Here is a 54,824-nt window from a genome sequence, read left to right on the forward strand (position 1 = left end):
CCCCGGGTCACTCCGCCGCGCTGTTGGCGGCGATCAGCTGCTCGAACGCCTCGGGCGTCTGCGGGGTGTCCACGACCTCGCCGTTGTACTTGAGCGTCGGGGTGCCGGTGACGTCGTCGGCGTCGTCGAACGCGTCGGACATCCGCAGGGCCCAGACGGCGAACGTGCTGTCGTGCACCGCCGCCTCGAAGTCCGCGTTGTCCTTCAGCTCGGGCACGGTCTGCGCGATGTCGATCAGGTTCTGGTCGTCGCCGAAGTCGTCCGAGCGCTCGTCCGGGTGGTGCTCCGCCGAGTAGAGCGCCTGATGGTAGGCGACGAACGCCTCGGGGCTCACGTCGAGCGCGGCGCCCAGGGCCTCCAGCGCGTTCCTGGAGCCGCTGCCGCCGAAGCTGTCGTCGAGGAAGGTCCCGAAGACGTAGTCGATGTTGTACGTGCCGTCCTCGACGCCCTGCCCGATGGTGTCGCCGAGGTTCTGCTCCAGGGAGGCGCAGACCGGGCAGCGCGGGTCCTCGTAGAGCGTCAGGGTGTTGGGGGCGTCGGGGTCGCCGATGCGGAGGGTCAGACCGTCGTCGCCCGTGGTGTGGGCGGGGGCGGCGTCGGCGTAGACCGGGGTCTTGCTGTCGCCGCTGTCGCCGCTGTCGCCGTCGAGCTGCGAGCGGACGGCGGACCAGTCGGTCGCGTCGTTCGAGCCGCCGTTCTGCCCGGCGATGGCGACGCCTATGCCGGCGGCTATGCCGAGGACCACGACGGCGCTGCCGGTGACGGTGAGGCGACGGCGGAGCCGCTCCTTGCGCGCCTGGCGTTCGCGTTCGGCCTGGAGGCGGAGGCGCGCGGCGCGCTTGGCGTCGGCGGAGTTGCGCTTGCTCATGTCGGGACTCTCCCTGCGTGTCTGTGCCGCGCCCGGCAGGGGGCGCGTGCTGCTGCGGTCGGTACGGGCGGTGCGCTCGCTCAGGCGGCGGGCGCGGCGCCCGCGGGCGGACCGCGGCGCAGGACGGAGTGGGACAGCAGGAGCGGGACCGGCGAGCGCCTGTCGCGGCTGACCGGGCGGGGCGCGGGCCGTAGGGCGTCGGCGGCGTGCGCGCCGGTGGCGGCGACCGCCAGCAGCAGCGGGCGGAAGCCCGCGGCCACGGCCGCGCGCAGGGTGCGCGCGACGGCGGCCTCGCCGCCGCGCAGCCACAGGGCGGCGACGAGCCCCGCCGCGACATGCGCGGCGAGCAGCGCCCAGGGGCCGCCGGGGAGGTCCACGGGCGCGGCGAGCTGCGTCAACGGGGCGCCGAGATCGCTCCCCCCGCAGAACAGATCGACGCCCAGCAGCCGCAGGGGGCCGGTGACCGGGCCGCCGCCGGGGCCGTAGCAGGTGTCCTGCCCGGCGGTGAAGACGGTGTCGGCGGCCAGCTGGAGGGGGAGCAGCAGCCCGGCGATGGGCCGGAAGCCGCGCTCGCGGTCCCCGGCGAGTACCAGGGCGAGGACGAAGACCACCGCCGCGACGGCGGCGACCGCCGGGGCGGGCAGGGGCGCGTCGGACAGCAGCACGTGGGCACCGGCGGACAGCGTGACGAGCAGCGCCGCGAACACCGCGGCACGCGCCACGCGCAGACCGGAGCCGTGGACGGAACCACGGAGTGCTGTCGTCCCCATCGCTGGCGAGTGTGCCACGTCCGGTCGTAGGGACGTCGTAAAGGCCGCCGCGGGACGCCGTGACGGGCACCTCTCTGACCTTGGGAATTACCGCGCGCACCGCCTCCGACCTGCGAAGACGCGGTCGCTGGTGGGGAGAGAGGCAGGCGCGGGGGCGGGAGGTGATGGGGGTAGGGTCGGGGAGCCAAGACACCCCTGCTGCGGAAGGCTCGTGGAGTGACCAAGCCGTTCACACACCTGCATGTTCACACCCAGTACTCGCTGCTGGACGGTGCGGCGCGGCTCAAGGACATGTTCAAGGCGTGCCAGGACATGGGCATGTCCCACATCGCGATCACCGACCACGGGAACCTGCACGGCGCGTACGACTTCTTCCAGCAGGCCACGGGCGCGGGCATCACGCCGATCATCGGCATCGAGGCGTACGTCGCGCCCGAGTCGCGGCGGCACAAGCGCCGTGTGCAGTGGGGGCAGCCGCACCAGAAGCGGGACGACATCTCCGGCTCCGGCGGCTACACCCACAAGACCATCTGGGCCTACAACCGCACGGGCCTGCACAACCTCTTCCGCCTCTCCTCCGACGCGTACACCGAGGGCTACTTCGTGAAGTGGCCCCGCATGGACAAGGAGACCATCGCCCAGCACGCCGAGGGCCTGATCGCGTCCACCGGCTGCCCCTCGGGCGAGGTGCAGACGCGGCTGCGGCTCGGCCAGCCCGAGGAGGCGCTGAAGGCCGCCGCCGAGTACCAGGAGATCTTCGGCCGCGAGCGGTACTTCATGGAGCTGATGGACCACGGTCTTGAGATCGAGAAGCGGGTGCGGGACGGCCTGCTGGAGATCGGCCGGAAGCTGGGCATCCCGCCGATCGTCACCAACGACAGCCACTACACGTACGCCGAGGAGGCCGCCGCCCACGACGCGCTGCTGTGCGTCCAGACCGGCAAGAACCTCTCCGACCCGGACCGCTTCCGCTTCGACGGCACCGGCTACTACCTCAAGTCGCCCGAGGAGATGTACGCCGTCGACCTGTCCGACGCCTGGCAGGAGGGCTGCGCCAACACGCGTCTCGTCGCCGAGCAGGTGGACACCGAGGGCTGGTTCAAGCCGCGCGACCTGATGCCGCGCTTCGACGTGCCGGACGGCTACACGGAGGTTACCTGGTTCCGCGAGGAGGTGGCGCGCGGCATGGGGCGCCGCTACCCCGGCGGCGTGCCGGAGGACCGGCAGCGGCAGGTCGAGTACGAGATGGGCGTCATCATCCAGATGGGGTTCCCCGGCTACTTCCTCGTGGTCGCGGACTTCATCATGTGGGCCAAGTCGCAGGGCATCGCGGTGGGCCCGGGGCGCGGTTCGGCGGCCGGGTCGCTCGTCTCGTACGCGCTGGGCATCACCGACCTCGACCCGCTCGACCACGGGCTGATCTTCGAGCGGTTCCTGAACCCCGAGCGCATCTCGATGCCGGACGTCGACATCGACTTCGACGAGCGCAGGCGCGGCGAGGTCATCCGCTACGTCACGGAGAAGTACGGCGCGGACAAGGTGTCGATGATCGGCACCTACGGCACGATCAAGGCCAAGGCCGCCATCAAGGACGCCTCCCGTGTCCTCGGCTACCCGTACGCGATGGGCGACCGTATCACCAAGGCGATGCCGGCCGACGTCCTCGGCAAGGGCATCCCGCTGTCCGGCATCACCGACAAGGACCACCCGCGCTACAGCGAGGCGGCCGAGGTCCGGGGGATGTACGAGAACGAGGCGGACGTCCGCAAGGTCATCGACACCGCGCGCGGCCTCGAAGGGCTCGTGCGGCAGATGGGCATGCACGCGGCCGGCGTCATCATGTCCAGCGAGCGGCTGGTGGACCACGTCCCGCTGTTCGCGCCGAAGAACGACGGCGTGGTCGTCACGCAGTGGGACTACCCCACGTGCGAGTCGCTCGGCCTGCTGAAGATGGACTTCCTCGGGCTGCGCAACCTGACGATCATGGACGACGCGGTCAAGCTCATCAAGCAGAACAAGGGCATCGACATCGAGCTGCTGAAACTGCCGCTCGACGACCCGAAGACCTTCGAACTGCTCGGCAGGGGCGACACGCTGGGCGTCTTCCAGTTCGACGGCGGCCCGATGCGCTCGCTGCTGCGCATGATGAAGCCGACCCACTTCGAGGACATCTCCGCCGTCGGCGCCCTGTACCGGCCCGGCCCGATGGGCATGAACAGCCACATCAACTACGCGCTCCGCAAGAACGGCCAGCAGGAGATCACCCCGATCCACCCCGAGCTGGAGGAGCCGCTGCGCGACGTCCTGGACGTCACATACGGCCTGATCGTCTACCAGGAGCAGGTGCAGAAGGCCGCGCAGGTGCTCGCCGGCTACTCGCTCGGACAGGCCGACCTGCTCCGCCGCGCGATGGGCAAGAAGAAGAAGGAGATCCTGGAGAAGGAGTTCGTCCCCTTCCAGGGCGGCATGCGCGAGCGCGGCTACTCGGACGAGGCCATCCAGGCGGTGTGGGACGTCCTGGTCCCGTTCTCCGGCTACGCGTTCAACAAGGCGCACTCCTCTGCATATGGTCTGATCACCTACTGGACCGCGTATCTCAAGGCGAATTACCCGGCCGAGTACATGGCGGGCGTGCTCACCTCGGTCCGGGACGACAAGGACAAGTCGGCGATCTACCTCAACGAGTGCCGCCGTATGGGCATCAAGGTGCTGCCGCCGGATGTCAACGAATCCGAGGCGTTCTTCACCCCGCGCGGTGACGACACCATCGTTTTCGGCCTCACCGCCGTCCGCAACGTCGGGCAGAACGTGGTGGATTCCGTCGTCGCCACCCGGAAGGCCAAGGGGAAGTACACCTCCTTCCCCGATTTCCTCGACAAGGTCGAGGCCGTGGTCTGCAACAAGCGGACCATCGAATCCCTCATCAAGGCCGGCGGATTCGACACCCTGGGCCACACCAGGAAAGGGCTCACCGCCCACTTCGAGTCGATGATCGACAATGTCGTCCAGGTCAAGCGCAAGGAAGCCGAGGGGCAGTTCGACCTCTTCGGCGGGATGGGCGACGACGGAAAGGACGACGGCCCGGGATTCGGCCTCGACGTCGTCTTCTCCGAGGAGGAGTGGGAGAAGACCTATCTCCTGGCCCAGGAAAGGGAAATGCTGGGCCTCTATGTGTCGGACCACCCGCTGTTCGGCATCGAGCACGTGTTGAACGACAAGGCCGACGCCGCCATCTCCGCGCTGAACGGCGGCGAGTACCCGGACGGCGCCACTGTCACCATCGGCGGCATCATCTCCGGCCTCCAGCGGAAGATGACCAAGCAGGGCAACCCCTGGGCCATCGCCACGGTCTAGGACCTCGCCGGGTCGATCGACTGCATGTTCTTCCCCGCCACCTACCAGCTGGTCTCCACCCAGCTCGTCGAGGACACCGTGGTCTTCGTCAAGGGCAGGCTGGACAAGCGCGAGGACGTGCCGCGCCTGGTCGCCATGGAGCTGATGGTGCCCGACCTGAGCGACGCGTCCCCGGACGCGCCCGTCACCATCACCATCCCCAGCGTCAAGGTCACCCCGCCGCTCGTGGAGCGCCTCGGCGAACTCCTCGGCCAGCACAGGGGACCCACCGAGGTGCGCGTCAGGCTCCAGGGCAGGCGCACGACGACGGTGCTGCGCCTCGACCGGCACCGCGTCCAGGCCGACCCCGCGCTTTTCGGTGACCTGAAAGCACTTCTGGGGCCCGCCTGCCTGGCGGGCTGAATTCCCTTGGTCCGATAATGGTCTGCTTGGCAGGATGATGGATCGGGCTTTACCTGACCGGGGCATCCACGGGTCTACCTTCGGTATCGAGCACATCACCGTTGAAGGGGTGGGTCGCCGTGGATGCCCGAATGATAGCCAAGTCCGTTTTCCTGTTGCGTGAGGTGCACACCTCACGCGACGAAACGGTCCACGCGCTGCTGGAGTACTTCCCGGGAAGCGCATTCGAGGACCGTCTCCGGTGCGTGCACGAGGCATATGACATCGTGCACCACGGCGCGCTTCCCGTGTATGCGCTGCCGTCGCAGGTTTCCGACGCGCGCTATTTCGCGGCGGCGCACGAGAGGCACGCGTTCACGGACTGACGCGCGCCGGGCGCAAGGGCGCCCGCACGAGGCGACGAGCCGGTACCGCCGCGACGCCACCGCGCGACCGGCCTCCCGCGCCGCGCCCGGATCACGGCCGGGCCGACGGCGCACAGAGGGCGCACTCCCCGAGGGAGTGCGCCCTTTGTGTATCACTTCGTTCAGGCGGTTGACGTGCGCCCGCACGCGGTCCCGGCGCCGCGCGGGGCGGGGCCGCGGACGCCCTCTCAGTTGTGCCCGAAGCGCCGTTCGCGCTTGCGGCTCCTCTGCTCCTCGGCCGCGGCCTCCGGCCTGGTCTCGCCGGTGGGCGGCCCGGCCGGCTTGCGGCGGTCCTGGTTCCGGGAGTTCTGGGCGTTCTTGGCCATGATCCCTCCTGGCGCTGCGGCGGCCCGCCGGGGTCCTGCCCCGCGTGCCGCGGAACGGCGGCTCGAAACCAGCGTCGCACGGTCCACCATAGTTCGCACTCCGGGCATTACGGGCATCCGATTCGCCACGCCGAAGATCGAGTTGGCGCAGATAACGGCGCTCGTGTCGGGCAGACTCAAGGGCGGGCAGACTCAAGGTCGGACTCGAAAACTCTTCGGGGAAAGAAGGTGCTACGTGGACCGCTGCGTCGTCCTGGTGGACGCCGGGTATTTGCTGGGCGCCGCGGCCAGTCTTCTCGCCGGAGAACCCGCGCGGCCCCGCATTTCCGTCGATCACGCCGCGCTGATCCACGGCCTGCGCGAGCGCGCCGAGGCCGACACCGGCTGCGACCTCCTCCGCATCTACTGGTTCGACGGCGCGCCCGACCGCGTGCCGCAGCCCGAGCACCGCAGGCTGCGCGTCATGCCGCGCGTCACCGTACGCCTCGGCGCCCTCACCCGCAGTGACGGGCGCTGGGCGCAGAAGGGCGTGGATGCCGCGATGCACGCCGAACTGACCGAGCTGGCCCGCAACCGCGCCTGCGCCGACATCGTCCTCGTCACCGGCGACGGCGACCTGCTGCCCGGTCTGATGTCCGCGAAGGAGCACGGCGTCGCCGTCCACCTGTGGGCCGTCCAGGCCGCCGACGGCGACTACAACCAGTCCGAGGACCTCGTCGCCGAGGCCGACGAACGCCGCGTCCTCGACCGCGCGTGGATCACCCGCGCCGTCCGCGTCAACGAGACGCTCATCGCCGGGCCGCAGCACTCCGCGCCCCGCCCCGAGATCGCGGCCATCCTCGCCGCGCCCCTCCCCGAGACCGCCGGAACGCCCGCCGAACCCGCCGCCGCCCGCCGCCCCGCACACGCCAAGAACGGCACGGCCCCCGCCGCCGACGCCCCGCCCTGTCCGCCCGAGCAGCGCGACAACGGCACCCCGGCGGCCAAGGGCGTCCCCACCCCCAAGGACCTCGCGTCCCTCGGCCGCCCCGTCCCCGCCGCGCCGCAGACGGGCGCCGTCCCCGCCACCGCCACCCTCCGCTGGTCCTCCGACCGCGGCTGGGTGGACCGGGGCGCCCCCGAGGAGGCCCCGGAGATCGCGGCCATCCCGATGCTGTCGCAGGTGACCACGGCCGAGCAGCGCTGGGCCGACCGCGAGGAGGACATCACCGCCGTCAGCGGCGACCCGTTCGAGGTCGGCCAGGTCTTCGCGCGCCGCTGGGCGGAACGGCTCGGCAGCCCGGCGCACCTCCAGCGGCTCTCCACCGAGTACCCCCGCATCCCGCACCGCATCGACGGCGAACTGCTGCGCTACGCCGCCAGGTTCGGCCTGCTGGCCCACAAGGACGACCAGATCGACGAGCAGGACAGGTACGCGATCCGCGCCGGATTCTGGCGCGAGGTGGACAGCAGGACAGGCGCGGAACGCACCGCCTGAGCGCCCGCCGGGGGCACGACCCGCGCACACCGGCGCATGTCCGGAACGCGCCCCGGCGTCCGCCCCGGCCGCCGCGCCGCGTAGGCTGCCTCCTCGTGGCCTCTTCGACCGCACGGCCCGGCCTCCCGACAGCGACAGCGCGCCGCGTCAGCACCGACGCGGCGCTCGCCGTGCGCGACCTGGTCAAGACGTACCCGGCGGGTCGCGCCAGGCGCGGCGCGGCCACCGCGCCGGTCCGGGCCAGCGACGGCGTCAGCCTCGACGTCACGGGCGGCGAGATCTTCGGCCTCCTCGGCCCCAACGGCGCGGGCAAGACCACCCTGGTCAAGCAGATCACCGGCCTCCTGCGCCCCGACTCGGGCGCCATCACCCTCCTCGGCCACGACCTCGTGCGGCACCCGCGCCGCGCCGCCAGGCTCCTCGCCTACCTCGGCCAGGAGTCCACCGCCCTGGACGAGCTGACGGTCGCCCTCGCCGCCGAGACCACCGCCAGGCTGCGCGGCCTCGACGCCCCCGCCGCGCGCCGCGAGCGGGACGACGTCCTGGAGGAACTGGGCCTCACCGCCCTCGCCGGACGGCCCCTGAAGCGCCTGTCCGGCGGCCAGCGGCGCCTCGCCTGCGTCGCCGCCGCGCTCACCGCCCGGCGCCCCGTCCTCGTCCTGGACGAGCCGACGACCGGCATGGACCCCGTCGCCCGCCGCGCCGTCTGGGCCGCCGTGGACCGCCGCCGCGGCACGGACGGCACGACGGTCCTGCTGGTCACCCACAACGTGCTGGAGGCCGAGACGGTCCTCGACCGGGTGGCCGTCATGGACGCGGGCCGGGTCATCGCCTGCGACACCCCCGGCGGCCTCAAGGCGCTCGTCGGCTCCGACGTGCGCCTCGACCTCGTGTGGCGCGGCGACCCGCCGCTGCACGTCCCGGCCATCGCCGAAGCGCGCCGCGCCGCCACGGTCACCGGCCGCCGCTGGACCCTGCGGCTGGACCCCGACCACGCCCGCGCGCTGGTCACCACCGTGACCCAGGGCCCCGCGTTCGCCGCCCTGGACGACTTCACCCTGGCGACGCCGAGCCTGGAAGACGTCTACCTCGCCCTCGGCGGCAGGGGAGAAGGGCTGGTCCGCTCGTGACCGACACCTACCCGCACACCCTGCGCGCCGCGCGCTCCGCCGACGCCGCCCGCGCCCGTACGGCCGCCGCGCGCGCCGTCGCGGGCGACGACCCGCCGCGCGCCGGGGGCCCCGCGCCCCTGGCGCCCGCCGCCAGGCTGTGGCCGGCGCTCGGCGCGGTGTACCGGGCGCAGCTGTCGCGGGCCCGCGTCGCGCGCATCCCGCTGCTGTTCGTGGCCACCTTCCAGTCGATCGGGATCATGGTCCTGATGCGCGGGGTGGTGGACGGCGGCGGCGGGGAGGCCCGCGCCGTGGTGGCGGGGTCGGCGGTGCTGGTGGTCGCGTTCGTCGCGCTCAACCTCCTCGCCCAGTACTTCGGGCAGTTGCGGGCCTCCGGCGGGCTCGACCACTACGCCACGCTGCCGGTGCCCGCGGCGGCCGTCGCGCTGGGAACGGCGGCGGCGTACGCGTCGTTCACCGTGCCGGGCGTCCTCGTCACGGCCGTCAGCGGCTGCCTGCTCTACCAGCTGCCGATGGGCGGCCTGTGGGTCGCGCTCGCCGTCGTGCCGCTCGCCGGTGCCGCGCTCGCCGGTCTCGGCGCCGCGCTCGGGCTGCTCGCGCCCCGCGCCGAGCTGGCGACCCTGTGCGGGCAGCTCGGCATGTCGGCGGCGCTGCTGCTCGGCGTCCTCCCCACCGACCGGCTGCCGGAGCCCGTGCTGTGGCTGCGCGACCTGCTGCCGTCGAGCTACGGCGTGGACGCCCTGGCCGACGCGCTGGGCCCCGCCCCGGACTGGGCGTCCGTCGCGGGCGACCTGACCGTCTGCGCGGTCGTCGGCGTCGCCGCGCTCGCCCTGGCCACCTGGGCGTACCGGCGCGCCGCCGTGCGGTAGGGCGTGCCGTCCGGCACGCCTGCCCGCCGGAGGGAGGCGCGTGCATCCGCCTCCCGCTGCACGCCCGCTGGGCGAGCGGCGCAGCTTCCGCACGGCGTTCCCGGCCTGTCCCGGGGGATGCCGCCCCGCTCGCGGGTCCCTGACCCGTCCCGGCGGCCAGGAGAGCTGCCGGGCACGCACGCCCGGCGGAGGTGCGGTCCGGTGCCTTGTGCCTACCGCACCACCGGGACACCGCCCCGGTGAAGCCGCACCTCCACGGGGCAGGCCCGGCGGGTGGTGGCACCGTGCGCCGCGCCTCCCGCGCCCCGTGCGCCCGAACGGCCGTCCCGGGGCCCGAACACACGGGCGTACCTGGCAGGATGATCGGGTGACCGATCCCCAGCCCGCACCGGACCAGGGCCCCGCCTCCCCGCCCGGCCACGACCCCTGGGCCGCCACGACCGCCGCCGGGCGCCCCGGCGGCGGGGAGGACCGCGCGCGGTGGCCGGGGGAGATACGCGACGGGCTGCTCGTCACCGTCCCGACCGCGATCCTGACGGGGCTGCTCCTCGGCCTCGTCTGGTTCTGGTGGTCGCCGCGCGTGCCGCTCGTCCACAACGGCGAGGCGGTGCTGCTCGCCGACTCCGAGGGGCAGCAGGCCATCGGCTCGGACGGGCTCTTCCTGCTCGCGGGCCTCGGGGTGGGCGCCGTCGCGGGCGTCGCCGTCCACCTGCTGCGGCGGCGCGCGGGCGCGGGGACCGTCGTGGGCCTCGCCGCCGGCTCCCTGCTGGGCGCGCTGCTCGCCTGGCGGCTCGGGATCTGGCTCGGGCCCACGCAGGACGTGCTCGCGCACGCCCGGGACGTCGGCGAGGGCGTGCGCTTCGACGCGCCGCTCGAACTGGGCGCCAAGGGCGTGCTCCTCGGCCTGCCGTTCGCCGCCGTGGGCGTGCACATGTTCTGCACCGCCGCCTGGATGCCCCGCGAGGCCGTGCCGCCCCCGGTGGAGCTGCCGCACTGGCAGAGCCCGCAGTGGGAGCGTGCGCGCGACAGCCGGCGGGACGGGCAGGACGGGCAGGACGGGCAGGACGGCGGCGCGGGCTGACCGGCCCGGAGCTGCCCGAACGCCCTCCCGTACCGTGGACGGGTCCCGACCAGGCCGCCCCGCGCCCGTCCACCCAGGAAGCCCATGACCTCCCCGCACAGCGCCCCGCGCCCGTCCGCCCCCGCACCCGCCGGGGTCCCCGACATCCGGCTGATCGTCACCGACATGGACGGCACCCTGCTGGACGGCGAAGGCCGCGTCCCCGACGCGTTCTGGCCGCTGCTGGCCGAGCTGGAGCGGCGCGGCATCGTCCTCAGCCCCGCCAGCGGACGGCAGTACGCCACCCTCGCCGCGCTCTTCGCGGGCGCCGACGACGGCATGGTCTACATCGCGGAGAACGGCGCGTACGTCGTCCGTGACGGCGCCGAGGTCAGCTCCGAGCCGCTCGACCCCGCCGTCCCCGTCCGGGTCGTCAGGTCGGTCCGGCAGCTCGCGGCCGACGGCGTGGACGTGGGCACCGTGGTCTGCGGCAAGCGCGCGGCGTACGTCGAGCGGTCCGACGACGCGTTCCTCGCCGAGGTCGCGAAGTACTATGCCGAGCGCCGCGTCGTCCCCGACCTCACCGCCGTGGACGACGAGGTCCTGAAGGTCGCTCTCTTCGACTTCGGCAGCGCCGAGCGCACCACCGCCCCCGCCCTCAAGCCGCTCGCCGCCACCCACCAGGTCGTCGTCTCCAGCGAGAAGTGGATCGACGTCATGAACCAGGGCGTCGACAAGGGCGGCGCCGTCCGCGGCCTCCAGCGCGCGCTGGGCGTCACCCCGGCGCAGACCATGGCCTTCGGCGACTACCTCAACGACCTGGAGATGCTCGACGCGGCCGAGTGGTCGTACGCCATGGCCGACGCCCACCCCGAGGTCCTGCGCCGCGCCCGGCAGGTCGCCCCGTCCCACCGCGACAACGGCGTCCTGCGCACGATCGCCCGCGTCCTCGACCTGCCCCTGGACTGACGCGCCCGCCCGTTCAGCGCGCGATGGGGGCGGTCAGCGCGCCGGTCAGCGCGATCAGGTCGGCCGGCGCCAGCTCGATCTCCAGGCCGCGCCGCCCCGCCGAGACGAAGACCGTCGGGTGCCCGGCCGCCGACGCGTCCACCACGGTCGGCAGCCGCCTGCGCTGCCCCAGCGGCGAGATGCCGCCGCGCACGTACCCGGTCGTCCGCTCGGCCGCCGCCGGGTCGGCCATCGCCGCCCGCTTCCCGCCGACGGCGGACGCCAGCGCCTTCAGCGACAGCTGCCCCGACACCGGCACCAGCGCGACCGTCAGCGCGCCGTCCACGTCCGCGACCAGCGTCTTGAACACGCGCAGCGGGTCCGCACCCAGCGCCTCGGCCGCCTCGCCGCCGTACGAGGCCGCCGCCGGGTCGTGCGCGTACGCGTGCAGCGTGAACGCGACGCCGGCCCGCGCCGCCGCCACCGTCGCCGGGGTGCCGCCGGACGCGGCCTGCCGCTTGCGCGCCATGGGGGACCCTCCCGTCCCGTCAGTTGAGACTGGTCGGCCGGACGGTGAACTCCGCGCCCGGCACGGACGGCAGCTTGCCGATCACCGCCGTCTCCTGCCGCAGGATGCGCAGCTCCTCCGCCAGCCGCGTCGCCGTGTCCTTGGCCTGGAGCAGCCGCTGCTTGTCCGGCGTGTACAGCATCGTCGCCGCCGCCACCAGGTACGACACCACCGACGGGTCGTCCGGCAGGTCCTGCCCCGGCGCGAGCGAGCGCTCGTTCGCCCCCGCGAGGACCTTCTGGTACGAGCGGAACGCCCGCAGCACCCCCGAGGCCAGCGCCCCCGCGCCCTCCCCGGCCACCTCCTCAAGCGGCTCCACCTCGGCCGTCAGATACGGCCCGTCCGCCGTCACCGAGACGAGGCGGAAGCGCGTCGTCCCGGTCGCGAGCACCTCGTACCCCTCCTCGTCGGGACGCTCCCGGATCGTCGAGGCGTCCGCGACGCAGCCCACCTCGTGGAACGAACGGCGCGGGTCGTCCCGCGCGAACCCGGAACCGGCCGCCGGCTCCGGCGGCTTCCCCGTCTCCGGCAGCCCCACGGCGCTCGGCGCCACCTCGTGCCCGTCGCGGATCGCCACCACGCCGAACGGCCGGGGACCGTCCTCCGGCAGCTCCAGCAGATCGGCCATGAGCGCCCGGTACCGCGGCTCGAACACGTTCAGCGGAAGTACCAGACCCGGGAACAGCACGGTGTTCAGCGGGAAGAGCGGCAGGCGCGTGGTCGTCACGACCGGCCAGCCTATCGGCTGCGGGGTGGGCTGTCCGGGGGGACGTGGCGATGCGTCGCGACGGGCCCGCGCGGCGCCGTCCCGGGGCGGCCGCCCGGATGCCGAAACGCGTTGCCGGCCGTTCCCGGCCGTCTGCGAAACTGGACGCGTGCTGACTCGAATCGATCTGCGGGACACCGGCCCCTCGGGGGCCGGGATCGACCGCGACCTGCTGCCGCGCGCCGAACTCGACGTCGAGGCCGCCCTGGAGAAGGTGCGGCCCATCTGCGAGAACGTGCGCCATCGCGGCACGGCGGCGCTGATCGAGTACGCGCGGCGCTTCGAGGGCGTCACCCTGGACCGCGTCCGGGTCCCCGCCGAGGCGCTCGGCCGCGCCCTGGCCGAACTCGACCCCGCCGTCCGCGCGGGCCTTGAGGAGTCCATCCGCCGCGCCCGCCTCGTCCACCGCGAGCAGCGCCGCACCGACACCGCCGTCCGCGTCGTGCCGGGCGGGACCGTCACCGAGCGCTGGGTGCCCGTCGAGCGCGTCGGCCTGTACGTGCCGGGCGGCCGGGCGGTCTACCCGTCGTCGGTCGTGATGAACGTCGTCCCCGCGCAGGAGGCGGGCGTCGGCTCCCTCGCCGTCGCGTCCCCGCCGCAGGCGGCGCCCGGCAACGACTGGGGCGCCGGGCTGCCCCACCCCACGATCCTGGCCGCCTGCGCGCTGCTCGGCGTGGACGAGGTGTACGCGGCGGGCGGCGCCCAGGCGATCGCGATGTTCGCCTACGGCACGGACGAGTGCGCGCCCGTACGCCTCGTGACCGGCCCTGGCAACGTGTACGTCGCCGCCGCCAAGCGCCTGCTGAAGGGCGTCATCGGCATCGACGCCGAGGCAGGGCCGACCGAGATCGCCGTCCTCGCCGACGACAGCGCCGACCCCGCCCTCGTCGCCGCCGACCTGATCAGCCAGGCGGAGCACGACGTGCTGGCCGCAGCCGTCCTCGTCACCCCGTCCGCCGCGCTGGCCGACGCCGTGGACGCCGAGCTGGCCGTCCGCGTGCCCGCCGCCAAGCACCACGGGCGGATCGCCGAGGCGCTCGCCGGACGCCAGTCGGGCACCGTCCTGGTCACGGACATCGACCAGGGACTCGCCGTCGTGGACGCCTACGCCGCCGAGCACCTGGAGATCCTCACCGAGGACGCCCACGCGGTCGCCGCCCGGGTACGCAACGCGGGCGCCGTCTTCATCGGCCCCTACTCGCCCGTGTCCCTCGGCGACTACGCCGCGGGCTCCAACCACGTGCTCCCCACCGGCGGCTGCGCCTGCCACTCGTCGGGCCTGTCCGTCCAGTCGTTCCTGCGCGGCATCCACGTCGTGGACTACGACCGGGACGCCCTCGCCGGGGTGGCCCACCACGTCGTCACGCTCGCCGAGGCCGAGGACCTGCCCGCCCACGGCGCGGCCGTCACGGCGCGGTTCGAACGCGACGGCGGCGGCAGCAGCGGTGGCGGCGACGGAGACGGACGACAGGACCCCAGCGCATGACCGGCATCGACGACCTGCCCATCAGGGACGAACTGCGCGGCAGGTCCCCGTACGGGGCGCCGCAGCTCGACGTCCCCGTGCGGCTCAACACCAACGAGAACCCGTACCCCCTCCCCGACGCCCTGGTCCGGCGCATCGCCGAGCGCGTCTCCGACGCCGCCCGCACCCTCAACCGCTACCCGGACCGCGACGCCGTCGTCCTGCGCACGCAGCTCGCCGCCTACCTCACGCGCACCGGCGGCCACCAGGTCGGCCCGCGCCAGGTCTGGGCCGCCAACGGGTCGAACGAGGTCATCCAGCAGCTCCTCCAGGCGTTCGGCGGCCCGGGGCGCACCGCGATCGGCTTCGACCCGTCGTACTCCATGTACGCGCTGATCGCCCGCGGCACCGGCACCGGCTGGATCTCCGGGCCGCGCCGCCCCGACTACGGGATCGACGAGCCGGCCGCCGTCGCCGCCGTGCGGGAGCACGCGCCCGACGTCGTCTTCATCTGCTCGCCCAACAACCCGACCGGCACCGCCGTCGCCCCCGGGACCGTCACGGCCCTGTACGACGCGGCGCAGGAGGCGGCGGGCCACCCGAACGGGGCGCTCGTCATCGTGGACGAGGCGTACGCCGAGTTCAGCCACCGGCCGTCGCTGCTGCGCCTGCTGCCCGGCCGGCCGAACCTGGTGATCACCCGCACGATGTCCAAGGCATTCGGCGCCGCCGGGCTGCGCGTCGGCTACCTGGCGGCCGACCCGGCCGTGGTGGACGCCGTCCAGCTCGTGCGCCTGCCCTACCACCTGTCGGCCGTCACCCAGGCCACCGCGCACGCGGCGCTCGAATTCGCCGATACGCTGCTCGGGTACGTCGAGGAGCTGAAGGCCGAACGGGACCGGCTGGTCGGCGAGCTGCGCGCCCTCGGCTGCGAGGTCACCGAGTCGGACGCCAACTTCGTGCAGTTCGGCCGCTTCGAGGACACGCACGCCGTGTGGCAGCGCCTGCTCGACCACGGCGTGCTCGTCCGGGACAACGGCGTGCCGGGCCGGCTGCGGGTCACCACCGGCACGCGGCAGGAGAACGACGCCTTCCTGGACGCGGTCCGGGCGGTGCGGAAGGAGATCAGCGAATGACGCGCGTGGGCCGCGTGGAGCGCACCACCAAGGAGACCTCGGTCACCGTCTCGATCGACCTCGACGGCACCGGGACCGTTGATGTCGCGACGGGGGTCGGTTTCTTCGACCACATGCTCGACCAGCTCGGTCGGCACGGGCTGTTCGACCTGACGGTGAAGACCGAGGGCGACCTGCACATCGACAGCCACCACACCATCGAGGACACCGCGCTCGCGCTGGGCGCCGCGTTCCGGCAGGCGCTGGGCGACAAGCGGGGCATCGTGCGCTTCGCGGACGCGTCGGTGCCGCTGGACGAGTCCCTCGCGCAGGTGACCGTGGACCTGTCGGGCCGCCCGTACCTCGTGCACCGCGAGCCGGAGAACATGGCGCCGATGATCGGCTCGTACGACACGACGATGACCCGGCACGTCCTGGAGTCCTTCGTCGCGCAGGCGCAGATCGCGCTGCACGTCCACGTGCCGTACGGCCGCAACGCGCACCACATCGTCGAGTGCCAGTTCAAGGCCCTCGCCCGCGCGCTGCGCTACGCCAGCGAGATAGACCCCCGGCAGACCGGCATCCCCTCCACCAAGGGCGCGCTGTGAACGGGACATCGACGCTGCTGCTGGTCGTCGGGCTCTTCCTGCTCGGCGGCGTCATCTCGTTCGTGAAGCAGGGCCTGCCCCGCGGCGTCATCGCCCTGCTCGGCGCGGGCAGCGCGCTGTGCCTGCTGGCCGGCGCGCTGCGGCTGGGGGCGTGACGCGCATGCCGGACGGCACCCGCAAGAAGGTCGTCGTCTTCGACTACGGCTTCGGCAACATCCGCTCGGCCCAGCGCGCCGTGGCCAGGACCGGCGCCGACGTCGAGGTGACGCGTGACCCGGACGCGGCGATGAACGCGGACGGGCTCCTCGTCCCCGGCGTCGGCGCGTTCGCCGCCTGCATGAACGGGCTGCGCCAGGCGCGCGGCGACTGGATCGTCGGCCGCAGGCTGGCGGGCGGCCGCCCCGTGCTCGGCATCTGCGTCGGCATGCAGATCCTCTTCGCGCGCGGCATCGAGCACGGCGTGGAGAGCGAGGGCCTGGACGAGTGGCCAGGCACGGTCGGCCCGCTGCGCGCCGGCGTCGTGCCCCACATGGGCTGGAACACGGTGCGGCCCCCGGCGGACTCGAAGCTGTTCGCCGGGACCGGGCCCGAGGACCGGTTCTACTTCGTCCACTCCTACGCGGTCCACGACTGGGAGCTGCCGCAGGAGCACCAGGCCCAGGCCCCGGCGCGGGTCACCTGGGCCACGCACGGCGAGCCGTTCGTCGCGGCCGTCGAGAACGGCCCGCTGTGGGCCACCCAATTCCACCCGGAGAAGTCGGGCGACGCCGGTGCCCGCCTCATCACCAACTGGATCGAGACCCTGTGAAGCTGGAACTCCTCCCCGCCGTCGATGTCCGTGACGGGCAGGCGGTCCGCCTCGTGCACGGCGAGTCCGGCACCGAGACGTCCTACGGCGACCCGTACGCCGCCGCCGTCGCGTGGCAGCGTGCGGGGGCCGAGTGGCTGCACCTGGTGGACCTCGACGCCGCGTTCGGCACGGGCGACAACCGGGAGCAGATCGCCGACGTCGTGCGCGCCATGGACATCCGCGTCGAGCTGTCCGGCGGCATCCGCGACGACGACACCCTCGCCGCCGCCCTCGCCACCGGCTGCACCCGCGTCAACCTCGGGACGGCCGCGCTGGAGTCGCCCGCCTGGGTCGCCAAGGTGATCGCCGAGCACGGCGACCGCATCGCCGTCGGCCTCGACGTGCGCGGCACGACCCTGCGCGGCCGCGGCTGGACGCGGGACGGCGGCGACCTCTTCGAGACGCTGGCCCGCCTCGACGCCGAGGGCTGCGCCCGCTACGTCGTCACCGACATCAACAAGGACGGCACCCTCCAGGGCCCCAACCTCGACCTGCTGCGCTCCGTCTGCGCCGCCACCGACCGCCCGGTCGTGGCCTCGGGCGGCGTCTCGTCGCTCGACGACCTGCGCGCCATCGCGGCCCTCACGCCGGTGGGCGTCGAGGGCGCGATCGTCGGGAAGGCGCTGTACGCGGGCGCCTTCACCCTCGAAGAGGCGCTGCGGACAGTGGAGGCGGTGGCCTGATGGCACTCGAACGGGTACGGACCGGCAGCGTGTGGGAGGAGACGCTCGGCGCGGCGCGCGCCGTCGCCGCGGGGAACGTCGTCCTCGTCGGCGGGACGATGCCGCCGACCGCGGGCGCGGCGGCGGTCGGCGACCCGTACGAGCAGGCGCGCGTCGCGCTGGCGGACGCGGTGGCGGCGCTGACGCCGTTCGGCCTCGGCATCGAGTCGGTCGTGCGCACGCGGCTGTACCTCAGCCACTCGCGGGACGTCGAGGAGGTGACGCGGGCGCACCAGGAGCTGTTCGACGCGGTGCGGCCGGTGACGACGCTGGTCGTCGTCTCCGGCTTCGCGGACTCGCGCATCCTCGTCCAGGTCGAGCTGGAGGCGTACCGGGGCGACCGGGAGGCGGCGTCGTGACGCTCGCGGTGCGCGTCATCCCGTGCCTGGACGTGGACGCGGGCCGGGTGGTCAAGGGCGTCAACTTCCAGAACCTGCGGGACGCGGGCGACCCCGTCGAGATGGCCAAGGTCTACGACGCGGAGGGCGCGGACGAGCTGACGTTCCTCGACATCACCGCCTCGTCGGGCAACCGGGAGACGACGTACGACGTGGTGCGCCGCACCGCCGAGCAGGTGTTCATCCCGCTGACGGTGGGCGGCGGCGTCCGGACCACCGAGGACGTGGACCGGCTGCTGCGCGCCGGGGCGGACAAGGTGGGCGTCAACACGGCGGCCATCGCGCGCCCCGAGCTGATCCGCGAGATCGCGGAACGTTTCGGCAGCCAGGTGCTCGTACTGTCGGTGGACGCGCGGCGCTGCCCCGAGGGTACGGCCACGGACTCCGGCTTCGAGGTGACGACCCACGGCGGGCGGCGCGGCACGGGCATCGACGCCGTCGGGTGGGCGCACCGCGCGGCGGAGCTCGGCGCGGGCGAGATCCTGCTCAACTCCATGGACGCGGACGGCACCAGGGACGGCTACGACACGTCGATGATCGCGGCCGTGCGGGAGCACGTGACGGTGCCGGTCGTCGCGTCCGGCGGCGCCGGGCGGCTCGGCGACTTCGCCCCCGCCATCGGGGCGGGCGCGGACGCGGTGCTCGCGGCGTCCGTCTTCCATTTCGGCGATCTGCGGATCGGGCAGGTCAAGGGCGTGCTGCGCGAGGCGGGGCTGCCCGTTCGCTGAGCCCGCGGCGGCGCCGCGGGGAGAGGGGGGACCGGGTGGCACCCGTACCGGAGGACGACGCGGCGCGGCTCGTCGGTGACGGCGACCGCGAGGCCGCGGTGCGGCGCCTCCAGGAGGCGTACGCCGAGGGGGCCGTCCCGCACGAGGAGATGGACGACCGCCTCCAGAAGGCGCTCACGGCGAGGACGCGCGGCGACCTGGCCGGTGCCCTGGCGGCGCTGCCGGAGCCTGGCCCGGAGACCGCGGCCACGCTCGGCGGCGCGGCCGGGCGCATCCGGCGGCGGGGGGCGTGGCGCGTGCCCCGTACGCTCACGGTCGAGTCGGCGTTCGCGCGGGTCGATCTGGACCTGTCCCGGGCGGTCATCGAGCACCGGCAGGTCGACATCGTGCTGAAGCTCGGGACGGGCACGGCGAGGATCACCGTGCCGCGCGGCGCGGTGGTGGACATGGAGGGCCTGAGCGCCGGGTGGAAGGCGCCGCGCGTGCGCGCCCCGCGCGGCGGCTCGGAAGGCGACGGGCCGGTGATACGGATCTCCGGCGCGATGGGCTTCGGCCGGCTGACCGTACGGCACGCCCGCCGCTGACGCCCCGCGCGGGGAGGGGCGTCAGCGCGAGCCGCCGCCCTTGCGGGTGGCGCGCAGGTACTCGCGGTTCATCGTCGTGATGGACGACATCGGGATGCCCTTCGGGCAGACGGTGGTGCACATCCCGGTGTTGGTGCAGCCGCCGAAGCCCTCGGCGTCCATGGTGTCCACCATGTCGAGGACGCGCGTCTCCCGTTCGGGCGCGCCCTGCGGCAGCGAGCCGAGGTGCACGACCTTGGCCGACGTGAACAGCATCGCCGACCCGTTCGGGCAGGCCGCCACGCACGCGCCGCAGCCGATGCACTCGGCGTGCTCGAACGCGGTGTCCGCCGCCGGCTTGGGCACCGGCGTGGCGTGCGCTTCGGGGGCGCTGCCGGTCGGCGCCGTGACGTAGCCGCCCGAGCCGATGATCCGGTCGAACGCCGACCGGTCCACCACCAGGTCCTTGACCACGGGGAACGCGGCGGCGCGCCACGGCTCGACGTCGATCGTGTCGCCGTCCGAGAAGTGCCGCATGTGCAGCTGGCAGGTCGTGGTGCGCTCGGGCCCGTGGGCGTCGCCGTTGATGACCATGCCGCAGGCGCCGCAGATGCCCTCGCGGCAGTCGTGGTCGAACGCGACGGGCTCGTCGCCGCGTTCGACCAGCTCCTCGTTGAGGGTGTCGAGCATCTCCAGGAACGACATGTCGGGCGAGATGTCCGCCACCTCGTAGGTGGTCATGGCGCCCTCGCTGTCGGGGCCCGGCTGGCGCCAGATGCGCAGGGTGAGGTTCACGTGTAGCTCCGCTGGGTGGGGTGGACGTACTCGAAGACCAGCTGCTCCCGGTGCAGCACGGGCGCCGTGCCGCTGCCGGTGAACTCCCAGGCGGCGGCGTACGCGAACGCGTCGTCGCGCCGCTCCGCCTCGCCGGTCTCCGACTGGCTCTCGGTGCGGAAGTGGCCGCCGCACGACTCGGCGCGGTGCAGGGCGTCCAGGCACATCAGCTCGGCCAGCTCCAGGTGGTCGCTGATGCGGTTCGCCTTCTCCAGCGACTGGTTGAGGTCGCTGCCGCTGCCGGGGACGCGCACGCGCCGCCAGAACTCGGCGCGCAGCCCGGGGATGCGCTCCAGCGCGCGGCGCAGGCCCTCCTCGGTGCGTGCCATGCCGCACTCGTTCCACAGCAGCTCGCCCAGCTCGCGGTGGAACGAGTCGGGGGTGCGGTCGCCGTTGTTGGACAGCAGCCGGTAGAGCCGGTCGGTCACCTCGGTGACGGCGTCGGTGACGGCCGGGTGGTCGTGGGGGATCTCGTCGTGGGGGTGGCGGGCGAGGAAGTCGGCCAGGGTGGCGGGCAGGACGAAGTAGCCGTCCGCCAGGCCCTGCATCAGCGCGGAGGCGCCGAGGCGGTTCGCGCCGTGGTCGGAGAAGTTGGCCTCGCCGATGGCGAACAGGCCGGGGACCGTGGTCTGGAGGTCGTAGTCCACCCACAGGCCGCCCATCGTGTAGTGGATGGCCGGGTAGATGCGCATCGGCGTCTCGTACGGGTCCTCGGCGGTGATCCGCGCGTACATGTCGAAGAGGTTGCCGTACTTCGCCTCGACGGCGGGGCGGCCGAGCCGGGCGATGGCGTCGGCGAAGTCCAGGTAGACGCCCTGCCCGCCGGGGCCGACGCCGCGGCCCTCGTCGCACACGTTCTTCGCGGCGCGGGAGGCGATGTCGCGGGGCACGAGGTTGCCGAACGACGGGTAGATCCGCTCCAGGTAGTAGTCGCGCTCGGCCTCCGGGATGTCCGCCGGGGCGCGGGTGTCCCCGGCCTGCTTCGGCACCCAGATGCGGCCGTCGTTGCGGAGGGACTCGCTCATCAGCGTCAGCTTCGACTGGTGGTCGCCCGAGCGCGGGATGCAGGTGGGGTGGATCTGGGTGAAGCAGGGGTTGGCGAAGTACGCGCCGCGGCGGTGGGCGCGCCAGATGGCGGTGGCGTTGGAGTTCTTCGCGTTGGTGGAGAGGTAGAAGACGTTGCCGTAGCCGCCGGTGGCGAGGACGACGGCGTCGGCGAAGTACGTGTCGATGCGGCCGGTGACCAGGTCGCGCGCCACGATGCCGCGCGCCCGGCCGTCCGCGACGATCAGGTCGAGCATCTCGGTGCGCGCGTGCATCTCGACGTTCCCGGCGGCGATCTGCCGGGACAGTGCCTGGTACGCGCCGAGCAGCAGCTGCTGGCCCGTCTGGCCGCGGGCGTAGAAGGTGCGGGACACCTGGACGCCGCCGAACGAGCGCGTGTCGAGGAGGCCGCCGTACTCGCGGGCGAACGGGACGCCCTGCGCCACGCACTGGTCGATGATCTCCACCGACACCTCGGCGAGGCGGTGGACGTTGGACTCGCGGGCGCGGAAGTCGCCGCCCTTGACCGTGTCGTAGAAGAGGCGCTGGACGGAGTCGCCGTCGTTGCGGTAGTTCTTCGCGGCGTTGATGCCGCCCTGGGCGGCGATGGAGTGGGCGCGGCGCGGCGAGTCCTGGTAGCAGAACTGCACGACGTGGTAGCCCTGTTCGGCCAGGGTCGCGCCCGCCGCGCCACCGGCGAGGCCGGTGCCGACGACGATGACGGTGTGCTTGCGGCGGTTGGCCGGGTTGACCAGCTTCGCCTCGAAACGGCGCCGGTTCCAGCGCTCGGCGACGGGTCCGTCCGGGGCCTTGGTGTCGGCGACCGGGTCGCCGGTGGTGTAGTCGAGGTAGGGCGAGGACATGCTGCCGACTCCGTTCACGCTGCTCTTGCCGCTCACGCTGCTCATGCCGCTCGTTCCGCTCATGCCCCTCACTCGACGATCCCGGTCATCACGCCGAAGGGGACCGACAGGAAGCCGAGGGTGAGGACGAGGGCCAGGACGTTCGCCGTGACCTTGAGCGCGCGGTCGCGGGTGCGGCTGCCCGCGCCGAGGGTCTGTGCCGCGCCCCAGAAGCCGTGCCGGACGTGCAGCCCGACGGCGAGCATGGCGACGATGTAGATCGTGTTGCCGTACCAGGTGCTGAAGGCGGCGACGATGTTCTCGTACGGGTGGCCCGCCTCGCCGCGCGGGTTCACGGTGCCGGTCGTCAGGTCGAGGATGTGCCAGACGAGGAACAGCGCCAGGATCACGCCGCCCCAGCGCATCGTGCGCGTGGCGTAGCCGGCGCGCGGCTTGCGGTGCGCGTACTTCACGGGGCGGGCCGCCAGGTCGCGGCGGCTCAGCTGCGCGGCGGCGACGGCGTGCGCCACCAGGGCGAGCAGCAGCAGCGGGCGCATGATCCACAGGAACCACTCGTGGTGCAGCACCGGGTCGCCGATGGTGCGCAGCCAGTGCGCGTACCCGTTCATCTCCTCGGGGCCGAAGAAGACCTTCAGGTTCCCCGCCATGTGGGCCACCAGGTACAGCAGCATGACGATGCCGCTGACCGCCATCACGGTCTTCTTGCCGATGGTGGACTGCCAGAAGCGCCCGGCGGCCGTCCTCGGCCTCCGGGGCGGTGCGGGGGGAGCCGTACGGGCGGGACCTGCCTGTCCCGGCGTGCGTGTCGCCAGAGCCATGACACAGACGGTAGGGCGGGGCGCGTGAATGCGTCCAAGACATGGAAAAGCTCATTTCGATAGCAGTTGTCTATCGTCGGCGTACCATGGGCCGCATGCAGCTCCAGCAGCTCCGCTACTTCACCGCCGTCGCGGAGACCCGGCACTTCACCCGGGCCGCGCGGCGCGAGCATGTCGCCCAGCCGTCGCTGTCGCAGCAGATCAGGTCGCTGGAACGGGAGCTGGGCGCCGAGCTCTTCCACCGCGCGCGCGGCCACATCTCCCTCACCGACGCGGGCGAGGCGCTGCTGCCGCTGGCGCGCCGCATCCTGGCCGACACGGAGACGGCGCGCCGGGAGGTCCTGGAGGTGGCCCAGCTGCGGCGGGGGCGCGTACGGCTCGGGGCACCGCCGAGCCTGTGCGCCAGCCTGGTGCCGGACGTGCTGCGGACGTACAAGGACAGCTATCCGGGCGTGGACCTGGTGGTGCACGAGAGCGGGTCGCAGGACCTGGTGCGCGTCCTCGCGGCGGGGGAGCTGGACCTGGCGCTGGTCATCACACCGCTCCAGGGGCAGGCGCCCGCGCTGACCACCGTGGAGCTGCTGCGCGAGGAACTCGTCGTCATCTCGTCGCCCGACGGGCCGCCGCCGGTGCCGGGCGGGCGCATCAGGGTCGGCGACCTGCAAGGCCGGCCGATGGTGATGTTCCGGCACGGCTACGACCTGCGGGAACTGACCCTCGCCGCGTGCCGTGAGGCGGGCTTCGAACCGGTCTTCAGCGTGGAGGGCGGGGAGATGGACGCGGTGATCGGCTTCGTGCGGGCCGGGCTGGGGGTGGCGGTGGTGCCCAGCATGGTCGCGGAGCGGTCCGGGCTGCGGGCCACGCCGTTCGCCGCGCCGGGGCCGCACCGCACGGTCTCGGTCGCGCACCGGGGCGACGTGTCGCCGCCGCGCGCGGCGCGGGAGCTGCAACGCATCCTCCTCAGCCGGGCCGGCCGGGTGGACGTCGGCGCCACGCCCTGACGGCCCACCCCGGCGGGGAAGGCACCCACACGGCCGGACGGACGCGGACCACCCGGCCGGGTGGGGCCAGGCGTCCCGGCGGCTCCACCGGTGCGCCGGGTGACATCGGCCGTCCGTCCGGGGTCTTCCCGGCACACACGCGGCGCTGCGGTGCTGAGCCGCACCGGGGCGCGTGGTGGCCACGGTCCGGGCTCGCATCGATGTCCGGCGGCGTGCGCCCGGCCGCGCCGGACGGTGGCTGGGCGCCCGGTCCCCGGGGTACGCCGTCGTGACGCGCCGGACTCCGGCACGGGCCGCTGTAGCCGTACCGGTCCCGTACGTCCGCCACGGGTCCGTCCCGGCCGCCGAAGGTGCGGGGCGTCCGCCGGTGTGGGCACCGAGCGGCCGCGCGGCGCGCGTCAGGCCACGGAGGAGAACGGGCGCGTCGCGCGCGCCTCCCGCAGCGCCGTGCCCCACCACACCAGTTCGTCCAGCATCCGCTTGGCCGCCCCCGCCGGTTCCGTGGGCTCGCGCAGCTCACCCTGCCCGTCGAAGAGCAGGTAGTAGCGCGGGAACGTCACGGCGCTGCGCACTGTGTGGGCGTGCAGTTCCCCGAAGACCTGGCGCAACTGCTCGATCGCCAGCAGGCCGCCGCTCAGGCCGCTGTACCCCACGAAGCCGATCGGCTTGGCCTGCCACTGCGTGAAGTGCCAGTCGATCGCCGCCTTCAGCGAGGCGGGGAAGCTGCGGTTGTAGTCCGGCGTCAGGACGACGACCGCGTCCGCCTCGTCCAGCGCCCGCGTCAGCCCCGCCATCCCCGCCGGGCGCTCGGGGTCCGGCGCGATGGCCGGGGGGACGGACGGCAGCGCCAGCGGCAGCGTGTAGTCGGCGAGGTCGATCACCTCGGTCGTGAACTCGCCGTGCTCGGCCGCCCGTTCGGCGAACCAGCGGGCGACGACCGGCGCGAAGCGTCCCTCCCGGACGCTGCCGACGAGCACCGCCAGCTTCAGCGGGGCGGGGGAGGAAGCGGCGGACATGGGCGTGGACATGGGGGTCTCCCGTTCTGTGGATCAGGGGCGGCCCCGGCGGGCAGCGCCAGGGGGCCGTGGGCACCACACTCCCCGTCCGGCGCGGCACGGGGGAGACCGGCCGGAGACTGGTAGTGGCAGGGCCACCCTCCGCGCGGACTGCCCTGTTACGTTCGACGTGTGAGCGAGCACGGCAACGACCTCGGCATCTTCCTGCGCGCACGCCGCGAGGCGGTGCGGCCCGCCGACGTCGGGCTGCCCACCGGGCCCCGGCGCCGCACACCAGGCCTGCGCCGTGTCGAGCTGGCGACCCTCGCGGGCGTCAGCGTCGAGTACCTGACGCGCCTCGAACAGGGCCGCGACCGCCGCCCGTCCACCGGTGTCCTGTCCTCGCTGGCCGACGCGCTGCGCCTCGACCTCGGGGAACGGGTCCATCTCCACCGCCTCTCCAAGGCGGCCGACGGCTTCCGGTGCCGCAGCGGGCCCGTCGAACTGGTCCGTACGGTACGGCCCACCGTCGCGGCGCTGCTCGCCCGGCTCGAATCCACCCCCGCCGTGCTGCTCAACCAGCTCAGCGATGTCCTCGCGCACACCGGCGCGTACGAGCGCCTGGCGGCCCCCCTCGGGCTGCTCGACGGCGAACCGCCCAACCTCGCCCGCTTCCTGTTCACCGACGCACGCGCGCGGTCCGTCTACCCGGACTGGGCGCACGTGGCGGACGAGCAGGTCGCCGCGCTGAAGGAGGGCCCGTACCGGCACGACGGGCACATGGCGGCGCTGACGGACGAGCTGACCGTCGCGGCCGGCGACGAGTTCGCGCGACGCGCGGCGACCCTGCCCGGTCTGGCGCGGCGCAGCGGCGTCACACTTCTCGCGCACCCGGAGGCCGGTGAACTGCGGCTCGCCTACGAGACACTGGAGCTGACCACCGAGGACCAGCGGATCATCACGTACCTCCCCGCCGACGCCGCGACCGCCGACGCGCTGGCGCGGATCGATACCCCGGGACCCAGGACGCTGCGCGCGGTCACCGGCTGACACCGCGGACACCGCACAGGGCGACGCCACCGTCGGCCCCCTTGCCGGGGCGTCGCCGGCCCGCCATCGAGTGGACTCCTGCGGGCCGCCGCCGGTGCGGCCGCCGTCGACGGGGAGCAGCGGCGGCCTGGCGAAAAGGCCGGGCGGAGCAGCGCCCGATGTCCGCGGACGGCTGTGCCGTCCGCCAGGCCGCCCACGTCCACGCCGCCGACCGTCGCCCTGGTCCGCGGGCTCGCCCCATGGCGACCGCGGGCCCGCGAGCCGGGGAGACGCCCTCGCCGCGGCCACACCGGCCACGAACCGTCCGCCCGCCACCGGAGTGGCGGCCGGAAGGGCGAGCCGGAAAACAAGTGTCCGCCGCAGGAGCGCAGTTCCGCTGCCGTTCGTCGTTCCGTCCATGAACACGACGGTACGGACGCCGGAAAGCGCCGACTAGCGCCGAAAGTCCATTGCGCGCCGACTTTTGTCTCGGCCACGGGGCAGCCAACCCCGCGCCCCCTTCCGCCGCCCGCTCCGGCGGCCCCACCACAGCGGCCACGCGGCCGAGGCGGCGATCAGCAGCGCCGCGCCTGAGCCCAGGGCCGACGACAGCGCCTCGCCCGGTATGTGCAGCAGCCCCGGCAGCACCAGGGCGAAGGCCGCGGACAGCAGCCCGAACTGCGGCAGGTGCAGGCCCGGTCTGAAGACCGCGAGCCGTGGCGCGGGCGCGCACCAGCGGTCGTCGCCGGTGGCGCGCGGGTCGCTGCGCTCGCCGAGCGCGAGTCCGGTGGCCGGGTCCACGCGGCCCCACACCGTCCGGCCGCCGTCCGCGACGACCGCGACCGGCGTTCCGCCCGTGCCCGCCGGGGGCCGGACCGGCATGCACAGCCACGCGTCCATGCCCGGCATCGCCCGCCCCATGTAGAGGAGGCTGTCGTCGGGGCGCCCAGGCCCCGCCGGGTCGCGCAGCAGCCGGGGGAGCACGCTGATCCGCTGCCCTTCCTGCGTGCGCAGCACCAGCGTCGTTCCCGAGGAGCGGATCGCGTCCCCGGTGGCGGCCTCGATCGTCACCCGCACCGCGCGGACCCGGCCGTCACGCGCGTCCCGCTGGAGCACGCGGCTCGCCGGGTCGAGGCGGCGCACCAGCAGGCGGTAGGCGACGAGGAGGCTGAAGGGTATGAGCCCGAGCAGTACGAGCTGCTGCACGGGTGTGGGCGGCAGGCCCCAGCCACGCGTGTAGAACCCGAGGTCGGACTCCAGCTCGTCCACGTAGGCGCCGAGGCCGGGCGCCGAGGGCGCGTAGAGGATCTGGTGCGCCTCTCCGAGCCGGGGCAGGGCGACGGTCCTGGCGTCGTACGCCTTCACATGGCGCGGCCCGTGCGGCGTGTCCAGTTCGAGCACCAGGTCGGCGCGGTACACGTGCCGCCGCTCGTGGGTGAAGTCCTGCTCCTCCACATGGGTGGGGGGCCGGACGACCGCGCCGGTGGCCACCTGCGCGCCCGCCCGCTGGATCGCGTTGACCGCCTCGCCGTGCTCGCCGCCCGGCTGGGTGCCGACCACGACGGCGGCCAGGACGGCGGCCGCCGTCAGGACCGCGCCCGCCGTACGCGCCCAGGCGGGACGCGGCGACGGCAGGCGCCGGGGCGGCGCGGGGGTACCGCCCGGCGGGTGGTAGCGGGGGGAGGGCGGGACCGGAGGAGCCGTGCGGACGGCGAAGATCCAGCCGGTGGCCGCCGCCAGGGCGGACACGCCGAGAGCCATGATGTTGACGTGCGGGCGGGGCGCGCCGTGCCGGAAGAGCACGAGCGCGAGCGCGTAGGTGACACACGCGTAGACGGAAGCGCCCAGCAGACGCGTCAGGATCGTGGGGACTTTCATGACAGTTTCTCTGACTCATGAGCCGGTCCGGTGGTTGTGGCGCCTCCGTCCCGGTATGGCCCCGACCACCTCGGTCTCGCCGGGTTGCCGTTCATCTTCCTTCCGTTTCACGTTAGTTGGACAATGGTTCAACCACAGGCAGGGCGCGGTGTGAGCGAGGCCACATCCCGGTGTCGGCTCACCGGCTGACGCGGCGTCGGCGCGCGCCGCCGATCTCGTCGGGCCGCGGGCGTGTCGCACGTCCGGCTCCTCTCGCCCGCGGCCCGGACCGGCGAGGCCGTCGCCCCGCCACGCCGGGCGGTCGGCCCGACACACCTCACCGTCCGCCCCGGCGCGGGCACGTCACGCCGGGGGCGCGGCGGCGTGCCCGCCCGACATGAGCGTGTCCCGGACCGCCATCAGGGCGAAGCCGAGGAGGTTCTGGCCCCGCCAGCGCGACGGGTGCATGGCGTCCTCGTTCCGCGCGCCCAGCCCGATGCCCCAGATGCGGTCCAGTGGACTCGCCTCGACCAGCACGCGGTCCCGCGTGCCCACCAGGTAGTCGCGCAGCTCGGGCGAGCCGCCGAACTTCGCGAGGTTCCCGCGTGTCACGATGCCGGTGCGGTGCTCGCGCCAGACTTCCTCGGAGAATCCCCGCACCTGGCGGCCCAGCCGCTTCACCTCCCGCGGATGCCCCGCCGCCCGTATCCTGTCCGCGATCTCCGTGTCCCCGAACAGCCACGCCTTGTGCGCCATCATGTAGTGCTCCGCTGTCCGGAACACATGCCCGCCCTCGGTGAACTCGCCCTCCCACCACTGGCCAAGGCACTCGGGACCCACCACACCAGGCGTCACCGGCTCCGGCTTCCAGAAGAAGAGGAACCGTATCCGCTCGCCCGCCAGTTCGGCCGCGACCGCCTCGGCCAGGTTCCCCGGCAGCACCGTGCCCGCACCCATCGCCGTCACCCCCACGTCGTCGCCCCTCACGCGTCACCACCCGCCCCCGGCAGTCCGCCGGGCGGCGCCGGTGATCGCAGTCTGGCACGGGGGTCCGACAACGGAACGCGAACGCATGTGCCCAGGTCACGATCTTCACGCTTTCACCGTTCCGTGCCCCGCGAACCGTTGTGATCCGGGCAACTCCCTCGTTAGGGTTCCGGAGGCTCTGACAACCGGAAGGCAGCAGACGTGACCGGCACCGCATCCCCCCGCCCCATCGCGGACGAGGACCGTGAGCCGCCGAGCCTGGCCGAGAAACTGCGCGAGGCCGTCCGCCAGGCCAACACCCTCAGCAGGATCAACCGGATCAGCAAGAGCCAGCACGCCAGCTGACCCGCCCCGGCCGCCCCTCCCGGCACGCGCGGACGCCACACGGACGAAGAAACGCCGATGACGCGCGGCCCCCGGGGCGTCCGCCGCCGGGGGCCGCGCGCCTCGCTCCGCACGCGCCGCCGGAGCGTCAGCCGAGGCCGAGCTTCGCGCCCCTCGCCCGCGCCACCGCGTCCGGGTCGCCCTCCGTCGTCACCCGCGCCGCGTCCTGGCGGCCCGACGCGAACAGCAGCAGTTCCCCCGGCTCCCCGGTGACCGTCACCACCGGCGCGCCCTTGTGCGCCACGACGGTCTGCCCGTTCGGCCGCCGCAGCACCAGCCCCACCGGACTCTTGCGCGCCATGATCCGGCCCGCGGTCTCCAGCCGCCGCCACAGCGCGTCCGAGAAGACCGGGTCGAGATCACGCGGCGGCCGCCCGCCGCCCGCGCGCCGCACGTCCTCGCCGTGCACATAGAACTCGACGGTGTTCGCCGCCTCGTCGATCTGCTTCAGCGAGAACGGCGACGCCTTCGGCGGCCCGCTCCTGAACAACTGGACCAGCTCCGGGTACGGCCTGGCCGCGAACTCGTCGCGCACCCGCTCCCCCCGCGCCGCCAGCGGCTTGATCACCAGCCCGCCCGCCGCGTCCGGGCGCCGCTCACGCACCACCAGGTGCGCCGCCAGGTCCCGGGTCGTCCATCCCTCGCACAGGGTCGGGGCGTCCGGGCCCGCCTCCTCCAAAAGCTCGGCCAGCACCAGCCGTTCACGCTTCGCATGGGTCGACATACGCCCACCATAGTCCGCACCCCCCGCCCTGCGGCCGAACGCGCCCTGGCACGCCGCACAGCCTGGCGCGTCGCTGCACCCGCCGCCCGCCACCCACCGCATACAGTCCGTGCGTACGCCGCCCGTTCCAGCCCGTTCCCCCTGTTACCGGACTTCTCCGGTACCCACCGCCGCGGAGGTCCGCCCGCCCATGGTCCCCCTGCTCGTCGTCGCCCTGATCGTCCTGATCCTCTTCGGCTTCGGCTTCCTCGCCGACATCCTGTGGTGGGTCGCCGCCCTCGTCCTCATCATCTGGCTGATCGGCTTCTTCGTCCGCCCCGGCGGGACCGGCGGCCCCCGCGGACGCTGGTACAGGTGGTGACACCGGGGCGCGGCAGAATGGACGTATGCCCTCCAGCACCCCCGCCCTCGACCCGGCCGTCGCCGCCCGCCTGAAGCGGACCCCCGACGGCCTCGTCGCCGCCATCGCCCAGCAGTACGACACCGGAGAGGTGCTCATGCTCGGCTGGATGGACGACGAGGCACTGCGCCGCACCCTCACCACAGGCCGCTGCACCTACTGGAGCCGCAGCCGCCGCGAGTACTGGGTCAAGGGCGACACCTCGGGCCACGTCCAGCACGTCAAGTCCGTCGCCCTCGACTGCGACGGCGACACCGTGCTCGTCAAGGTTGACCAGGTCGGCGGCGCCTGCCACACCGGCGACCGCACCTGCTTCGACGCGGGCGCCCTGCCCCTCACGGGCAGCGGGGACGTCCCGTCCGCCCGGCCAGTAGGCTGACCGGCCATGGACCTCGACCGCTTCCGGGTGCTCGCCAAGGAGCGCCGGGTCATCCCCGTGACCCGGCGCCTCCTCGCCGACGGCGACACCCCCATCGCGCTGTACCGCAAGCTCGCCGCCGAGCGTCCCGGCACGTTCCTCCTCGAATCGGCGGAGAACGGCGCCACCTGGTCCCGGTACTCCTTCGTGGGCGTCCGCAGCTCCGCCGCCCTCACCGTCCGCGACGGCCGTGCCCACTGGCTCGGCACACCCCCCGTGTCGGTCCCCACCGAGGGCGACCCGCTCGACGTCCTGCGCGAGACGCTGCGCGTCCTGCACACCCCGCGTGACCCCGACCTCCCCCCGTTCACCGGCGGCATGGTCGGCTACCTCGGGTACGACGTCGTCCGCCGCCTGGAGTCCATCGGCGACCTGGCGGGCGACGACCTGCGCCTCCCCGAGCTGACGATGCTCCTCGCCTCCGACCTCGCGGTCCTCGACCACCGCGACGGCACGGTCCTGCTGATCGCCAACGCGATCAACCACAACGATCTCGACACCGGCGTGGACGAGGCGTGGGCCGGCGCCGTCGCCCGCCTCGACACGATGACGGCCGACCTCGCCCGCCCCGCCACCGGCTCCGGCTACGCCGTCCTGCCCGCGTCGGAACTGCCGCCCTGTACCGAGCGGTTCGGCAGCGCCGCCTACCAGGACGCCGTCGAGACGGTGAAGGAGCACATCAGGGCGGGCGACGCGTTCCAGGTCGTCCCCTCCCAGCGCTTCGAGACGCCCTGCGCCGCCGGCGCCCTGGACGTCTACCGGGTGCTGCGCGCCACCAACCCGAGCCCGTACATGTACCTCTTCCGCTTCGCGGGCGAGGACGGCGCGAGCGGCTTCGACATCGTCGGATCGAGCCCCGAGGCGCTCGTCAAGGTCGAGGAAGGGCGCGCCCTCCTCCACCCCATCGCGGGCACGAGGCCGCGCGGCACCACGCCGCGGGAGGACGCCCGCCTCGGCGAGGAACTGCTCGCCGACCCCAAGGAGCGCGCCGAGCACCTCATGCTCGTGGACCTGGGCCGCAACGACCTCGGCCGCGTCTGCGCCCCCGGCACCGTCGAGGTCGTCGACTTCATGTCGGTCGAGCGCTACAGCCACGTGATGCACATCGTCTCGACCGTCACCGGGCAGCTCGCCGACGGCAGGACCGCGTTCGACGCCCTCACCGCCTGCTTCCCCGCCGGGACGCTCTCCGGCGCCCCCAAGCCGCGCGCCCTGCGGATCATCGAGGAACTGGAGCCCACCAGGCGCGGCGTGTACGGCGGCTGCGTCGGCTACCTCGACTTCGCGGGCGACGCCGACACCGCCATCGCCATCCGCACGGCCCTCCTGCGCGACGGCACGGCGTACGTCCAGGCGGGCGCGGGCGTCGTCGCCGACTCCGACCCCGCGACCGAGGACCAGGAGTGCAGGAACAAGGCGGCGGCCGTCCTCAGGGCGGTGGCCGCCGCCGGAAAGCTGCGCGGTAGCGTGGAGGGGTGAAGCGTGACCCCACAGGCGGCGACAGTTCCCCCACCCCCCGCCGCGCCCTCGCAGCCGCGCTGCTGAGCGGCGCCGTGGGCGCCGCGGTCGTCCTCATCGCCGCCGGGCAGACCTGGGGCGAGGGGACCGCGTCGAGCAGCGGGGCCGAACTGCCGGTCACCGCCAGCGGCAGCGCCGTCTCGGGACTGCCCAGCGCGCTCGCCCTCGTCGGTCTCGCCGCGCTCGTCGCGGTCTTCGCCGTACGCAACGCGGGCCGCGCCGTCGTCGCCGCGCTCCTCGCCCTCAGCGGCGCCGGCGCCATCGGCACCGCGCTGCTCGGCGCCGGCGACTCGGCCGCCCTGGAACGCTCTGCCGCCGATGTGATGGGCCTCACCCACGCCGCCGTCACCGGCGTCGACCACACCGGCTGGCCCTGGGTCTCCGCGCTCGGCGGGCTGCTGCTGCTCTTCGCGGGGCTGCTGGCGCTGAGTTACGGTCGGCAGTGGCCGGCGATGTCGGGCCGGTACGAACGGGCGGGCCGCCGCGAGCGCGGTCCCGCAGGCCCCGCGCGACGGGCACGTCCCGTGGACCCGGACCGGCCGGAGAACATCTGGCGCGCCCTCGACCGCGGTGAGGACCCCACCTGACACCCCACCCCGTCCGGGGTGTCGGGGCCGACTGCAACAATGGTTGTCGGGTGGGTGAGCGAACACCCACGCCGACCGAGCCAGGAGGAATCACACACATGGCGGACAAGTACCACCACGGCAACAGCCCTGCCGCCTGGACCGCTGTCCTGATCGCTTTCGTCGGATTCGGCATCGGCAGCGCCTACACGGTGATGGCCGAGCCGGTGGGTGTCCTCGCGGGCCTCGTCGTCCTCGCCCTGGCCTGCGTCGCCGGCGCGGTCATGCGGGCCATGGGCTACGGCCAGCAGCAGATCCCGGACGAGCGGCACCGTGTCGTCGCCGCCCGCGCCGAGGCCGAGCTCGCGCACACCGGCACCCCCCTCGACAGCGCCGCCGGGAGCAAGTCCGAGCAGGCCACCGTCGGCAGCTGACCACCGCCGCCCCCCACCCGGCCGCCGGACGGCCCACGTCCGCGACCGGGTGACATCGGTCACCTCCCTCCGGCGACCGCTCGCGGTGATATGGATCACCACACCGCACCCCGAGGAGAAACCACCCCGACAGCGGGCAACCGCCGTACGGTCACAGGCGTCCCGCCCGCCGCGCACCCGCGTCGGACCGGGTGGCGCACGCTGCCTGTCGTCGTCTCCGGCGCCGCCGTTACCGCGGCGCGAGCGTCCGGACCGCTTGGGCAGCGTGCCAGCGGTCGCCCGGCTTCGCGCCTGCCCGGACGGCGCCTCGTCCGCCCCGGGCGGGATCGGTCACCACGGCTCGCCGTATCGCTGTCGGCCTTCTCCGCCTCGGCCCGAGGCGGTGACCCGGTGCCACGCGAAGTCGGCCGCCGCCTCCGCAGGCGTCCCGGTCCCGCAGGGAACGTCCTCCTACCCGTACGACCGCCTCCGCCGTGCGCCGCGCCCGGTGCGGCCCGAGGCTGGGGGAGTGGACCGTCCCCCGCACCCCACCGCCCCGCCGGCCCGCAGGGCGGGCGCCGCGCTCGCGATCCTCGCCCTCACCGCCGCCGCCTGCGGCTGGGTCGCCCTGGTCGACCCGCACGAGCCGGGCCACTACCCGCCCTGCCCCGTCCTCGCGCTGACCGGCCTGCACTGCCCCGGCTGCGGCGGACTCCGCAGCGTCCACGCCCTGACGCACGGCGCGCCCCTCGCCGCGCTCCACGCCAACGCCCTCGTGGTCCTCGGCGGAACGGCGCTCCTCGCCGCGTTCCTCACCCACGCCGTACGGGGCACCGCGCCCCGGTGGGCCCGCCCCGGGCCGTCCGCCTGGGCGTTCGGCCTGATCGCCACGCTCTTCACCGTCCTGCGCAACCTGCCCCCCGGCGCCGCCCTGAGCCCCTGACCAGGCACGGCGCCCCGACCGCCCCGCGGAGGGGGCGGGGAGCGGGCGGTGCGAGACCTCCCCTTGCGGCCGGATACCATCGATGTGTCTGATGCTTTTCCCCAGCCCGACCGGAAGGGGCCCGTCGCGTGAGTGTGCTCGACGAGATCATCGACGGAGTCCGCGCAGACCTCGCCGAGCGGCAGACGCGTGTCAGCCTCGACGAGCTGAAGGCCAAGGCCGCCGCCGCTCCGCCCGCGCGTGACGGCGTCGCCGCCCTGAAGGGCGACAGCGTCACCGTCATCTGCGAGGTCAAGCGCTCCAGCCCGTCCAAGGGGGCCCTGGCCGCCATCGCCGACCCCGCCGCGCTCGCCGCCGACTACGCGGCGGGCGGCGCCGCCGCCATCTCCGTCCTCACCGAGGGCCGCCGCTTCGGCGGTTCCCTGGACGACCTGGCGGCCGTCCGCGCCCGGGTGGACACCCCGCTGCTGCGCAAGGACTTCATCGTCACCGCCTACCAGCTGTGGGAGGCCCGCGCCCACGGCGCCGACCTCGCCCTGCTGATCGTGGCCGCGCTGGACCAGGAGGCCCTGGTCTCCCTGATCGAGCGCGCCGAGTCCATCGGCCTGACGCCGCTGGTCGAGGTCCACGACGAGGACGAGGCCGACCGCGCGGTGGACGCGGGCGCCCGCGTCATCGGCGTGAACGCCAGGAACCTCAAGACCCTGGAGGTGGACCGCTCCACCTTCGCCCGCGTCGCGCCGGAGATCCCCGGCCACATCGTCAAGGTCGCCGAGTCCGGCGTGCGCGGCCCGCACGACCTCATCGCCTACGCCAACGACGGCGCGGACGCCGTCCTCGTCGGCGAGTCCCTGGTCACCGGCCGCGACCCGCGCGCCGCCGTCGCCGACCTGGTGGCGGCCGGGGCCCACCCCGCGCTGCGGCAGGGGCGCTGACCCCTCCCATGACCCCCAGGAGCCGCACGGACCAGGCAGCGACGGCCCGCCCCCGCCCCGGGGACGGCGCCTTCGCCTGCCTGGCGCGCGGTGCCAGGCCGCGCGGCTGCCGGGCCCCCGCCCGGCGGGTCCTCGGCCGCCGGGTGCGCTACCACATCGGCTGCGAGCCCGGCCAGGTCAACGGGCGGCGATGGCGCTGACCACGGCACGGCCGCACGCCGCGGCGGCGGGACCCCGGGTCCCGTGACCGCGCGGCGCGGCGGCCGTCCGGCGAGCCACGCCCCTGTCACCGATCGCCCGGGAGGCGACGACCACCCATGTCCGCACAGCCACATCCCGCACAGTTCTTCCATCCCGCCACCGACGGGTCGGCCTTCACCACCGGCGGCTACTTCGGCGCCTTCGGCGGGACGTTCGTCCCCGAGGCCCTGCGCTCCGTCGTGGACGAAGTCACCGCCGCGTACGAGAAGGCGCTCCAGGACCCGTCCTTCGCCGCCGAGCTGGACGACCTCTTCGTCCACTACGTCGGCCGCCCCAGCCCGCTCACCGAGGTGCCGCGCTTCGCGGAGCAGGCGGGCGGCGCGCGGATCTTCCTCAAGCGCGAGGACCTGAACCACACCGGCTCGCACAAGATCAACAACGTCCTCGGCCAGGCGCTCCTCACCCGCCGCATGGGCAAGCGCCGCGTCATCGCCGAGACCGGCGCCGGACAGCACGGCGTCGCCACCGCCACCGCCTGCGCCCTCCTCGGCCTCGACTGCACCATCTACATGGGCGAGGTCGATACGCAGCGCCAGGCGCTCAACGTCGCGCGGATGCGGATGCTCGGCGCGGAGGTCGTCGCCGTCACGTCCGGCAGCCGCACCCTCAAGGACGCGGTGAACGAGGCGTTCCGCGCCTGGGTCGCCACCGTGGACGACACCCACTACCTGTTCGGCACCGTCGCCGGGCCCCACCCGTTCCCCGCCATGGTGCGCGACTTCCAGCGCGTCATCGGCGTCGAGGCGCGCCGCCAGGTCCTGGAGCGCGCCGGGCGGCTGCCCGACGCGGTCGTGGCCTGCGTCGGCGGCGGGTCGAACGCGATGGGCATCTTCCACCCCTTCCTGCCCGACGAGGGCGTCCGGCTGATCGGCTGCGAGGCGGGGGGACACGGCGTGGAGACCGACGAGCACGCCGCCACCCTGACCCTGGGCGAACCCGGCATCCTGCACGGCTCCCGCAGCTACGTCCTCCAGGACGACGAGGGCCAGATCACCGAGCCGTACTCGATCTCCGCCGGCCTCGACTACCCGGGCATCGGCCCCGAGCACGCCCATCTGAAGGACAGCGCACGCGCCGAGTACGTCGCCGTCACCGACGACGAGGCCATGCAGGCACTGCGCCTGCTCTCCCGCACCGAGGGCATCATCCCCGCCATCGAGTCCGCGCACGCCCTCGCCGGGGCGCTGGCCCTGGGCCGCGAGCTGGGACCCGAGGGCCTGCTCGTCGTCAGCCTCTCCGGGCGCGGCGACAAGGACATGGACACGGCCGCCCGCTACTTCGGGCTCTACGAGGAGGGCACGGACCGATGAGCGGCAACGGCAAGCACCTGAGCGACGTCCTGGCGGCGGCGCGCGCCGAGAACAGGGCCGCGCTGATCGGCTACTTCCCGGCCGGCTACCCCACCGTCGGACGCGGCATCGAGACGGCCGTCGCCATGGCCGAGGGCGGCTGCGACGTCATCGAGATCGGCCTGCCCTACAGCGACCCGGTCCTCGACGGCCCGGTCATCCAGAACGCCGACGTCGTCGCGCTGCGGAACGGCGTGCGGATCGCCGACGTCATCCGCACCGTCGGCGAGGTCCACGCCGCCACCGGCGTCCCGGTCCTGTGCATGACGTACTGGAACCCGGTGGACCGCTACGGCCCCGAGCGCTTCGCGGCCGGGCTCGCCGCCGCGGGCGGCGCCGGCTGCATCCTTCCGGACCTGCCCGTCGAGGAGTCCGCCGAGTGGCGGAAGGCGGCCGAGGCGCACGGCCTCGCCACCGTCTTCGTCGTCGCCCCCAGCAGCCGCGACGAGCGCCTCGCCACCGTCACGGCGGCGGGCGGCGGCTTCGTCTACGCGGCGTCGATCATGGGCGTCACCGGCACGCGCGAGTCGGTGGGCGGGGGCGCGGCCGACCTCGTACGCCGCACCAGGGCCGTCACCGACCTGCCGGTCTGCGTCGGCCTTGGTGTCTCGACGGCGGAGCAGGCCGCGGAGGTCGCGGCGTACGCGGACGGCGTCATCGTCGGCACGGCGTTCGTCAAGAGGCTCGACGAGGGCGGCGCCGACACCGCGGCGGCCACGGCCGGGGTCCGCGCCCTGGCCGCCGAACTGGCCCGGGGCGTGCGCGCCGGGCGCTGACCGCACCCCGTGACCACACGGCGACACCGGGACGCGGCCACCGTGCCGCGTTCCGGTACAGTCGGGAGCCATGGGCACCGACGGGTCAGCGGAGGGCATACCGTGGCAGCCGCCTTCGGCGGTGGAGCAACGGCTGTACGACGCGGCGAACTCGGCGGACTGGGACACCTTCCTCGCCGTCCTGGCCGGCACGGACCTCTTCCTCCCCACGTCGCGTGAACTCGCGGACGCCACGGCCGGTTCGGGGCGCCCGTTCCCCTACACCCCTTTCCACGACGAGCGGTTCAAAGGACTGAGCCTCCCCGTCTGGACCCGCGGCGCGCTGCCGCGCCCCGTCGCCGACCGCGTCTTCGAACGCGTCGAGCTCCAGCACCTCGCGCGCGCCCTGCCCCGCTCCATCCGCTGGCTCGCCCTCAACCCCGGCACCCCGGCGGAGACGTATCTGCCCGCCGACACGCGCCGCTGGCGCAAGGCGGCCAGGCATCCGGTCGCCGAGGACCAGCTCAAGACCCTGTGGAACGGGCCCCGTTCCGGACCGCTCGCGCACGGCATGGCCTGCGGCGCGCTGCTGATGGTGAACAACGGCGCCCCCTGGAACCAGCTCGGCTGGCAGAGCGGCGGCTACTCGGAGGAACGCGCGCTCCTGCGGCGCTGGTGGGGCGTCGGCGGCCGCCCCGGCTGGCAGCGGATGCAGCAGCGCCTGCTGCGCTGCGAAGTCATCTCGCCCGCCTGGGAGTTCGTGCTGCGCGTGCGGCAGGCGATGATCCTGGAGTACGGCGCCGTCCCCGGCCCGGGGCAGTGGCGGGAGACCACCGAGCGCGTCGTCCTGTCGCGCACCGCCGACGTCGTGGACAGGACCGGCAAGCCGCCCGGCTTCGACCTGGACGCCGACATCGCGCTCGTCCAGGACGTCATCGGCCGCGTCCTGCGGTACGAGGCGCGGTTCCGCGCGGACGGGCTCCTCGACCAGGGGGCGTGCGTGCGGTCCGTCGTGTCCTGGGACCTCGGGCGCGCGTCCTGCATGGCCCGCTGGGGGCTCGGCGCGCGGTACAGCAGCGTCGCCGAGACCGAGGCGGCCGTCCTGCGCACCGGCGCGGTCGCGCGGCAGGCGTACCGCTCGTGGTCCGAGTTCGCGATGGGCTATGTCCTGGGCCGCTGCCTGCACTTCGACAGCGAGGGCTTCGGCGACTGGTACACGGAGATGCGCGAGGCCCACCGCATCCTGTCCACGCACCAGGAGAGCCCGTGGCTCAGCGTCCCCTGGGAGCAGGAGACGGCCGACCGCACCGAGCGCTGACGCGCGCCGGCCCGCCGGGCATTCGGCCGCGCTCCGGGCGTGTCCTGGGCGTGCCGGGTTCGTTGGCCCAGGCGTGAGCGAGAAGAACCGACAAGGCAAGCGCAGCGCCCGCGAACGGCTCAGGGAGCAGCGGGAGCGCGAGAAGCACTCCGAGCGGCGCGTCCGCACGGTCAAGGTGGGCGGGATCGCCGTCGTCGCCCTCGCGGCGGCGGCGGGGCTCGGCGTGGTGGCGGCCGGGCGCGGCGGCGACTCGGCGAGCGGCGCGAGCGCCGAACCGGTCGTGGTGGGCCGGGCGGACGCCCCCGCGACGCTCACCGTCTACGAGGACTTCCGCTGCCCCGCCTGCGGCCAGTTCGAGGAGACGTTCCGCGACACCGTCCACGACCTGACGGAGGACGGCTCGCTGCGCGTCGAGTACCACCTGGTGTCCATCATCGACGGCAACGTCGGCGGCAACGGCTCCAAGTACGCCGCGAACGCCGCCGCCTGCGCCCGTGACGCGGACCGCTTCCCCGAGTACCACGACACCCTGTTCGCCAACCAGCCCGCCGAGACGGACGACGCGTTCGGCGACAAGACGCGCCTGCTCGACCTCGCGTCCGAGGTGGACGGCCTGGACACCGCGGCGTTCCGCACCTGCGTCCAGGACGGGGAGCACGACTCCTGGGTCGGCCGGTCCAACGCGGCGTTCACCAGCGGCGACTTCAACGCGACGCCCACCGTCCTGCTCAACGGCGAGGACATCTACGGCTCCTCCGAACCGCTGACCCCCGACTCCCTGCGCTCCCGCGTCGAGGACCTGGCCGCCGCCTCCTGACCCGGCGGCACCCGCGGCCCACCCGGCACCCGTGACCACCCCGGGTCACGGGTGAGGCGTGCGCCCACCGGCCGGACGCGCCGGATTTGCGGTTGCGTACCATGACCTGATGAGATTCGTGATGGTGCCGGGCGGCTGGCAGGGCGGGTGGGTGTTCGACGCGGTGGCTGCCGAGCTGCGACGGGACGGCCATCACGTCGAGGCGGTGACCCTCGTGGGTCTGGAACCGGACGGGCCGGCCGACCGGGACCGTCCGCCGAACCTCGACACCCATGTCGACCAGGTGGCCGAGATCGTCGACCGCGGCGACGAAACGCCCGTCGCGCTGTGCGGGCACAGCTACGCCGGGATGGTGATCGCCGGTGTCGCGGACCGGCTCGGCGACCGCCTCGGCCAGCTCGTCTTCATCGACGCCTATGTCCCGGACGACGGGGACTCGTGCTGGTCCCTGACCAGTGACGAGTTCCGGGAGCTGTTCATCGCCGGTTCCCGCGCCGACGGCCGGTGGGTCGCGGTCCCAGAGGGGCTCGACCCTCGCGCGCGGCCGCACCCCCTGCCGAGCTTCGTCCAGTCGATCCGCCTGGGCGGCGACCCCGGCCGCGCGCTCGGCCGGACGTTCATCAGCGGGGGTGCGTGGCCGGGCAGCCCGTTCGTGACGCTGACCGAACGGCTGCGCGACGACGCGGACTGGCGGGTCCACGAGATCCCCGTCGGCCACAACATCGCCCGCCGCGACCCGCGGAGCCTCGCGGCCGTCCTCGGCGCGTTGCCGGCCGGACCCGGCTGATCCACCGGTGCGGCCGGGCCGTGTCCGCCCGTCGGCCGGATGTCGCGCTCCGTGACGTACCGCGCGCCGATCGTGAGAGTCCGTCCCGTCCGGGCCCGTGGATTACCCTGCGGGCGCCGGGCACGGTAGCGTCGGGGGCACCATGGAGATCCTGGCCTCGATTCCCAGCCCCGGCGAGAGCGAGATCCACCTCGGACCGCTTCCGCTGCGCGGGTACGCGCTGTGCATCATCATCGGCGTCTTCCTCGCCATCTGGCTCGGCGGCAAGCGCTGGGTCGAGCGGGGGGGCAGGCCGGGCACGGTCGCCGACATCGCCGTCTGGGCGGTGCCCTCCGGTCTGATCGGCGCGCGCCTCTACCACGTGATCACGGACAACCAGCTGTACTTCGGCGAGGGCCGCGACTGGGTGGACTCGTTCAAGATCTGGGACGGCGGCATCGGGATCTGGGGCGCCATCGCCGGTGGCGCGCTGGGCACCTGGGTGGCCTGCCGCAGGCGCGGCATCGCGCTGCCGCCGATGGCCGACGCGCTGGCGCCCGGCATCGCGTTCGCCCAGGCCATCGGCCGCTGGGGCAACTGGTTCAACCAGGAGCTGTACGGCCGCCCCACCGACGTGCCGTGGGCCGTCGAGATCGACAACGGCCTGGACGCCGGGACGTTCCACCCCACGTTCCTGTACGAGTCGCTGTGGTGCCTCGGCGTGGGCCTGCTGGTGCTGTGGGCGGACCGCCGCTTCAAGCTGGGGCACGGGCGGGCGTTCGCGCTGTACGTCGCCGCGTACACCGTGGGCCGCTTCTGGATCGAGTACCTGCGGATCGACGAGGCGCACCACTTCCTCGGCCTGCGGCTGAACGGCTGGACGTCGATCCTCGTCTTCGCCGCCGCCGTCGCGTACTTCGTCCTCTCCGCCAAGCGGCGGCCGGGACGCGAGGAGGCCGTCGAGCCGGGCACGGAGGACGGGCCCGCCGAGACCGCCGACACCGTTGACACGGCCGACGCCTCCGAGGCCACCGCCGACACCGCCGCCGACGAGGCCGAGCCCGTCACCGCCGAGGTCGGCGCAGGGTCCACGGCCAAGGGCACGGCGGACACCGACCGGGACACCGGCGACGACGCGGACCCCTCCCCGGCGAAGCCCGCCTGACCCCTTCGCCCTCCCCCCCCCGCACCATGAGCGAGAACGCCGAAGCCCACCACAGCCACCGTGACGTCAACGGTGGCTGGCTCCGGCCTTCCGTCTTCGGCGCCATGGACGGCCTGGTCTCCAACCTCGGCCTGATCACCGGCGTCGCCGGCAGCTCCGCCTCCGCCCACACCGTGGTCGTCGCCGGGATGGCGGGCCTGGCCGCCGGGGCGTTCTCGATGGCGGCGGGCGAGTACACCTCGGTCGCCTCCCAGCGCGAGCTGGTGCAGGCCGAGATCGAGGTCGAACGCGTCGAGCTGCGCCGCCACCCGGCCGACGAGCTGGACGAGCTGACCGACGTCTACATACGGCGCGGCGTCGAGCCGGGGCTCGCGCGCAAGGTGGCGGAGCAGCTGTCCGCCGACCCCGAGCAGGCGCTGGAGATACACGCCCGCGAGGAACTGGGCGTGGCGCCCGACGACCTGCCGTCGCCGGCCGTCGCGGCCGTCTCGTCCTTCGGGGCGTTCGCGGTCGGCGCCGTGCTGCCGGTGCTGCCCTACCTGCTCGGCGCCTCGTCCCTGTGGCCCGCGGTCACCCTGGCGCTGCTCGGCCTGTTCCTGTGCGGCGCCGTCGTAGCCCGGCTGACGGCGCGGCCGTGGTGGTTCAGCGGGCTGCGGCAGCTCGCGCTCGGCGCCGCGGCGGCCGGGATCACCTACGGCCTCGGCGCCCTCTTCGGCACCGCGCTCGGCTAGGGCGCGTCTTCGCGGGTCTTCCCTGGCACGCTCTGTCGGCTACGGAACCTCGCTGCGTTGTCGCATCGCGCGAGTACGAAACGAGTACGAGCTGCGATGCTCCGCCTTGCGATGCACCGCATCCGACAACGCGGCCTGACCCGACAAGACCCGGAAGACGCGCCCCAGCGCATTCGGGGCACAGCGCCCGAACGGACCCGGCCGGACGGGCGGATCTTCCGTGCCGGACGCCGCCTTCCGGACTTTCCCGCCGAACTTCCCATGATCGGGAATACCGCACACCGCCGTACGCGCTATGCCACCGGACATGCCGCCCGGGTGAGTTTGTTTCTGGCGGGTTTCAGCTCCTTGACACCGGGCATAGGTCCGGTGGCCTGCGAGCGGCGGCCCCCCACCCTCGGCGCCCGTCCCGGGCGGCCATATCCGCCATTCCCGGCACGGTTTCCCGGTGCAAAGTCCGTATCGTGGACCTCTGTATCCGCTTCCCGAGAACCGGACCATCGTGTAACCTGCACGAAAATTTAACGAACGCCAGGGCCAACGTCGTCCCTCGGAAGCAAGCACCAGCCAAAGACGACGACGGGAGAGCCGATGCGTTCCGCGTCCCACCCGGCACGACAGGGCCTGTACGACCCGCGCGACGAGCATGACGCGTGCGGCGTCGGCTTCGTCGCCACGCTCACCGGCGAGGCCAGCCACGAGCTGGTCGACCAGGCGCTGACCGTGCTGCGGAACCTCGAACACCGCGGTGCCACCGGTTCCGACCCGGACACCGGCGACGGCGCCGGCATCCTCCTCCAGATCCCGGACGCCTTCCTCCGCGAGGCCGTGCCGTTCACGCTGCCCGACGCGGGCGCGTACGCGGTCGGCACCGCGTTCCTCCCCGCCGACCAGGCCGCGGCCGACGAGGCCGCCGCGCGGGTGGACGCCATCGCCGCCGAGCAGAAGCTCACCGTCCTCGGCTGGCGCGAGGTCCCGGTCGCCCCGCAGCTGCTGGGCGCCGCCGCCCGGGAGACGATGCCCGCGTTCCGCCAGCTCTTCGTCGCCGACAGCGAGGGCGGGCGCACGGGCCTGGCGCTGGACCGCCTCGTCTTCGTGCTGCGCAAGCGCGCCGAACGCGAGGCCGGGGTCTACTTCCCGTCCTTCTCCGCGCGCACCCTCGTCTACAAGGGCATGCTCACCACGGGGCAGCTGGAGCCGTTCTTCCCCGACCTGTCGGACCGGCGGCTGACCAGCGCCATCGCGCTCGTGCACTCCCGCTTCTCGACCAACACGTTCCCCAGCTGGCCGCTGGCGCACCCCTACCGCTTCGTCGCCCACAACGGCGAGATCAACACCGTCCGCGGCAACCGCAACTGGATGCGCGCCCGCGAGTCGCAGCTGGCCAGCGACCTCTTCGGCGGCCAGGAGCAGCTGGAGAAGGTCTTCCCCGTCTGCACCCCCGAGGCGTCCGACTCGGCCAGCTTCGACGAGGTCCTCGAACTGCTGCACCTCGGCGGCCGCTCGCTGCCGCACGCCGTGCTGATGATGGTCCCGGAGGCGTGGGAGAACCACGAGTCCATGGACCCGGCACGCCGCGCGTTCTACCGCTACCACTCCACGATCATGGAGCCCTGGGACGGCCCCGCCTGCGTCACGTTCACCGACGGCGTGCAGGTCGGCGCGGTCCTCGACCGCAACGGGCTGCGCCCGGGGCGCTACTGGGTCACCGACGACGGCTTCGTCGTGCTGTCCTCCGAGGTCGGCGTCCTCGACATCGACCCGGCGCGCGTCGTCCGCAAGGGCCGCCTCCAGCCCGGCCGCATGTTCCTGGTGGACACGGCCGAGCACCGCATCATCGAGGACGACGAGATCAAGGAGCGGCTCGCCGCCGAGCACCCGTACGCCGAGTGGCTGGAGGCGGGCGTCATCGAGCTGGCCGGCCTGCCCGAGCGCGAGCACGTCGTCCACACCCACGCGTCCGTCACCCGCCGCCAGCAGACCTTCGGCTACACCGAGGAGGAGCTGCGCATCCTCCTCACGCCGATGGCGATGACCGGCGCCGAGCCGATCGGCTCGATGGGCACCGACAGCCCCATCGCGGCGCTCTCGGAACGGCCCCGGCTGATCTTCGACTACTTCACGCAGCTGTTCGCACAGGTCACGAACCCGCCGCTGGACGCCATCCGCGAGGAGCTGGTCACCTCCCTGCACTCGTCGCTCGGCCCGCAGGGCAACCTGCTGGAGGCCACCCCGGCGTCCTGTCGCACGGTCACCCTCACGTTCCCGGTGATCGACAACGACGAGCTGGCCAAGCTGATCCACATCAACGCGGACGGCGACCTGCCCGGCTTCGGCGCGGCCACCGTCTCCGGCCTCTACCGCGTCGGCGGGGGTGGCGCCGCGCTCGCCGAGCGGCTGACCGCCATCGAGGCCGAGGTGGACGCCGCCCTCGCCGAGGGCGCCCGCATCATCGTGCTCTCCGACCGGCACTCCGACGCCGAGCACGCGCCCATCCCGTCGCTGCTGCTCACCTCTGCCGTGCACCACCACCTCATCAGGACGAAGCAGCGCACCCAGGTGGGCCTGCTCGTGGAGGCGGGCGACGTGCGCGAGGTGCACCACGTCGCGCTGCTCGTCGGCTACGGCGCGGCGGCCGTCAACCCGTACCTCGCCATGGAGTCGGTCGAGGACCTGGTCGCCCGGGGCACGTACCTGCCGGGCATCGACGCGAACGACGCCATCCGCAACCTCATCAAGGCTCTCGGCAAGGGCGTCCTGAAGGTGATGTCCAAGATGGGCATCTCCACCGTCGCCTCCTACCGGGGCGCGCAGGTCTTCGAGGCGGTCGGCCTGGACGAGCGGTTCGTGGACACCTATTTCCACGGCACCACGACCAAGATCGGCGGCGCCGGGCTCGACGTCATCGCGCGCGAGGTCGCCGCCCGCCACGCCAAGGCGTACCCGGCGTCCGGCGTCGCCCCCGCGCACCGGCGCCTGGAGATCGGCGGCGAGTACCAGTGGCGGCGCGAGGGCGAGCCGCACCTGTTCGACCCGGAGACCGTCTTCCGCCTCCAGCACTCGACGCGCGAGCGCCGCTACGACATCTTCCGCCAGTACACCTCCCGGGTGAACGAGCAGTCCGAGCGGCTGATGACGCTGCGCGGCCTGTTCCGGCTGCGGGACGGCGAGCGGCAGCCCGTGCCGCTGGACGAGGTCGAGCCCGTCAGCGAGATCGTCAAGCGCTTCTCCACCGGCGCGATGAGCTACGGCTCCATCTCCCAGGAGGCGCACGAGACGCTGGCCGTCGCCATGAACCGGCTCGGCGCCAAGTCGAACACCGGCGAGGGCGGCGAGGACTCCGACCGCCTGGTGGACCCGGTGCGGCGCAGCGCGATCAAGCAGGTCGCCTCCGGCCGCTTCGGCGTCACCAGCGAGTACCTCGTCAACGCCGATGACATCCAGATCAAGATGGCCCAGGGCGCCAAGCCAGGCGAGGGCGGCCAGCTGCCGGGACACAAGGTGTACCCGTGGGTGGCGAAGACCCGGCACTCCACGCCGGGCGTCGGCCTGATCTCGCCGCCGCCGCACCACGACATCTACTCCATCGAGGACCTGGCGCAGCTGATCCACGACCTGAAGAACGCCAACCCGGCGGCCCGCGTCCACGTGAAGCTGGTCTCCGAGGTCGGCGTCGGCACCGTCGCCGCGGGCGTCTCCAAGGCGCACGCCGACGTGGTGCTGATCTCCGGGCACGACGGCGGCACCGGCGCCTCGCCGCTCACCTCGCTCAAGCACGCGGGCGGCCCCTGGGAGCTGGGCCTCGCCGAGACCCAGCAGACGCTGCTGCTCAACGGGCTGCGCGACCGCATCGTGGTCCAGACGGACGGCCAGCTGAAGACCGGCCGTGACGTCCTGATCGCCGCGCTGCTCGGCGCCGAGGAGTTCGGCTTCGCGACGGCGCCGCTGGTCGTCTCCGGCTGCATCCTGATGCGCGTGTGCCACCTGGACACCTGCCCGGTCGGCATCGCGACGCAGAACCCGGTGCTGCGCGAGCGGTTCACGGGCAAGCCGGAGTTCGTCGTCAACTTCTTCGAGTTCATCGCCGAGGAGGTCCGCGAGCTGCTCGCCGAGCTGGGCTTCCGCACGCTGGAGGAGGCCGTCGGCCGCGCCGAGCTGCTCGACGTCTCCCGCGCCGTGGACCACTGGAAGGCGCAGGACCTCGACCTGGCCCCGCTGCTGTACGTGCCGGAGCTGCCCGAGGGCACCGCGCGGCACCGCGTCGCCGACCAGGACCACGGCCTGGCGAAGGCGCTGGACAACGAGCTGATCCGCCTCGCGGCCGACGCCCTGTCCGCCGCGACCGCCGAGGAGGCGCACCCGGTGCGCGCCCAGGTCGCGGTCCGCAACATCAACCGCACCGTCGGCACGATGCTCGGGCACGAGGTGACGAAGAAGTTCGGCGGCGCCGGACTGCCGGACGACACGATCGACATCACCTTCACCGGTTCGGCCGGCCAGTCGTTCGGTGCCTTCCTGCCGCGCGGCGTGACGCTGCGCCTTGAGGGCGACACCAACGACTACGTCGGCAAGGGCCTCTCCGGCGGCCGGCTCGTCGTCCGCCCCGACCGGGCGGCCGACCACCTGCCGGAGTACTCCACCATCGCGGGCAACACCATCGCGTACGGCGCGACCGGCGGGGAGATCTTCCTGCGCGGCCGGGTCGGCGAGCGGTTCTGCGTCCGCAACTCCGGCGCCCTCGTCGTCGCCGAGGGCGTGGGGGACCACGGCTGCGAGTACATGACCGGGGGCCGGGCCGTCGTGCTCGGTGCGACCGGCCGGAACTTCGCGGCCGGCATGTCGGGCGGCGTCGCGTATGTGATCGACCTCGACCCGGCGCGCGTCAACACCGGCATGGTCGCCGTCGAGGAACTCGACGACACAGACCGTGGCTGGCTGCACGAGGTGGTGCGCCGCCACGCGGACGAGACCGGCTCCACCGTCGCCGCCGGACTCCTGGCCGACTGGGACGCCTCGGCGGCCCGGTTCACCCGGATCATGCCCACCACCTACAAGGCCGTGCTCGCCGCCAAGGACGCCGCCGAGCGGGCGGGACTCTCCGAGTCCGAGACCCACGAGAAGATGATGGAGGCGGCGTCCCATGGCTGACCCGAAGGGCTTCCTCACCACCGGCCGCGAGGTCGCGACGTCCCGCCCCGTCGAGGAGCGCGTCCGCGACTGGAACGAGGTCTACGTCCCCGGCTCGCTGCTGCCCGTCATCAGCAAGCAGGCCGGGCGGTGCATGGACTGCGGCATCCCGTTCTGCCACACCGGCTGTCCGCTCGGGAACCTCATCCCCGAGTGGAACGACTACGCCTACCGCGGCGACTGGGGCGCGGCCAGCGAGCGGCTGCACGCGACGAACAACTTCCCGGAGTTCACCGGGCGGCTGTGCCCGGCGCCGTGCGAGTCCGCCTGCGTGCTGGGCATCAACCAGGCGCCGGTGACCATCAAGAACGTCGAGGTCACCATCATCGACAAGGCGTGGGAGGCCGGGGCCGTCACCCCGCAGCCGCCGCAGCGCCTGTCGGGCAAGACCGTCGCCGTCATCGGCTCGGGCCCGGCCGGGCTCGCCGCCGCGCAGCAGCTGACGCGGGCGGGCCACACCGTCGCCGTGTTCGAGCGCGCGGACCGCGTGGGCGGCCTGCTGCGCTATGGCATCCCGGCGTTCAAGATGGAGAAGCGGCACCTCAACCGGCGCGTCGAGCAGATGCGGGCGGAGGGCACCAAGTTCCGCACGGGCGTGGAGATCGGGCGCGACCTGGACGCGGCGTCGCTGCGCAAGCGGTTCGACGCGGTCGTCATCGCGGCCGGCGCCACCACGGCCCGCGACCTGCCGGTGCCGGGGCGCGAGCTGAACGGCGTGCACCAGGCGATGGAGTACCTGCCGCTGTCCAACAAGGTGCAGGAGGGCGACCTCGTCACCTCGCCGATCTCGGCCGAGGGCAAGCACGTCGTGGTCATCGGCGGCGGCGACACCGGTGCGGACTGCGTCGGCACCGCCCACCGGCAGGGCGCCGCGTCCGTCACCCAGCTGGAGATCATGCCGCGGCCGGGCGACGACCGTCCCGCGCACCAGCCGTGGCCGACGTTCCCCATGACGTACAAGGTCACCTCCGCGCACGAGGAGGGCGGCGAGCGCGTCTACTCCGTGTCCACCACGCACTTCGAGGGCGACGAGGAGGGGAACGTGCAGTTCCTCCACCTGGTCGAGGTCGAGTTCGTGGACGGGAAGCTCACGCCGCTGCCCGGCACCGAGCGGCGGATCCCGGCGCAGCTCGTCACCCTGGCGATGGGCTTCACCGGCACCGACCAGGAGAACGGGCTGGTCCAGCAGTTCGGCCTCGACCTGGACGCGCGGGGCAACGTCGCGCGCGACGCCTCGTACGCCACCAACGTGGACGGCGTCTTCGTCGCCGGTGACGCCGGGCGCGGCCAGTCGCTGATCGTCTGGGCCATCGCCGAGGGCCGCGCGGCGGCCCGCGGTGTGGACCGGTACCTGACCGGCGAGTCCACGCTGCCCTACCCGGTGCGGCCCACCGACCGCTCGCTGGCGGCCTGACCGGAGCCACGCCCTCCTGGAAAAAGAGAAGAACGTGCCGTACAGAGCCGTGCGGACACACCGGCGCCCGCCCCTCCCCGACCGAGGGGGCGGGCGCCGCCGCGTTCCCGGCCTCCGGCCGCTGACGCGCGCACGCCCGCCGGGCCACGGCGCTGCCCGGCACCGCCGTCTTCCCGACCGTTGCGTCAAACGGTGACTTCCCGCCCGCGAACGGAACAACGGGCCGGCCGCTGTAGCATCGGCCGACGGGTGGGAGCGAATACTCGAAGAGGTCCACACATCATTACCGGGTGTGGAACGAGTAGTCGTAGTGGTCGAAAAGGAGCGTCATGACGTGGGATGCGCGCATTCTTCACGCGGTTGGCAAAGAACTCTCGTCCTCGCCGCCGTTCGAGGCCGCCGAGGTGCGAGGCATCACGTACTTGAAGGTGCGTCATGCGCGGACGTACGAGGGTGTCTCGGAATGTTCCGGCCTGCAGATCCTCCTTCTGGTGGGAAGCGGCTCGCCTGAGCTGCCACTCCTGGCACCCCTGGACCGGCTGACCCGCCTCGTGATATCCGACAGTGCACTTCGCACTGTGAAAGGGGTGGGTGACTGCCCGTCGATCCGAGACCTGGAGATCGCGCGGAATTTCCTCCAGGATCTTTCGCCTCTTCTTGCTTGCCCCCACCTGCGGCGAGTCGATGTCACGGGCAATCCTCTGTCACGAGCGTCGTACGAAGAGGTCATCCCGGAACTGACCCGGAGGGGGGTGAGGGTCTCCGCGCCCACCCTTCAAGAACGAGACCTCATGCTGCGTATGCAGGCCATCGGTCTCCCCTTCGCGTACTACCAGCTGGGTGGCAGCTACCGCCTGTGCCGACCGGGACTCGAACTCACCGACATGCCGGAAGCCGATCACATCAAGATGAGCCCACAGGACGTGCAGGACCTCCTCGACCACGACCCGGATTCCCTGAGAAGTATTTTCAGCCGCACGGACCTGATCCCGACCCTGGAGTCCCCATAGAGCCGCCGCGTTGGACATGGACCGGTCGACCGGGCGCCTACCCGCTGGACGACGCGCGGTGGACGGCGGCGGTGGGACTGCGCGCGTTCTTCGGGCAGTACGGGACGGACCGGGGCGCTGATCACGCTGCCGGTGCCCGTCTTCTCCGGCCTCGCGCGGCGGCGTCTCGCGGGCGGTCTGACGGCGGGCGCGATCCGCTGACGGGCCCGTCATAGGGTGGCCCCTATGAACAGCAGCACCGACCTCGACGAGTCCGTCCGCACGGAGCTGACCTCGCTGCGCGACAGCATCGACAACATCGACGCGGCCGTCGTCCACATGCTCGCCGAGCGGTTCAAGTGCACCCAGCGGGTCGGCCGCCTCAAGGCGGAGCACGACCTCCCGGCCGCCGACCCCGCGCGCGAGGCCCGCCAGATCGCCCGGCTGCGGGGCCTGGCGGAGGACGCGAAGCTCGACCCGGCGTTCGCGGAGAAGCTGCTGAACTTCATCATCGCCGAGGTCATCCGCCACCACGAGACCATCGCCGGGCGCTCCTGACCTGGCGGGTCAGCCCTCCAGGTCGGCCAGGTCGGCGTCGCTGAGTTCGAGGTCGCCCGCCGCGGCGTTCTCCTCCAGGTGGCGCAGGTCGCCGGTGCCGGGGATGGCGAGGGTCACGGGGGAGCGGGCCAGCAGCGCGGCGAGGGCGACCTGCTGCGGGGTCGCGCCCAGGCGCACGGCGACCCTGTCGAGCCTGGCCGTGTCGAGCGGGGTGCCGCCGCCGCCGAGCGGGAAGAACGGGACGTACGCGATGCCCGCCGCCTCGCACTCGGCGAGCAGGCCCGTGTCGTCCGCGAACTGGTTCTGCACCGCCGCGACCGGCGCGACCGCGCGGGCCTCGGCGAACTGGGCCGCGTCCACGTTGCTGACGCCCAGGTGGCGGATCAGGCCCTCCTCGCGCAGCTCGGCCAGGGCGGCGAACCGCTCGGCGACCGACTCGCCGCCGGGGCCCGACATCCCGCCCACCCGCAGGTAGACCAGGTCGAGCCGGTCGAGGCCCAGCGCGCGCAGGTCCGCCTCGACCAGGCCGCGCAGCTGCCCGGGGGACGCCTGCCCGCTGGGCATCCCGTCCGGTCCCGGCAACGGTCCGACCTTCGTGGCGATCACGAGGCCGTCGGGGTACGGGGCCAGCGCCGCGCGGATCAGCTCGTTGGCGCGTACGTCGCCCCGGTTGTAGAAGCCCGCCGTGTCGATGTGGTCCACGCCCAGTTCGACGGCGCGCCTGAGCACGGCGGCGCCCTCCTCGGGCGCGCGCGGGGGCCCGGCGAGCGTCCTGAACGGCAGGCGCATCGCCCCGAAGCCGAGCCGGTTGACGGTGAGGTCGCCGCCGAGGGGGAAGGTCTTGGTCGTCATGCCCTCCATGCTCGCCGCCGCCCCGTGGGCCCGCGAGCCGGTGACAGGTTGCTGCCACGCGTTCAGCCGCGCGGGAGCAGCCCCGTCGCGGCCAGCCGGAACAGCCGGTGCGCGCGGGCGGCGGGCTCCGGGTGGTGCTCGGTGGCCAGGGTGATGCCGACGATCAGGGTGATGAGGTCGGCGACGGTGACGCCCGGCGCCGCCGCGCCGTCCCCTGCGGCGCGGCGCAGCAGCGGTTCCGCCGCTTCCTCCAGCGCCGTCGAGCAGGCGTTGCCCGAGGCCGCGTCGGGGGCGGGGCCGTAGGACAGCGCGGCGGCCAGTCCGCGGATGGTGACGCAGTACGAGACGACCTCGCCGAGCCAGGTGAGGAGCGCTTCGCGGCTGTCGTCCCCGTCGGCCAGGTCGTGGGCGCGGGCGGAGAGGGTGTCGATCCGTTCCCGCGCGACGGCTTCGAGCAGTGCGCGTCGGGTGGGGAAGTGGCGGCGGACGGTGGCCGAGCCGACGCCCGCCGTGCGGGCGATCTGCTCCAAAGACGCGTCGGCGCCGCGGGCGGCGACCTCCTGCTCGGCCACGGCGAGGATCAGCGCGTGGTTGCGCCGGGCGTCGACGCGCTGCTGCTCGGGCACGGGTGCGACCTCCGGGGGTTGGCTAAACGGCGGGCCCCGCCGTATCGTAGCGCGGACGGAAACGGCGGGCCCCGCCGTTTTGTGGCGGAGCGACCGAGCAGCCGAGGAGCGCCCATGTCCCCGAACCCCGCACCCGTCCTCGTCACCGGCGCCACCGGCAGGCAGGGCGGCGCCACCGCCCGCGCGCTCCGGGCGGCGGGCGCCCCCGTACGCGCCCTGGTGCGCGATCCCGGTACGGAGCGCGCCGCTGCGCTGGCGGCGTTCCGCATCGAACTGGTCACCGGCGACCTGCGCGACCGCGACTCCGTGGCCCGCGCCGCCGAGGGCGCCCGCGCGGTCTTCTCCGTGCAGATGCCCGCCGCGACGGCGGACGGCTTCGACTTCGCGGGCGAGGTGGCCCAGGGCGTCGGGCTCGTGCGGGCCGCGAAGGCCGCCGGGGTGCCGCAGTTCGTGCACACCTCCGCGTCCGGGATCGGCTCGCACACCGGCACGCCCGGCTGGGCCGAGGGCCGCTGGGCCGCGCTTGAGCCCTCGCTGAGCGCCAAGAGCGCGATCCAGGACAGCGTGCGCGAGGCGGGCTTCGCGCACTGGACGCTCCTGAAGCCCGCGTTCTTCATGGACAACTTCCTCCCCTCCATGGGCTACCTGTTCCCGCGCGGCATCGAGGGCGGCCTGGTGGGCACGCTGCGTCCGGGGACGCGGCTGTCGCTGGTGGCGGTGGACGACATCGGCGCGGCGGCCGCGGCGGCCGTCGCCGACCCGGACCGGTTCCACGGCGTCGAACTGGAGCTGGCGAGCGACTACTTGACGATGACGGAGATCGCCGCGGTGCTCTCCCGCGTCCTCGGCACACCCCTGTCCGCCCCCGACATGACGGAGGAGGAGGCCGTCGCCGCCGGGATGCCGCCGATGGGGGCCGCCCTCGCATGGCTGGATGCCGCCGGCCAGCCGGCCCGCCCGCGGTTCGCGACGGACCTCGGCATCCCCGTCACCGCCTTCGAGACGTGGGCGCGGGCGCACCTGCGTGCCAACGCCTGACCGGTGTCAGGGCCGTGTCAGGGGGGTGTCAGCGCGGCCCGCGACCGTAACGGGCATGAACAGTTCGGCGATCGCGGTCTCGGGACTGCGGAAGGCATACGGGGACAAGGCCGTGCTCGACGGCGTCGACTTCGACGTCCCCGCGGGAACGGTCTTCTCCCTGCTCGGCCCCAACGGCGCGGGCAAGACGACCACCGTCAACATCCTCACGACGCTGCTGAGGGCCGACGCGGGGACGGCGCACGTCGCCGGGCACGACGTGCTGACGCAGACCCGGCAGGTCCGCGCCGCCATCGGCGTCACCGGCCAGTTCGCCGCCGTGGACGACCTGCTCACCGGCCGCGAGAACCTGCGGATGATGGCGGACCTCAAGCGCGTGCCGTCCGGCGACAAGCTCGTCTCCGGCCTGCTGGAGCGCTTCGAACTCGCCGACTCCGCCGACAAGATGGCCGCCACCTACTCCGGCGGCATGCGCAGGAAGCTCGACCTGGCGATGACACTGGTCGGCGCCCCGAGCATCATCTTCCTCGACGAGCCGACGACCGGCCTCGACCCGCGCAGCCGCCGCACGATGTGGGGCATCGTCCGCGAACTGCTCGCCGAGGGCACCACCATCTTCCTCACCACGCAGTACCTGGACGAGGCCGACCAGCTCGCCGACCGCATCGCGGTGCTCGACCAGGGCCGCCTCGTCGCCCAGGGCACCGCCGACGAGCTGAAGCGCCAGGTCCCCGGCACCCACGTCCGGCTCCGCTTCGCCGAACCCGCCCACCTCGACCTCGCCGCCCGCGTCCTCGACGGCGCCACCCGCGACGAGCAGGACCTCACCCTCCGCGTGCCCAGCGACGGCGAGTCCCGCTCGCTGCGCGCCCTGCTCGACCGGCTGGACGAACACCAGCTCAACGCCCAGGAGTTCTCCGTGCACACCCCCGACCTCGACGACGTCTTCCTCGCCCTCACCGGCCGCCCGAGCACCGAGGCGGTGGCCGAATGAGCACCCTGCGCACGGCGTTCGGCGACTCGGCGATCATGCTGCGCCGCAACTTCCGCCACACGGTCCGCAATCCCGTGACGGTCTTCAACGCCATCCTCTTCCCCGTCGTGATGATGCTGATGTTCGTCTACGTGTTCGGCGGCGCCTTCGCCGTCGAAGGCGACTACGTGGACTACGCGGTGCCGGGGCTGATGGTGATGGCGATCAGCTACGGCCTCGGCGCCACCGCGACCTCCGTCAGCGACGACATGTCGAAGGGCATCATCAACCGCTTCCGGACCATGGACGTCTCCCGCGGCGCCGTCCTCACCGGCCATGTCGTCGCCACGACGGTCCGCTGCCTCGCCGCGGACGCGGTGATCGCCGGCGTCGGCCTCGCGATGGGCTTCCGCCCGGACGCCGGGTTCACCGACTGGCTCGCCGCCGCCGGACTCGTGTTCCTGCTCGCCTTCGGCGCCAGCTGGCTCACGGTCGCCATCGGCCTGGCCGCGAAGACCGTCGAGTCGGCGGGCATGGCCACCGTGCCGCTGATCATGCTGCCCTTCCTGAGCAGCGCGTTCGTCCCCGCCGACACGATGGGCACCGGCGTGCGGCAGTTCGCCGAGTACCAGCCCTTCACCCCGATCATCGAGACGCTCCGCGGCCTGCTCACGGGCGACCCGTCGGGCGGCGACGCGATCGCGGCCGTCGCCTGGTGCGCGGGGCTCGCCGTCCTCGGCTACCTGTGGGCCGTCTCGACGTTCAGGAAGCGAGCGTGACCCCGGCCAGGTGAGACCACCCGGCCTCCGCGCCCTCACGAGCCGCCTCGGCGTACCGCGCGTCGCCGAGGCGGCCGCGCGCCTCCCGCTCGATCCGGTCCGCGTCCACGTGCGAACGGTCCCGCA

Annotated in this window: 54 protein-coding genes and 1 pseudogene; 41 read left to right on the forward strand and 14 right to left on the reverse strand. The window is 73.6% G+C overall.

Annotated features, from left to right (window positions below; genetic code table 11):
* Window positions 1-7: 7 nt before the first annotated feature.
* Window positions 8-868 carry a thioredoxin domain-containing protein gene (locus ACL02R_RS24110; RefSeq protein ID WP_412799067.1) on the reverse strand — a complete coding sequence of 287 codons (861 nt, stop codon included), beginning with the start codon at window positions 866-868 and terminating at the stop codon, window positions 8-10.
* An 80-nt stretch (window positions 869-948) separates the two neighbouring features.
* Window positions 949-1,638: a hypothetical protein gene (locus ACL02R_RS24115; protein ID WP_412799068.1), complete on the reverse strand. Its 690-nt coding sequence runs from the start codon at window positions 1,636-1,638 to the stop codon at window positions 949-951.
* 216 nt (window positions 1,639-1,854) lie between these two features.
* Here ACL02R_RS24115 and dnaE point away from each other — a divergent pair.
* Both dnaE and ACL02R_RS24125 read left to right on the forward strand, forming a co-directional pair.
* Window positions 1,855-5,394 (forward strand): annotated as a pseudogene (gene dnaE / locus ACL02R_RS24120) (DNA polymerase III subunit alpha).
* Window positions 5,395-5,525: 131 nt separating this feature from the next.
* Window positions 5,526-5,759 carry a hypothetical protein gene (locus ACL02R_RS24125; protein WP_412799069.1) on the forward strand — a complete coding sequence of 78 codons (234 nt, stop codon included), beginning with the start codon at window positions 5,526-5,528 and terminating at the stop codon, window positions 5,757-5,759.
* Between the two features lie 227 nt (window positions 5,760-5,986).
* Here ACL02R_RS24125 and ACL02R_RS24130 read toward each other — a convergent pair whose 3' ends face one another.
* Entirely contained in the window at window positions 5,987-6,124 is a 138-nt protein-coding gene (locus tag ACL02R_RS24130) for a hypothetical protein (protein WP_412799070.1), read from the reverse strand.
* A gap of 235 nt (window positions 6,125-6,359) precedes the next feature.
* On the opposite strand from ACL02R_RS24130, the gene ACL02R_RS24135 reads away from it, so the two are divergent.
* From ACL02R_RS24135 to ACL02R_RS24155, 5 genes are all read left to right on the forward strand, one after another.
* Entirely contained in the window at window positions 6,360-7,601 is a 1,242-nt protein-coding gene (locus ACL02R_RS24135; RefSeq protein ID WP_412799071.1) for an NYN domain-containing protein, read from the forward strand.
* Between the two features lie 170 nt (window positions 7,602-7,771).
* Entirely contained in the window at window positions 7,772-8,731 is a 960-nt protein-coding gene (locus tag ACL02R_RS24140; RefSeq protein WP_412799112.1) for an ABC transporter ATP-binding protein, read from the forward strand.
* Between the two features lie 119 nt (window positions 8,732-8,850).
* Complete coding sequence (locus tag ACL02R_RS24145) at window positions 8,851-9,600, forward strand: ABC transporter permease (protein WP_412799113.1); 750 nt, start codon at window positions 8,851-8,853, stop codon at window positions 9,598-9,600.
* 367 nt (window positions 9,601-9,967) lie between these two features.
* Window positions 9,968-10,681 carry an ABC transporter permease gene (locus tag ACL02R_RS24150; protein WP_412799072.1) on the forward strand — a complete coding sequence of 238 codons (714 nt, stop codon included), beginning with the start codon at window positions 9,968-9,970 and terminating at the stop codon, window positions 10,679-10,681.
* Window positions 10,682-10,765: 84 nt separating this feature from the next.
* A complete protein-coding gene (locus tag ACL02R_RS24155; protein ID WP_412799073.1) occupies window positions 10,766-11,629 on the forward strand; it encodes a Cof-type HAD-IIB family hydrolase in 864 nt (287 codons plus the stop codon).
* Window positions 11,630-11,642: 13 nt separating this feature from the next.
* Here the strand turns inward: ACL02R_RS24155 and ybaK are convergent, their stop codons facing one another.
* Both ybaK and ACL02R_RS24165 read right to left on the reverse strand, forming a co-directional pair.
* The gene (gene ybaK / locus ACL02R_RS24160) at window positions 11,643-12,137 is read right to left on the reverse strand and encodes a Cys-tRNA(Pro) deacylase (protein ID WP_412799074.1); all 495 of its coding nucleotides are present in this window, start codon (window positions 12,135-12,137) and stop codon (window positions 11,643-11,645) included.
* 19 nt (window positions 12,138-12,156) lie between these two features.
* Window positions 12,157-12,903: an LON peptidase substrate-binding domain-containing protein gene (locus tag ACL02R_RS24165; RefSeq protein ID WP_412799075.1), complete on the reverse strand. Its 747-nt coding sequence runs from the start codon at window positions 12,901-12,903 to the stop codon at window positions 12,157-12,159.
* 148 nt (window positions 12,904-13,051) lie between these two features.
* Between ACL02R_RS24165 and hisD the strand changes: the two genes are divergently transcribed.
* From hisD to ACL02R_RS24210, 9 genes are read left to right on the forward strand one after another with little or no spacing between them, the layout of a single operon-like run.
* Window positions 13,052-14,428, forward strand: a complete 1,377-nt coding sequence (hisD, locus tag ACL02R_RS24170) for a histidinol dehydrogenase (protein WP_412799076.1) — start codon at window positions 13,052-13,054, stop codon at window positions 14,426-14,428.
* Window positions 14,425-15,543, forward strand: coding sequence for a histidinol-phosphate transaminase (locus ACL02R_RS24175; RefSeq protein ID WP_412799077.1), 1,119 nt, complete (start codon window positions 14,425-14,427; stop codon window positions 15,541-15,543). The genes hisD and ACL02R_RS24175 overlap by 4 nt, the downstream gene beginning before the upstream one ends.
* Window positions 15,540-16,130 (forward strand): imidazoleglycerol-phosphate dehydratase HisB, encoded by a 591-nt coding sequence (gene hisB, locus ACL02R_RS24180; RefSeq protein WP_412799078.1) that lies wholly within the window; start codon window positions 15,540-15,542, stop codon window positions 16,128-16,130. Before ACL02R_RS24175 ends, hisB begins: the two co-directional genes overlap by 4 nt.
* Entirely contained in the window at window positions 16,127-16,285 is a 159-nt protein-coding gene (locus tag ACL02R_RS24185) for a hypothetical protein (protein ID WP_052851795.1), read from the forward strand. The genes hisB and ACL02R_RS24185 overlap by 4 nt, the downstream gene beginning before the upstream one ends.
* Window positions 16,286-16,290: 5 nt before the next feature.
* Window positions 16,291-16,938, forward strand: coding sequence for an imidazole glycerol phosphate synthase subunit HisH (gene hisH, locus ACL02R_RS24190; RefSeq protein ID WP_412799114.1), 648 nt, complete (start codon window positions 16,291-16,293; stop codon window positions 16,936-16,938).
* Complete coding sequence (gene priA / locus ACL02R_RS24195; RefSeq protein WP_398841543.1) at window positions 16,935-17,663, forward strand: bifunctional 1-(5-phosphoribosyl)-5-((5-phosphoribosylamino)methylideneamino)imidazole-4-carboxamide isomerase/phosphoribosylanthranilate isomerase PriA; 729 nt, start codon at window positions 16,935-16,937, stop codon at window positions 17,661-17,663. Before hisH ends, priA begins: the two co-directional genes overlap by 4 nt.
* A complete protein-coding gene (locus ACL02R_RS24200) occupies window positions 17,663-18,061 on the forward strand; it encodes a Rid family hydrolase (RefSeq protein WP_412799079.1) in 399 nt (132 codons plus the stop codon). The genes priA and ACL02R_RS24200 overlap by 1 nt, the downstream gene beginning before the upstream one ends.
* Window positions 18,058-18,828 (forward strand): imidazole glycerol phosphate synthase subunit HisF, encoded by a 771-nt coding sequence (gene hisF / locus ACL02R_RS24205; protein WP_412799080.1) that lies wholly within the window; start codon window positions 18,058-18,060, stop codon window positions 18,826-18,828. The genes ACL02R_RS24200 and hisF overlap by 4 nt, the downstream gene beginning before the upstream one ends.
* Before the next feature lie 35 nt (window positions 18,829-18,863).
* Window positions 18,864-19,412 carry a DUF1707 SHOCT-like domain-containing protein gene (locus tag ACL02R_RS24210; protein WP_412799081.1) on the forward strand — a complete coding sequence of 183 codons (549 nt, stop codon included), beginning with the start codon at window positions 18,864-18,866 and terminating at the stop codon, window positions 19,410-19,412.
* 21 nt (window positions 19,413-19,433) lie between these two features.
* On the opposite strand, the gene ACL02R_RS24215 is transcribed toward ACL02R_RS24210, so the two are convergent.
* The 3 genes from ACL02R_RS24215 to ACL02R_RS24225 form a co-directional block, all read right to left on the reverse strand.
* A complete protein-coding gene (locus ACL02R_RS24215) occupies window positions 19,434-20,186 on the reverse strand; it encodes a succinate dehydrogenase/fumarate reductase iron-sulfur subunit (protein WP_412799082.1) in 753 nt (250 codons plus the stop codon).
* Window positions 20,183-22,132, reverse strand: coding sequence for a fumarate reductase/succinate dehydrogenase flavoprotein subunit (locus ACL02R_RS24220; RefSeq protein ID WP_412799115.1), 1,950 nt, complete (start codon window positions 22,130-22,132; stop codon window positions 20,183-20,185). The genes ACL02R_RS24215 and ACL02R_RS24220 overlap by 4 nt, the downstream gene beginning before the upstream one ends.
* A gap of 68 nt (window positions 22,133-22,200) precedes the next feature.
* A complete protein-coding gene (locus tag ACL02R_RS24225; protein ID WP_412799083.1) occupies window positions 22,201-22,950 on the reverse strand; it encodes a succinate dehydrogenase in 750 nt (249 codons plus the stop codon).
* A 95-nt stretch (window positions 22,951-23,045) separates the two neighbouring features.
* On the opposite strand from ACL02R_RS24225, the gene ACL02R_RS24230 reads away from it, so the two are divergent.
* Complete coding sequence (locus ACL02R_RS24230; protein ID WP_412799084.1) at window positions 23,046-23,951, forward strand: LysR family transcriptional regulator; 906 nt, start codon at window positions 23,046-23,048, stop codon at window positions 23,949-23,951.
* Window positions 23,952-24,349: 398 nt separating this feature from the next.
* Here the strand turns inward: ACL02R_RS24230 and ACL02R_RS24235 are convergent, their stop codons facing one another.
* Complete coding sequence (locus ACL02R_RS24235; RefSeq protein ID WP_412799085.1) at window positions 24,350-24,979, reverse strand: NADPH-dependent FMN reductase; 630 nt, start codon at window positions 24,977-24,979, stop codon at window positions 24,350-24,352.
* A 159-nt stretch (window positions 24,980-25,138) separates the two neighbouring features.
* Here ACL02R_RS24235 and ACL02R_RS24240 point away from each other — a divergent pair, with 159 nt between their 5' ends.
* Window positions 25,139-25,996 (forward strand): helix-turn-helix domain-containing protein, encoded by an 858-nt coding sequence (locus ACL02R_RS24240; RefSeq protein ID WP_412799086.1) that lies wholly within the window; start codon window positions 25,139-25,141, stop codon window positions 25,994-25,996.
* 432 nt (window positions 25,997-26,428) lie between these two features.
* Here the strand turns inward: ACL02R_RS24240 and ACL02R_RS24245 are convergent, their stop codons facing one another.
* Together ACL02R_RS24245 and ACL02R_RS24250 are read right to left on the reverse strand one after the other, a co-directional pair.
* Window positions 26,429-27,853 (reverse strand): hypothetical protein, encoded by a 1,425-nt coding sequence (locus tag ACL02R_RS24245; protein WP_412799087.1) that lies wholly within the window; start codon window positions 27,851-27,853, stop codon window positions 26,429-26,431.
* 342 nt (window positions 27,854-28,195) lie between these two features.
* Complete coding sequence (locus ACL02R_RS24250; protein ID WP_412799088.1) at window positions 28,196-28,819, reverse strand: NADAR family protein; 624 nt, start codon at window positions 28,817-28,819, stop codon at window positions 28,196-28,198.
* A 201-nt stretch (window positions 28,820-29,020) separates the two neighbouring features.
* Here ACL02R_RS24250 and ACL02R_RS24255 point away from each other — a divergent pair, with 201 nt between their 5' ends.
* Complete coding sequence (locus ACL02R_RS24255; protein WP_412799089.1) at window positions 29,021-29,164, forward strand: hypothetical protein; 144 nt, start codon at window positions 29,021-29,023, stop codon at window positions 29,162-29,164.
* 127 nt (window positions 29,165-29,291) lie between these two features.
* On the opposite strand, the gene ACL02R_RS24260 is transcribed toward ACL02R_RS24255, so the two are convergent.
* Entirely contained in the window at window positions 29,292-29,927 is a 636-nt protein-coding gene (locus tag ACL02R_RS24260; protein ID WP_362963153.1) for a TIGR03085 family metal-binding protein, read from the reverse strand.
* A gap of 190 nt (window positions 29,928-30,117) precedes the next feature.
* Here ACL02R_RS24260 and ACL02R_RS24265 point away from each other — a divergent pair, with 190 nt between their 5' ends.
* The 19 genes from ACL02R_RS24265 (at window position 30,118) to ACL02R_RS24355 (ending at window position 50,430) form a co-directional block, all read left to right on the forward strand.
* Window positions 30,118-30,288 (forward strand): hydrophobic protein, encoded by a 171-nt coding sequence (locus tag ACL02R_RS24265; RefSeq protein ID WP_412799090.1) that lies wholly within the window; start codon window positions 30,118-30,120, stop codon window positions 30,286-30,288.
* Window positions 30,289-30,313: 25 nt separating this feature from the next.
* Window positions 30,314-30,706, forward strand: coding sequence for a phosphoribosyl-AMP cyclohydrolase (gene hisI, locus ACL02R_RS24270; RefSeq protein WP_412799091.1), 393 nt, complete (start codon window positions 30,314-30,316; stop codon window positions 30,704-30,706).
* A 6-nt stretch (window positions 30,707-30,712) separates the two neighbouring features.
* On the forward strand, window positions 30,713-32,224 hold the full coding sequence (locus ACL02R_RS24275) for an anthranilate synthase component I (RefSeq protein ID WP_412799092.1): 1,512 nt from the start codon (window positions 30,713-30,715) through the stop codon (window positions 32,222-32,224).
* Entirely contained in the window at window positions 32,221-32,850 is a 630-nt protein-coding gene (locus ACL02R_RS24280) for a TIGR02234 family membrane protein (protein ID WP_412799093.1), read from the forward strand. Before ACL02R_RS24275 ends, ACL02R_RS24280 begins: the two co-directional genes overlap by 4 nt.
* Window positions 32,851-32,948: 98 nt before the next feature.
* Window positions 32,949-33,263: an HGxxPAAW family protein gene (locus tag ACL02R_RS24285; RefSeq protein ID WP_412799094.1), complete on the forward strand. Its 315-nt coding sequence runs from the start codon at window positions 32,949-32,951 to the stop codon at window positions 33,261-33,263.
* Between the two features lie 508 nt (window positions 33,264-33,771).
* Window positions 33,772-34,185 carry a DUF2752 domain-containing protein gene (locus ACL02R_RS24290; protein ID WP_412799095.1) on the forward strand — a complete coding sequence of 138 codons (414 nt, stop codon included), beginning with the start codon at window positions 33,772-33,774 and terminating at the stop codon, window positions 34,183-34,185.
* A 128-nt stretch (window positions 34,186-34,313) separates the two neighbouring features.
* Window positions 34,314-35,120, forward strand: coding sequence for an indole-3-glycerol phosphate synthase TrpC (gene trpC, locus ACL02R_RS24295; RefSeq protein ID WP_412799096.1), 807 nt, complete (start codon window positions 34,314-34,316; stop codon window positions 35,118-35,120).
* Window positions 35,121-35,128: 8 nt separating this feature from the next.
* On the forward strand, window positions 35,129-35,320 hold the full coding sequence (gene trpM, locus ACL02R_RS24300; RefSeq protein ID WP_362963138.1) for a tryptophan biosynthesis modulator TrpM: 192 nt from the start codon (window positions 35,129-35,131) through the stop codon (window positions 35,318-35,320).
* A 117-nt stretch (window positions 35,321-35,437) separates the two neighbouring features.
* Window positions 35,438-36,691: a tryptophan synthase subunit beta gene (gene trpB, locus ACL02R_RS24305; RefSeq protein WP_412799097.1), complete on the forward strand. Its 1,254-nt coding sequence runs from the start codon at window positions 35,438-35,440 to the stop codon at window positions 36,689-36,691.
* On the forward strand, window positions 36,688-37,506 hold the full coding sequence (trpA, locus tag ACL02R_RS24310; protein ID WP_412799098.1) for a tryptophan synthase subunit alpha: 819 nt from the start codon (window positions 36,688-36,690) through the stop codon (window positions 37,504-37,506). Before trpB ends, trpA begins: the two co-directional genes overlap by 4 nt.
* Window positions 37,507-37,576: 70 nt before the next feature.
* Window positions 37,577-38,803: a DUF1266 domain-containing protein gene (locus ACL02R_RS24315; protein ID WP_412799099.1), complete on the forward strand. Its 1,227-nt coding sequence runs from the start codon at window positions 37,577-37,579 to the stop codon at window positions 38,801-38,803.
* Window positions 38,804-38,876: 73 nt separating this feature from the next.
* Window positions 38,877-39,620: a DsbA family protein gene (locus ACL02R_RS24320; RefSeq protein WP_412799100.1), complete on the forward strand. Its 744-nt coding sequence runs from the start codon at window positions 38,877-38,879 to the stop codon at window positions 39,618-39,620.
* A 109-nt stretch (window positions 39,621-39,729) separates the two neighbouring features.
* On the forward strand, window positions 39,730-40,407 hold the full coding sequence (locus ACL02R_RS24325) for an alpha/beta fold hydrolase (protein WP_412799101.1): 678 nt from the start codon (window positions 39,730-39,732) through the stop codon (window positions 40,405-40,407).
* A 142-nt stretch (window positions 40,408-40,549) separates the two neighbouring features.
* On the forward strand, window positions 40,550-41,551 hold the full coding sequence (gene lgt / locus ACL02R_RS24330) for a prolipoprotein diacylglyceryl transferase (RefSeq protein WP_412799102.1): 1,002 nt from the start codon (window positions 40,550-40,552) through the stop codon (window positions 41,549-41,551).
* 26 nt (window positions 41,552-41,577) lie between these two features.
* Window positions 41,578-42,282, forward strand: a complete 705-nt coding sequence (locus ACL02R_RS24335) for a VIT1/CCC1 transporter family protein (RefSeq protein ID WP_412799103.1) — start codon at window positions 41,578-41,580, stop codon at window positions 42,280-42,282.
* Between the two features lie 591 nt (window positions 42,283-42,873).
* Window positions 42,874-47,430: a glutamate synthase large subunit gene (gene gltB, locus ACL02R_RS24340; protein ID WP_412799104.1), complete on the forward strand. Its 4,557-nt coding sequence runs from the start codon at window positions 42,874-42,876 to the stop codon at window positions 47,428-47,430.
* A complete protein-coding gene (locus ACL02R_RS24345) occupies window positions 47,423-48,883 on the forward strand; it encodes a glutamate synthase subunit beta (RefSeq protein ID WP_362963121.1) in 1,461 nt (486 codons plus the stop codon). The genes gltB and ACL02R_RS24345 overlap by 8 nt, the downstream gene beginning before the upstream one ends.
* A gap of 329 nt (window positions 48,884-49,212) precedes the next feature.
* Window positions 49,213-49,893 carry a hypothetical protein gene (locus ACL02R_RS24350; protein WP_412799105.1) on the forward strand — a complete coding sequence of 227 codons (681 nt, stop codon included), beginning with the start codon at window positions 49,213-49,215 and terminating at the stop codon, window positions 49,891-49,893.
* A gap of 225 nt (window positions 49,894-50,118) precedes the next feature.
* Window positions 50,119-50,430, forward strand: coding sequence for a chorismate mutase (locus ACL02R_RS24355; RefSeq protein ID WP_412799106.1), 312 nt, complete (start codon window positions 50,119-50,121; stop codon window positions 50,428-50,430).
* Between the two features lie 9 nt (window positions 50,431-50,439).
* On the opposite strand, the gene ACL02R_RS24360 is transcribed toward ACL02R_RS24355, so the two are convergent.
* Together ACL02R_RS24360 and ACL02R_RS24365 are read right to left on the reverse strand one after the other, a co-directional pair.
* Window positions 50,440-51,282: an oxidoreductase gene (locus ACL02R_RS24360; protein WP_412799107.1), complete on the reverse strand. Its 843-nt coding sequence runs from the start codon at window positions 51,280-51,282 to the stop codon at window positions 50,440-50,442.
* A 62-nt stretch (window positions 51,283-51,344) separates the two neighbouring features.
* Window positions 51,345-51,908: a TetR/AcrR family transcriptional regulator gene (locus ACL02R_RS24365; protein WP_412799108.1), complete on the reverse strand. Its 564-nt coding sequence runs from the start codon at window positions 51,906-51,908 to the stop codon at window positions 51,345-51,347.
* Window positions 51,909-52,022: 114 nt separating this feature from the next.
* Here ACL02R_RS24365 and ACL02R_RS24370 point away from each other — a divergent pair, with 114 nt between their 5' ends.
* Genes ACL02R_RS24370 through ACL02R_RS24380 form a run of 3 tightly spaced genes read left to right on the forward strand, consistent with a single transcriptional unit; the run spans window position 52,023 to window position 54,698 of the window.
* On the forward strand, window positions 52,023-52,946 hold the full coding sequence (locus ACL02R_RS24370) for an NmrA family NAD(P)-binding protein (protein WP_412799109.1): 924 nt from the start codon (window positions 52,023-52,025) through the stop codon (window positions 52,944-52,946).
* A gap of 55 nt (window positions 52,947-53,001) precedes the next feature.
* Window positions 53,002-53,940: an ATP-binding cassette domain-containing protein gene (locus tag ACL02R_RS24375; RefSeq protein ID WP_412799110.1), complete on the forward strand. Its 939-nt coding sequence runs from the start codon at window positions 53,002-53,004 to the stop codon at window positions 53,938-53,940.
* Window positions 53,937-54,698, forward strand: coding sequence for an ABC transporter permease (locus ACL02R_RS24380; protein WP_412799111.1), 762 nt, complete (start codon window positions 53,937-53,939; stop codon window positions 54,696-54,698). Before ACL02R_RS24375 ends, ACL02R_RS24380 begins: the two co-directional genes overlap by 4 nt.
* Window positions 54,699-54,824 lie beyond the last annotated feature (126 nt).

It is taken from the genome of Streptomyces sp. MS19 (assembly GCF_047200595.1).
Lineage (GTDB): Bacteria > Actinomycetota > Actinomycetes > Streptomycetales > Streptomycetaceae > Streptomyces.

Bases quoted from the DNA above. Each gene is read 5' to 3' on its own strand.
- ACL02R_RS24125 (WP_412799069.1), top strand. From the start codon at position 5,526: ATGATAGCCAAGTCCGTTTTCCTGTTGCGTGAGGTGCACACCTCACGC.
- ACL02R_RS24155 (WP_412799073.1), top strand. From the start codon at position 10,766: ATGACCTCCCCGCACAGCGCCCCGCGCCCGTCCGCCCCCGCACCCGCC.
- ACL02R_RS24200 (WP_412799079.1), top strand. From the start codon at position 17,663: ATGGCACTCGAACGGGTACGGACCGGCAGCGTGTGGGAGGAGACGCTC.
- ACL02R_RS24110 (WP_412799067.1), bottom strand. From the start codon at position 868: ATGAGCAAGCGCAACTCCGCCGACGCCAAGCGCGCCGCGCGCCTCCGC.
- ACL02R_RS24275 (WP_412799092.1), top strand. From the start codon at position 30,713: ATGGACCTCGACCGCTTCCGGGTGCTCGCCAAGGAGCGCCGGGTCATC.
- hisB (WP_412799078.1), top strand. From the start codon at position 15,540: ATGACGCGCGTGGGCCGCGTGGAGCGCACCACCAAGGAGACCTCGGTC.
- ACL02R_RS24230 (WP_412799084.1), top strand. From the start codon at position 23,046: ATGCAGCTCCAGCAGCTCCGCTACTTCACCGCCGTCGCGGAGACCCGG.
- ACL02R_RS24130 (WP_412799070.1), bottom strand. From the start codon at position 6,124: ATGGCCAAGAACGCCCAGAACTCCCGGAACCAGGACCGCCGCAAGCCG.
- hisH (WP_412799114.1), top strand. From the start codon at position 16,291: ATGCCGGACGGCACCCGCAAGAAGGTCGTCGTCTTCGACTACGGCTTC.
- ACL02R_RS24285 (WP_412799094.1), top strand. From the start codon at position 32,949: ATGGCGGACAAGTACCACCACGGCAACAGCCCTGCCGCCTGGACCGCT.
- ACL02R_RS24225 (WP_412799083.1), bottom strand. From the start codon at position 22,950: ATGGCTCTGGCGACACGCACGCCGGGACAGGCAGGTCCCGCCCGTACG.
- ACL02R_RS24245 (WP_412799087.1), bottom strand. From the start codon at position 27,853: ATGAAAGTCCCCACGATCCTGACGCGTCTGCTGGGCGCTTCCGTCTAC.
- ACL02R_RS24325 (WP_412799101.1), top strand. From the start codon at position 39,730: ATGAGATTCGTGATGGTGCCGGGCGGCTGGCAGGGCGGGTGGGTGTTC.
- ACL02R_RS24260 (WP_362963153.1), bottom strand. From the start codon at position 29,927: ATGTCGACCCATGCGAAGCGTGAACGGCTGGTGCTGGCCGAGCTTTTG.
- gltB (WP_412799104.1), top strand. From the start codon at position 42,874: ATGCGTTCCGCGTCCCACCCGGCACGACAGGGCCTGTACGACCCGCGC.
- ACL02R_RS24370 (WP_412799109.1), top strand. From the start codon at position 52,023: ATGTCCCCGAACCCCGCACCCGTCCTCGTCACCGGCGCCACCGGCAGG.
- ACL02R_RS24360 (WP_412799107.1), bottom strand. From the start codon at position 51,282: ATGACGACCAAGACCTTCCCCCTCGGCGGCGACCTCACCGTCAACCGG.
- trpA (WP_412799098.1), top strand. From the start codon at position 36,688: ATGAGCGGCAACGGCAAGCACCTGAGCGACGTCCTGGCGGCGGCGCGC.
- ACL02R_RS24265 (WP_412799090.1), top strand. From the start codon at position 30,118: ATGGTCCCCCTGCTCGTCGTCGCCCTGATCGTCCTGATCCTCTTCGGC.
- trpB (WP_412799097.1), top strand. From the start codon at position 35,438: ATGTCCGCACAGCCACATCCCGCACAGTTCTTCCATCCCGCCACCGAC.
- ACL02R_RS24375 (WP_412799110.1), top strand. From the start codon at position 53,002: ATGAACAGTTCGGCGATCGCGGTCTCGGGACTGCGGAAGGCATACGGG.
- ACL02R_RS24355 (WP_412799106.1), top strand. From the start codon at position 50,119: ATGAACAGCAGCACCGACCTCGACGAGTCCGTCCGCACGGAGCTGACC.
- ACL02R_RS24175 (WP_412799077.1), top strand. From the start codon at position 14,425: ATGACCGGCATCGACGACCTGCCCATCAGGGACGAACTGCGCGGCAGG.
- ACL02R_RS24235 (WP_412799085.1), bottom strand. From the start codon at position 24,979: ATGTCCACGCCCATGTCCGCCGCTTCCTCCCCCGCCCCGCTGAAGCTG.
- ACL02R_RS24350 (WP_412799105.1), top strand. From the start codon at position 49,213: ATGACGTGGGATGCGCGCATTCTTCACGCGGTTGGCAAAGAACTCTCG.
- lgt (WP_412799102.1), top strand. From the start codon at position 40,550: ATGGAGATCCTGGCCTCGATTCCCAGCCCCGGCGAGAGCGAGATCCAC.
- ACL02R_RS24345 (WP_362963121.1), top strand. From the start codon at position 47,423: ATGGCTGACCCGAAGGGCTTCCTCACCACCGGCCGCGAGGTCGCGACG.
- hisI (WP_412799091.1), top strand. From the start codon at position 30,314: ATGCCCTCCAGCACCCCCGCCCTCGACCCGGCCGTCGCCGCCCGCCTG.
- ACL02R_RS24335 (WP_412799103.1), top strand. From the start codon at position 41,578: ATGAGCGAGAACGCCGAAGCCCACCACAGCCACCGTGACGTCAACGGT.
- ACL02R_RS24115 (WP_412799068.1), bottom strand. From the start codon at position 1,638: ATGGGGACGACAGCACTCCGTGGTTCCGTCCACGGCTCCGGTCTGCGC.
- ACL02R_RS24220 (WP_412799115.1), bottom strand. From the start codon at position 22,132: ATGTCCTCGCCCTACCTCGACTACACCACCGGCGACCCGGTCGCCGAC.
- ybaK (WP_412799074.1), bottom strand. From the start codon at position 12,137: ATGGCGCGCAAGCGGCAGGCCGCGTCCGGCGGCACCCCGGCGACGGTG.
- trpM (WP_362963138.1), top strand. From the start codon at position 35,129: ATGACCCCCAGGAGCCGCACGGACCAGGCAGCGACGGCCCGCCCCCGC.
- ACL02R_RS24315 (WP_412799099.1), top strand. From the start codon at position 37,577: ATGGGCACCGACGGGTCAGCGGAGGGCATACCGTGGCAGCCGCCTTCG.
- ACL02R_RS24380 (WP_412799111.1), top strand. From the start codon at position 53,937: ATGAGCACCCTGCGCACGGCGTTCGGCGACTCGGCGATCATGCTGCGC.